The following is a 57,671-nucleotide window of genomic DNA, read 5'->3' as shown; positions in this document are numbered from 1 at the left end:
GCATAACGGCACCAAAGGTGTTGGTGCGCAGACGAAGGTGCGCATGTTGGCGCATATACTCGAAGGTTTGCCCCTTCTTCTGCATGGGATAGTCGCTACCACATGCGCCCAAGAGCTGCAAGTCGGTGCATTGTATTTCCGAGTTTTGACCTTGTCCTTGACTCTCTACCAGTTTACCCGTTGCGCTTACGCATGCACCAGTTGTGATTTGCTTGAGCAAATCGGCATCCACCGTTGTTGGGTCGACAACCACTTGCACGTTATTGATGGTAGAACCGTCGTTCAAGGCGATGAAGTCTACTGCCTTACTGCTGCGGTGAGTTCTCACCCAGCCCTTTACGTTTACCTCAGAACCGAAGTCGGTGCGTTGAAGTACGTCTACAATCTTTGTTCTACGAATTTTATCCATTGATGTTCTTTATTAAGAGATAAGGCGTTGAGGAGTTTAGCAGCTTAGCCATATGTCATATATAATGGTGTAAACAATGGTGTTTAGGCTGTTAATTTACTACCTTATCTAACTTTTATCGTCTATTAATGGCGGTAAAGAAGGGCTTAATACATTCGTGTGCCAACATGTTCTGTCAGCAATGCATCTGTACAAAGCCGTTTGTAGTGTCTGTACAAGGCCCTTGTAGTGGCGCTACAAGCCGTTTGTAGTGTTCGTACAAGGCTCTTGTAGTGACCGTACAAGGCCCTTGTATTGCCACATACGGCCATTTACAATCCGCCTAAATGGTAATAAGAAGCAAGTTATTAAGGAGTTTAGCCAACACCACAAAGGCATTTGGCTTAACTCCTTAACGTCTTTACTTCTTAACTTCTCGGTATATTATTCAAAAGCCCCCATTCTTAGCATCTCCACTTCCTTCTCGGTGAGGAAGCGCCAGTCGCCACGTTTGAGGTTTTTCTTAGTGAGTCCAGCAAATTGCACGCGGTCAAGACGAACCACGCGATAGCCTAAGCTTTCGAAGATGCGGCGCACGATGCGGTTTTTACCGCTGTGGATTTCGATGCCCACTTGCGTTTTATCCTTATCGTTGGCATATTCGATGGCATCCGCATGCACGTCGCCGTCGTCGAGCGTGATGCCCGTAGCAATCTGCTGCAAGTCGTGTTCGGTAACTTCTTTATCGAGGAACACGTGGTACACTTTCTTCTTCAAGAACTTGGGATGAGCCAGTTTACTAGCCAAATCGCCGTCGTTGGTAAGTAGAAGTACACCAGTGGTGTTGCGGTCCAATCGTCCAACGGGATAGATACGTTCAGGACAAACCCCTTTTACAAGGTCCATCACGGTTTTGCGTTGTTGTGGGTCGTCGCTTGTTGTAACGTAATCTTTGGGTTTGTTGATAAGCACATACACCTTCTTTTCGAGGGTTACGGGCTGTTCGTGGAAGATTACTTCATCAGTACGCAGCACCTTTGTACCCAGTTCGGTAACCACATTACCGTTAACCTTCACCATACCCGACTGTATAAATTGGTCGGCTTCGCGTCTGCTGCATACGCCAGCATTGGCCAAGTACTTGTTCAGGCGAATGGGTTCGTTGGGGTCGATGTTCTCTTCCTTATACTCGATACGCTTTTTCAGGCTATATTTAGCATTTGGATCGTAGTCGGGTGTACGTTGGCGATAGTTGCCTTGTTGGTAACCGCCACGTTGTTGATAGCCACCGCGTTGTTGATATCCACCTTGTTGGTATCCACCGCGGTTGTTGTTATAGCCACCGCGTTGTTGGTATCCGCCACGATTATTATTGTACGAGCGTTGTTGGTATCCGCCGCGCTGTTGATAACCGCCTTCTTCGTTGTTATAACGTGGACGATATCCTCCTTCTTGGCGTTGTTGGTAACCGCCTTCTTGGCGAGGCTGATAGTTTGAACGTTGTTGGTAACCGCCTTCTTGATTGGCTTGATATCCCCCTTCTTGACGAGGACGGTATCCGCCTTCCTGTCTGGGTTGGTAGTTAGCACGTTGTTGGTAGCCTCCTTCGCCTTCACCAGCGTTGTTATAACGTGGACGGTATCCACCTTCTTGGCGTTGTTGGTAACCTCCACGGTTGTTATTGTTGTTATAACCGCGTTGCTGATAGCCACCGTTGTCGTTGTTATAATTATTATAACGTGGGCGATATTGCCTTTGTTGAGATGTGTTGCCACTTTGCAAGTTGGCTCCAAATCCCTCAGGACGGAACGCCCCATCGTCTTCTCCGCCGTTAGTTCTGCGGTCAGAGCTGTAAGCGCGTTGCGTGTGAATACGTGGTCTCTGTGTTCTTGCACCACCAGTTCCATAGGTTCGGGAATAGTTTCCGCCTGCGTTGTAGCCTTCACGGCCTTCCTCTTGCTGTCCTGTCGACGTGTCTTGAGGGATCTTTTCCATTTCTGATTCCATAATTTTACTTCTTTTTTAACCTCACGGTTGCGTTAATATTTTTCTTTTAAACGTTAATTATAGTTTAGTTAGTTTATATTCATATTGATATGGTGAGACTAGTTATTCTAGAGAGAGGAAGGAAACAAGGGGATTCCAGTTATTCGTTGTTTCTTGTTATCTTAGTTATCCTAGCTCAACTAGTTTCTAGCAACTCTGTTTACACTCCTGTGTAGTTCCAGGGGTTGATGGCGAGCAATTCTTTTTTCACGTTATCGCTCACCTCAAGTGTGTTTACAAAGTCGTGAATAGTGCGTTCGGTCATCTTCTCGTTGGTGCGTGTCAGCGCCTTCAGTGCCTCGTAAGGATTGGGATAGGCCTCTCTTCGCAAAATGGTTTGGATGGCCTCGGCCACCACTGCCCACGTATTTTCTAAGTCGTTGGCCAGGGTTTCTTCGTGAAGAATGAGTTTGCGCAAACCTTTTAGTGTGCTTTGGAAAGCAATAAGGGCATGCCCCATTGGCACACCGATGTTGCGCAGCACGGTAGAGTCGGTAAGATCTCGTTGCAAACGACTTACTGGCAACTTTTGCGCCAAGAACTGTAGCACAGCATTGGCCAATCCCAGATTGCCTTCGCTGTTCTCAAAGTCGATGGGGTTAACCTTATGTGGCATGGCACTCGACCCCACTTCTCCGGCCTTAATCTTCTGTTTAAAATAGTCCATGGAGATATACATCCAGAAATCGCGATCCAAATCCAACACGATGGTATTGATTCGGCGCATGGCATCGAATGCAGCCCCCATGTTATCATAGTTGCTTATCTGCGTAGTAAGCTGTTCGCGCACCAGTCCTAACTTTTCGCTAACAAAGCGATTACCAAACTCGCGCCAGTCTATCTCGGGGTAAGCCACGTGGTGCGCATTATAGTTACCAGTGGCACCGCCAAACTTTGCCGACATTTTGCAGACTTTAAGCTGTGCCAATTGTTCTTCAAGACGATACACATACACGCCAACTTCTTTGCCCAAGCGTGTTGGTGAGGCTGGTTGTCCGTGCGTTTTGGCCAGCATGGGCACGTCTTTCCATTCGTCGGCATATTGCTTTAGTTGACCAATAAGTTCTTCCAACACTGGATAATAGCACTCTTCCAATGCCTCTTTCAGCGAAAGGGGCACACTGGTATTATTGATATCTTGCGAAGTTAGCCCAAAATGCACAAACTCTTTATATGCATCAAGCCCACCGATGGCGTCGAATTCTTCTTTAATGAAGTACTCCACAGCCTTTACATCATGATTTGTTACTTTCTCTATGTCTTTCACACGCTGCGCCTTGTTCTCGTCGAACAAGCGATAGATGTCACGCAACTGTTCAAAGCGCTCGCTGCCCACGCCCTTGAGTTGTGGCAATGGCAGTTCGCATAGTGCGATAAAGTATTCAATCTCAACCCTTACGCGATAACGGATAAGGGCATATTCCGAAAAATAATTGGCTAACGGTTCGGTTTTACCGCGATAACGGCCATCTATCGGCGAAATGGCTGTAAGCATATCAAGACTCATAATCTCTATTAGTACTAATTGAAATGCAAATTTAGCACAATTAATTGACACTCCATTATTTTATATAATAAAATGTGTCTTTGTGCGTTTATTTTCGCAAACGCCCACTGCTGAAGGTGGGTTAAACGTCTTTTTGCCATTCGCTTTCAAGAAAACATTCACGAAGAGCGGTTGCATAAATCGCTTTTTTTCATTAACTTTGCAACTTAACAGCTGATAAAGTCGTCAATTTTTCTACAACAACCATTATGCTAATTTTGAAGCACAGTACTATATATCACCCGAACAAGATCTGCCAACCACATACGAACATCGCTGCAAAGGACTTGTATTGTTCGCATGGGGGCATCCGTCGGCTCGTTTTAGCCGCTTTGTTATTCTTTTTCGCTATTGGTATCGCCGCTAAAGGTGAGCATTCCCAGTATATAAGCGTGCAGACCGACTCGATTTTCATCACCAATGAGGCTAACGACTCAACCACATTTGCACCTTTGCAGAGCGATTCGCTTGGTGATATGTCTGCAAACACCCGCGCACCATATCATCTTGACAAGATAAAAGTTGGGCGAGGCATCACATTTGTGGGCATTCCACTTGTTATTGCGGGCATCTTTGGCAAGAGCGAACGCCATCGGGTGTACTATCTGCACAACGATTTTTCGCCTAAATTCAAAACATCGGTAGACGATTATCTGCAATTTGCGCCTGCTGCTTTTGCAACAGGTCTAAAGGTTATTGGCTTACCTGGCAAGAGTGCTAATGTGCGCTATCTGGCAAGCAGTGGTTTTTCGTTCTTTATTATGGCGGCGTTTGTAAACAGCATTAAGTACACGGCCAACCAAATGCGCCCTGATAACAGCACACGCAACTCGTTTCCCTCGGGCCATACAGCCACCGCTTTCGTTGCAGCAACCATTCTTCACAAGGAATATGGCACCACCATTAGTCCGCTATACAGCATTGCGGGCTATGGAGCAGCCACGGCCACTGGCATTATGCGCATGCTAAACAACCGACACTGGATGAGCGATGTGTTTTGCGGAGCTGGCATTGGCATCATGTCTACCGAGCTGGGCTATCTTGTTAGCGACATGTTGTTTAAGGATAAAGGATTGATAAGACCCGATAAGGAAGAGATGGTAGACCTTCGCACGCGCCCTTCGTTCTTTTCTATTCGTGTGGGAGGCATATTAGGCCAACAAAAACTCACCATGCCCGAGAGTTTTAAGCAAATACTTGGCCAGCATCAACTGCTCATGCAGTTTGGAACGGCTTCGACTGTGGGTGTTGAAGCAGCCTATTTCTTCACACCACACATTGGGTTTGGCACCAGTTGGCAACTGGTGGGCCATCATGTTAAGCGCTTAGACAAAGTGTTTAAAGAGCCTTCGCCCACAGCCAACTTCCCATCTAACACCGTTTTCAGCTTTCCACGCACGGGCATCAACGAACTATGTGCCTCGGCTGGTCTTTATCTTTCATTGCCTTTCTCGCAACGTTGGGCAATGGGTGGCAAGCTAACTGTTGGCCGCAACAGCATCAAAGACATCACCGTAACTGCTAATAAAGCGGGAATAATGGCCGCTGTAGAACCAAAAGACACCTATAACAACTTTCGTCCCTACTCGGCCAGCTGGGATTTTCTTACCATCCATGGTAACAAAGCCTTGCTCTTAGGCACTGGTCTGTGGTGTACCATGGCTTATAAGCAAAACTATTGCTGGCGAGCGTATGTTGATTTCAACTATTCGCGCAATAAATTTACTGCAACGCTCGACCCACATGGATGGAGCAAGCAAGCATATACTTCTACAAAACTAGGCGACGAAAGCATTAGCGAAACCATTAAGAAGAACATGGTGCAGATAGGTGCGGGCACAGTGTTCTCCATTTCGTTCTAAGTTATCGGGTCTAAAGTCTTTACAAGCACCTCACGTGCGCGCATGCGCGCGCGTATTAATAAGGTGTAAGATTGCACCAGTAGGGCTTATCTTCTGCACCTGCTGCGTCTAGCAGATATTTTTACACAAGCAAACCCCAAAACAGCATTATCCAAATAAGCAGTTTTGGGGTTTGTTCTTTGTACTTTGCCTAGACTTTAAGCCTCAAATCATTTCAGCTTCAATGCTTCTAAAAGTGATAACCAATGGTTACGAAACCACCGTGTTGCACCTTACGTTTGGAGTAAAAGTCGTTAAACTGTTTGTTGTTGTAAACCAATTCGCGGCGCATACCCAGCACATCGAGCGTTGAATATTGATAACCGGCCGATATACTCACATTGTCGATAAACAAACTAAGGCCCGCTTTACAATCAAAGGCATACCAATTACCCTTGCTCGTGCTCACGTTTTGCACATCCCTTTCAAGTCCGTGCGCATCGAGGAGGCTCACACCAACGTTGCAATAGGGAATATTCATGATAAAACCGGGTTCGGCAAACAATCTTAACTGTGCATCGGCAATTTTCATCAACGTGGGCGTAACAAGATGAAGCGACGGGCGAAGATAAAAATTTTGAACCTTTTTATAGTCATCACCAATGCGCCAACCCTCTCCTTGTGGCACACCATCGATAGCAAACTGAGCCCAATAGCCCACCGAAGCTCCCACACCCACATAAGGTAGCATCATATAATGGTACGAAAGGTCCATCTGCCAAGTGTCGCTCGAGGTTAACAATCCCCCAAGAGCCACCCTATTTTTCTCTAAATCGGCGTTTCCTTGCGCCTTAGCCAATAACGCACAGCCCATAAAGCAAAGCAAAAATGCTACTTTTTTCATTCGTATTATTTTTAAAAATTTGTTTGTGCCAACAAAGTTAAACAAATAAATTTGTTTTCGGCTTTTCTCTTGCCCACTTTAACGATGATGCCTCTAAAAACATATGGGGAAAGAGCAGTGAGCCTAACTCACTTCTCTTTCCCCTGTTGTATGTATAATTGGCATCTACTAAGTTATAACCTTAAAATCGATGCGTTATACTTCACTTTTATTTAGGCACAAAGATTGGACGAATGCTGTGCATTTGATGCTTATGAGGCAGCAGGTCGCCCGACGTTAAAATACCCGATTGTACTTCTGCCAGCTTGTGAACAGCCATCGTATAAGCCATTGCTTGAATATCTCTTTTATCTGCCCTTTGATTAGGATCGGCCAACCAGTAAGCGCCTTGTGTTCCAGGCTTCTCTAGTCTCTTGCCGGCATCGTATGTATACACACCTGCCATGGGTAAGAAGAGGGCCTTTTCAAAATCGGCCTTTACAAACTTCCTCAAGTTAGCCTTACCGCTTGGAACCGTACCAGTAGCATCCGACTTTCTCAATTTATTACCGTTTTTACCGATTATATAGCCTTTTAGCGCTTGAGGAGCTTCTGGGTCAAACAGCGCACCATAGATATAATTGCCTTCATCGTCTATATAATAACCCATATAGAGTGCTGTATTTTTGTACAGATCCTTAAAATCTTGCAATGTGGGTATCATCCATTCACCTTTAGAAGCATAGTAAGCCAAGTCTCCGTAGTTACCATCTGCCGAAATTCTCTTTTGCAAGCTTTCCCTATCGGTCCAGTAAAAGTTCATCTTATCGCCTGAGTAGTCATGGGCATTCTTAATATCTCCCCAACGGAAGTGGTCGAACGGAATACCAGTGGTATTATCTCCTAATTGGCGACCGCTCAATTCACCTAGGTTGGTCATAGGTCCTGCTTTCTCGGTATAGAAATAATCCCATGGATTTGCTGCGAGGTGATAGCCTTCAACCCATCCTGGTGTTTGTTTGTTGGGTGTATATTGCAAGTTATATTTACTCCAGAATGCGTCTCCAATCTTAATATAAGGAGGATCGGGGATAAATTCTTTCACTCTAACAGTGATGGGATAATATTTAGCGCGTTCAATTTTCTTTCCACCAGGAGCAGTGAAAATATATTGCTTGTTGTCGCTTGTTTCAATCTTGAACACAGGTTTGAAGTTTGCATCAGGGAACACAGCCACTTCAAAGGTGTCGGTTGCAACAGATGGCGTAACCTCGATATCGCCCATAAATGGTTCCTTCAGCGTAGAGTCCTTTAAATTGAACTTAGCCTCTTTAATAACATTCGAAATGGTGAGTTTCTTAATATTCTTCAACTCGCCAGTTGTAGCAACAAAGTTCAATTGCAAAATGGCGTATTGCTTATTCAGCGTTGCAGTACCCGTAGCATGGCCCTGTGCATCAATCTTTACTTTATCAATCGTGCCATAGCTATAATCGAAGTAGCGCAGTTGGTCAATCTTACCATTCTGACGCTTTTGTACTACATTGCCTCCTTCTGTCACAACTGCCAGGTCCATGCTAATTTCCACCTCGTGCTGGTTGTGGCCTGCACTCAATTTATAGGGATAGAAAATAGCAATCTTGTCGCCAGGGGCGCAATTAACATCCCCCTGTAGTCTCGACGAAGTGCCTGAACCAATAGCCGTTAACTGGTCGAAGGTTTGATTACTGGTAAGATTATAGGCGCTAAATCTGTCGCCTGCAACCCACTTGTTACCTGTTTTTACACTAACAATCGAGCGTGTAGCACCATCAACCGATACAGACAATGGGCGCTTAGCCGTTCCGGTAACACTAACAGCGTTGTTATTGTCGCCATTAAGTTCGCTTGAGCACGAAGCCAGCATAACAGCCACAACGCCAAGAATGATTTTAGAAATCTTATTAAACTTGAAATTCATGTATTCTTGATTTTATCCTTTTATTCTTCAAAATCAAACATATCCGATTTAGCAGAACCCGTGCTTGGATCTCCCCATATTTCAGGGTTTTGTTTTTCGTGTTGTCCTGCGGTTACGCCAACACCATCACCACTTGCTGCCATCAGAGATTGCTCAACATTTACGTCCATGCACACACTGCATGGTTTGACATAATTTTTTTTCATCTTGTTTAATTGTTTATGCTATCCTAGAATTTGTTCATTAGGCGCTGATTAACACCAGCGTCTATATTTGTGAGTTATACCGGAAAAAACAAAATATTTAGTCTCCAATTGTCATCTCCTAAAATTGACTCTCTATATAAACGAGTACAAAATTACAATATTTATTTTCAAAACAAACATATTTTTCCATTAAATAGTTACATTTTTCTGTTTATTAGACAATGAAAATTTATATTTATTAAGGCATTTAAACATCTAAACCAATCAAAGCAAGGCTCCATATTGCACAGTTTAAATGCAACTATCAACAAAAAAATCCCACCAAACCAATACGCTAGTATCGTTTCGGTGGGATTTAAATAAGGCATCAGCTTTTTAGTAAAGGCTCTTTTAGGGCAAGTTGTCGAGTTAACTGTAAATCAAGAACCCACTTAGCACTTTACTATTTGATATTTTTAAATGGAGCAAACGCTGCGTCGGCTTGTCCGTCATCGTGATCTAAAACAGGGCGAATAGATGCAGCCTGACCTTTGGTTCTTCCTTGCAAATCAAAGTCTTTCGGACCGAACCTAAACATGTAGACCAGCTGTTGTCCCTGTGAAGTAGACGACTGATACTCGCCAAAAGCACCACTACCCCAAGTCATATCTCTATATCCCATGTATTTGTTATATATGGCGCGATTTCCTGCAATAGGCAAGAACAATCCCATATTGGCTTTAACCAAGGCAGTAACATTGCTATACTTATAATATGCCTTCACACCTGTTGGGAATGCCTTTTTTCTATCGCCCGACCCAGGTTGATTAGTGGTGAAATATGCACCATAAACAATAGTTCCCTTATCTGTGTAACAGAAAGCAGGTATCACATTGGCCTTCTCTGCCAGTGTCTCCAACTCTGCCTTAGTAGGCATACGGTATTTCTTATGGTTATTCATGGTGTGATACCAAACAAGATCGCCATAATGAGCCTGTTCCCTATTTACCTTACTCGTTAAGTAAGGCAAATCATTATTCCAAAACGTCTTACCCAAGTCCTGGTCCTTGGGTGTTCTCTTGTAATCACCCGCAGTTAGTTCCAAAGCTCTTGAGATTGCGCCAAAACGCCACAAGTCTACATCATTCACCTCTTGTTCTGGAAGGTCAGCGAATTGTGAAGACACAAGCATGCTGCCAGCTTGGGTTTCTTTCCGGTTGCTACCTATATATATTGCGCGCTTCGAAATCCACCATTGTGTAGGCGCAATACCCCAATATTTTCGTCCATTTTCCTCGTAATGTATAAAGTTTCCTGTAGCCCAGTTAACACCTTGCACATTAACACTAGTAGCCTGTTTGGCTTCTTCCATTTTCAGCACGTCGGTGCGATACACATTGTCGGCAGTAAATGTAAGCGGCTTTGTGCTATACACCTTCTTATAACATTTGTTACCAACATAGGCCATAATCAAAACATTGCTATATTTTCCAGGAAGCAGCGCCGCATAGGTATATTTACCACCTTCTGAACTAAACGTTTTGCCAGCACCTGCCGTCAAAACCAGGTTTGTGCTTTCGTCTTTAGGATTATTAGCAACAAACTCTCCCGTTGAAAGGTCGAGCACGTCGATTGTCTTTATATTTGAAATATAAATAGAATCGATGTTTTTAAGGGGCGCATTGTTCTCGTCGGTAAAGCGTAATGCCCATATAGACACTAGGCGTTTTAGGTCACCAATATTAACATTTACATCTGTTTGGGTTACACTCTTTGGACTCTTTTTCATCCATTGATAATCAAAGCGCTTACCAATGGTTTCTAACGTACCATCTTGAGCGGTAAGATTTAACTCTACCAACTTTTGTATCTTATCGCTTTCATCGTGATACACCTCATTACCATCTTTTGTAGCAGTAACAGGTTTAATTGTTTTGGGCGCACTCTCAGCTGCCTCGCCAGGATAAAGAAATGCAATTTGGCTACTTGTAGTAATAGCACTTTTAGAGTTAATCGTACCTTTAAAGCGAGCACCAGCCCCACTGCTTAAGCTTGATATATACGAATAGCTACCTTGGTTTAGCTCATCGTTAAGTACATAAGCAATAATTTTATCGCCTTGTTCCCAAGTAGACTTCACTTTGTTTTGCGCATCAATACTCAGCGAGCGACTTGCTCCCGAATGTTCTTCGGCCACATTTGCATCGGCCACAATATTATAGGTATAGTGCTGGGCGCTTTGGCTCACAGTATTATCCAAATCGTCTTGACAGCTCCACAACAAAGGGGCTGCCATCAGGGCACAAGCCACTGAAAAGAAAACTTCTTTCTTATTCATTGTTACATTTTAAAGTCAAAAATTGATTATTCTTCTTCATCAAACCATTGTTCTTTTGCAGATGAAGGTCCAAAGGGATTTGGTGTTGTTTTATCGCCTCCTGTTGGGTCGCCACCTTCTTTGGGGTTAGTGGTTTCTGCACTAATAACAAGCAATGCACTTTCGTGTTGCGCCAAATAAACGGCAACACTGGGTTTTACATACTCTTTCATATTCTCGTAGCTCTTTAGTTTGTTGTTTACCTGAATTTAAATAAGACTCTAATTTTTATCTTGTTAAGAAAAAACTGAATTTCTGCGTGCAAAGTTACTTAATTTTAACGAAACAATATCAATTTAATTAAAGATTATTATCAAAGATGGCCATATTTTCATTTTTCTATACATTCTAGAGGCATTATTTTACAATTCAACGTCATACGGATTCATAATACGCGCATACACGGCCCAACACATTATATCCCCATTAACAATAAAACGCGTGTTCGTAATATCAATATACCCACGATATGGCCAACCAGACACCTATTATTTAAACACCAATAGGCAAGCCTGTAACCCATCTATCACCCATATCGACGGCTTGAGTAGTTTAGTTTGTGCTTAATGGTTGGGCATATGCCCTGTTTGTCTTTGATGATGTGGCAAATCACGCCAAGAGAATAAGACAAGCAAGATGCCGACAAGAAAATAAAAGATGATAGGAAACAACACAAAAACAAAAGTTATGGAAACATTGTGGCCTAATGAGCGATTTGGGTTTAAATCTAAATATATGGAACGTTGATGTTAAAACCAATGCTATTATCTTTACAAACAACATCAAACAAGACTTCCATTCTAGAGAAAACCGCCTGCTAAAAAGCATAAAAACAAGGCTATTTCTATACCTTTTAAACTTCATCCTGCACCTAATCGAGGCGCTAAGTTCGCATTTTGCACGATTTAGTAGCGCTATTTGCTCGTTATTCCATAAAATTTCGACTGCAGCATTTCAGCTTTTTCATCCTAAAAACACTCTTTTTGAGTACTTTTTCACCCCTCAACCACACCATTTACACACCAATCGAGAGCAAATTCAGCCCTATCAGCACGCAAAATTATTCACTTTGTTTTGCATTTTATATCAGTTACGCTTGCATTTAGCACCATTTAGGCTTACATTTACTACGAGTTAGCATTGCGTTTAGCACGAGTTAGCATGGCGTTTACTACGAGTTAGCAATGCGTTTACTATGAGTTAGCAATGCATTTTGCTGCAAATAGCACAATTTTGCTGTTATTTGCCTGCCACATTGCATAAATACACCTTTTTTAGACCAGCTCTTGACCTATCAACTTCAACAAACAAGCACCCCACTTTTTGAGAAACAAACTTCAGCGAGAATTGAATATTTGCGACTAACCCAAATGCTCGGCGAAAAAAACGGCGTATTTCATGTTAAAATTATTCTTTTGTTTTTACATTGTCCCACGTAAGACAAACAAGCCACAACTACAAACAAGTAAAAACAAGGGGTAGAACGATTGCGAAGTGGGTGCTACAAGCAGAAAGCATAACACAAAAAATGCCCAGACCGCAAAAAACACTAATCCCAAACAAGTTGTAACATAGTTACACACATCAGCAACTTTGTTACAACAAACCACAACGAGACGATAGAGCACCGCCGACACAAGAGAAAAGCAGTTAGAAGACTCCAGTTCATAATCCAGACCAAAGCCACACACCACCTTATAACCAATAAAAACACAACGCGCCCCACCCCAACGAGGCTAGACAACAATACTTAACGACGTTTTTGCAGCAGAACATACCACGTTTTCCATTGCGGTGAACTGCATTTTTGCGCCATCACGCCCAACTTTACACGCAACACAGACAGTCGTTGCTGTGCCCACAACTGCTCTGCGCTTCGCTTCGGCGCACCTTTCACCATCTTGTTCAACGCCTCCATACACCTTAATTGTAAGTTGGCCTGATAGTTTGAAGGCCATTTTGCAGCATCGAAGTGAAAAAACAGGGCGTTAACAATGCTATCAAAATGCTCGTTGGCGGTGTATGCACCTGCACGTTTGCCTTGCTTCAACAAACAGGCAAAGGCCACATTGCTCAGTAATATATCGCACACTCGATTGATAGAACTATTCATTTCCTCGCTCATGGTAGTGAGTCTATGTTGAGTTATCACCTTGCTATACAAGCCTTCATCGGCCATCAGCAGGTATTTTATCAACAAACCTGAGCTTTCGCGCTGCAATTGCGACGAACGTTCTGCGCTAAACGTTTCTGCCAAAGCCTCCAATTGCCTTCCATACATCCCCACGGCAAAACGATAAATGCTCTTCAAAGAAGTGCCGTTGTTGAGCTGTTTATTCCCAACAACAGCTGGGTTACAGTCTATTCGCCTTATCAACTCTAGCACATTTTCCATCACATGCACACGCTTCATAAAAGGCGAAACATCGCTAATACAAGCCTTAGGCAATGCCGAAAGACAAGCCAGCAAATTGGTTTGTTCTTCTTTAGGCGTGTCACCTTCGGCCAAAGCATAGGCGTATGCAAGCGCACGCACGTCGGCAGCAGTGGGCTGTAAGGCACCTGGTCCGTAATCGGCAGCATTTTTCACGCCTAACACATTAGCCAAAAGCGACATTACCACGCCTTGAATGCCCTCTTGCACCAGTTCTTCGTCGTAGGCATGATTGTACAATCGCTTATCAAGCTGCGATTGAAGTAGAAAATAATCCAAACCTTTACCAGCTACAACAGAAGAAGCCAAACAAATCCAACATCGCAACAGTTCGCCAGAAACAGGATGACGTAAAACCATAGACTCGCTTTTGCCTCCATTCATACTGAAAGAGATGTACGCACGTTGCTGTGCCAAACCTATATCGGGGCTAACACGTTGCACCTGCAGCGCATTGGCTATACCAACATTGGCCAAAACCTTGTTCCAAACCTCTACGCCAGCCTTTACAGCACCGAAATATTGGGGCGGAAACAAACTATCTACATAAAAAACAAGTGGCTCTTTAAGCACCCAACGACATACCACAGGTACTGTATTGCCCTGCGATGAAAGATTGCCTAGGTCTTTATGAACCAATCTTATGGGAGCTAACTCTTTAGGCAGAAGTTGCACACGACAACTAATATCCAAGGGCAAACTAGCGTCGGGCAGCACAATCATCGAACTAGACAACATTTTATCTTCTGCTTGACCACCATAATAACGCCTCACAGAAAACTGCATTGTACTTCCCAGAACCTTGACCTTCAACAGCGAAGAAAGTTCGGGATATAGTTCGCGAATCTCATTTTGTGCTTTAACATCAAACCAATTATCACCTGCCAGCAACGTTTCGGTAAGATCTATAAGCGCCGAACCTGTATTTGTGCGCCCCACAATGGCAAAAGCCATCTCCTGTTTGCCGGCATCATTGATGGGCTTAGTTTTGCTTTTATCGTACTTATCCAAAGCAACAAACGAAATGGTTTGCGCATCTTGCAATTGGATACGCGCCACACCTACCGAATGAATGAAGTGCGAAACATAACCAAAACCCCTATCAACCTGTGCACTTATCAGCACATGCCTACCTATATAAGCCTGAGGTATCTCCATATAGACATGCCCACTATCTACATGCACAGGCAAATCGCCCCCATAGGTTTTAGCCATCACACTCCAAACTATTTCTTTTGGGGCAGACGAAGCTTGGTTTTGTGTTTTACTTTGTGCTTGCGCGCCAGTCTGTGCGCTACAAACCACCACAAACAAGAGCAGCAAGAACGCTATAAATGTTTTTCGTAAATTCATATTTAAGTTGTAGTTCACATTCAATATTAGCTAATGACTTAGGCGAAATCATATTTCGTGGTATTAGTTACATCGGCGGGATGTATTCAGAGCATCACTTCCCGGTCTATATTGCTGTAGCAAGCACCTATCAACCAGTTTTTCCCTGAATTACAATAAGCATCCACAGAGAGAACGTTGCAAGCAATCCACCACAACGTGCACCCTCTGCACCGCCTAAAAGCATTGTAAGCCAGCGATTGGTACACCCTTACATAAAGAGGAGTGACACCAATCGTCCAGCCATAGACAAGCAGAAGCTCACGATTATTTAATGGCTGCAAAAGCCTTCCACAGTTTCTTCCTCGTCTTCGTCTCCCACCACATCACTTTTATCGGCATCCATCACGCCCGCAATATAATATTGGTATTCGTGTCCGGGTTTAAGCTGCATCTTAAGTCGCCTATAAACCTCCGTTCCATCGGTTTTTGTGTAGCTCACCACACACGTTTGTGTTTGCATATCCATGCTGTAAACAGCTAGTGAACGCAGCCAACGATAATCGAATTGTGGCGAAGCAAGCAACAAATTGTTTTTCAGTTTCTGACTTTGCAGCTGTTTAGCAAAGGCCTTAGTGCAATATCGGTTAAGCACCTGCTTAATAGCATCGGCGTTGGGCGAGGCTTGGCTCAATTCGTTTACATAGAGCGAGAAGAACCAATACACATCATCAACATACCCATCCATATCTCCATCCGCCGAACATAACGAAGCTTCGTACTTACGCACCGAGCCATCGCCACCCAATGCCAAGATATACTCAGCGCAATTGTCGGTTTCGGGTTCGCAATAACCAAAGCCCACGTACACGGTTGTGGGCGTAATCTCGAAATATTCGGCCAAACTAAGACTAAAGCCATCCATGTATCCCGAGCCTGCAAGTGCCTTAGAGTCTACCTTATAGTTTTTAAACACAGGCTTTCGGGCCTTGAAGATATTGAATTTAACGGCGTAATCCGCATAAACATCGTTACCCTCGGTGAACTTCCTGCCATTGTAGAACTGGCGCGCATGTATCTCCCAATCGCCAACAGTGGTGTCAACACGCACAGGTTTTTCAACAAACTTAGAATAATCTGTTTTGTCTTCTTCCTCCACATACAGCCGCACACTGTCTTTTGCGGTCGCAAGCGAGTCGCCCCCAGCGCTATTGGCATCGGATTTTTTATTCCCAGAGCAAGCCATTATCAGCATCAAAGCCAGCAAAGCAAACATAAAGTACTTAACGTTCATAAGCTAATCATTATTTAGGTGAATGCGCAAATGTAATAAAAATAACGCTATCGCCATACATTCATGCCACATTATTTTACATAGTACCTAAAAACAAGGCGATAAAATCACAAAAATGCGGGTAGAAAATATTTTTTTCGCAATTTGTTTGGAGATATGACGAAATCTCCTTACCTTTGCATCGCTTTTAAAAAATAAAGACATTGGGGCGCTTAGCTCAGCTGGTTTAGAGCATCTGCCTTACAAGCAGAGGGTCGGCGGTTCGAATCCGTCAGCGCCCACTCAAAGATAAGTCTCGTTTTCAACATGAAAACGAGATTTTTTTGCGTTTTAGAGGGATAAAAGAAAGCCATGTTGCGATATCAAAAAGTCGACATTGCAACATGGCTTTTTTTATTTTTGTTGTTTTCCACTAACCGTTAGTGGGCTCTCACCTATCGTTTCCATATTTTTCCATCACCATTTGTTCCACCGTAGCAGGCACAAGTGCACCAATAGGCAGGCCCTCGGCGATGCGTTGTCTAATGTCGGTGCTGGAGATGTCGTAAAAAGGTGTATTTAGAAGCGTCACATTGGGAGGTAAGGTGCTCGCATCTATATCATATCCACGACGCGGAAAAATCGCAATATCATAGTTGGCTAAGATGTCGGCGTGATGATCCCACTTGGAAAATGCCACCCAATTATCAGCCCCGATAAGGAGAACGAACGAGCGTTGCGGTTCGTCTACTGCTAAAGATTGCAGCGTGCGCCAGGTGTAAGAAGGCGTTGGCAGATGCAATTCGTAGTCGGTGGCATAGAAACGAGGTTCGTAGGCAATTGCGGCTCGCACTATTTCGAGCCGTTCTTTGTCGGCCATCAAGTCGTTGGCGTTGCGTTTAAAGGGATTTTGAGGCGACACCACAAACCACACTTCGTCAAGGTTCATATCGTCTAAGAATTGTTGCGCCAAAGCGATATGCCCGTTGTGAATGGGGTTAAACGAACCGCCATAGAAGCCTGTGCGTATCATGAGCGCGAAAGAAAAGTGGTGATAGCCTCAAGCGTTTCGCTCTTAGCCGTCTCCAAGTCGTCGTTTACGATTACTCGGTCGAACTGCGAAGCAAACGACAACTCGTATTCAGCACGCGCAATACGGTCGTTTATCACTTCGGGAGCATCCGTCGCCCTACCCTCAAGACGTTTACGAAGCGCCTCAACAGAAGGCGGTTGAATGAAGATACTCAAGGCTTTATCGCCATAAAAGCGTTTGATATTACAGCCACCTTTAACATCTACATCGAAAACAACGTTCTGCCCAGCCTCTAATTGTCGCTGAACCTGTTCTTTAAGTGTGCCATAAAAGCGGTCGCTATACACCTCTTCGTACTCCAGAAATTCGTCGTTGGCAATGCGCTGCCTAAACTCTTCAGGCGAAAGAAAGAAGTATTCCACGCCATGCTGCTCAGTTCCACGGGGTGATCTGCTGGTACACGATATGGAAAAAGCCAATCGCAATTCAGGATGCGACTGCATCAGCCAGTTGATGATGGTGCTTTTACCCGAACCCGATGGGGCTGAGAATATCACCAAAGCACCTTTGTGCTGCGCCGAAGACTGCCCGTTAGGGTTGTTATGCTGGTTATTATCCATAGTCATTGAGTTGATTTGAGTTGATTTGAGTTGATGAATTGGTGAACAGATGTGTTGGCGAGTTGATGCGTTCGGTCTTATTTTGTTGTTCAGTTTATCGCTCGTAAATCTAAGCACTCAAATACTTAGAGAATAAAAAATCACGAACTATAATACTCACAACCTAAGAAACAGAAAACATCACAAGCTCACAAGCTCGCGAACTCACGAGCTTACGAACTTACAAAACGTTTAACACTTGCTCTTTAATCTGTTCCAGCTCGTCTTTCATCATCACCACGATGTTTTGCATCTCGGCTTGATTACTTTTAGAGCCAGTAGTATTAATCTCACGACCCATCTCTTGAGCGATAAATCCCAGTTTTTTACCCTGTTCGCTCTCGTCCACCATCGTCTTAGCGAAATACTTCAAGTGGTTGACCAATCGCTGTTTTTCCTCGCTTATATCCAGTTTCTCAATATAATAAATCAGCTCTTGTTCCAGTCGATTCTTGTCATAGTCCACCTCGGGAATATCTTTGAGAGCATCAACGATGCGACTTTTAATTTTCTCCACCCTTGCTTTCTCGTACGGTTCGATGTCGGTCATCAGTTTACCAATGTTCTGCAGTTTCTCTTCAAACTTCTTTTGCAGAGCCAATCCCTCCTGTTTACGAAAGTCAACGATGTGTTTCAAAGCCAGTTCGATGGCGCTAAGTGCCGCCTTCCACTCCGCTTCGTCGAGAGTTTCCACCTCGGTTCGCGTAGTAACATCGGGCATTTTGAGCAAAGTGGCATACCAATCTTGAGGTTCGGGTATGCCCGTTTTAGCCGAAATGTCTTTAATTTGGCGGTAATAGTTTTCTACTAGAGCTGCATTGATGGGCGCAGCGTCGGTCACCGCATCTTTTTCCACCCAGATAGAGAAATCAACCTTACCTCTAATGAGTGCTTTTGCCACCATTTGTCGCATCTCTATTTCCTTCTCTCTATACAAAGGTGCAATGCGTGTAGAAAGGTCTAGCGTCTTACTATTGAGCGACCTCACCTCCACGTTTATTTTTTTGTCGTTAAAGGTCACAACAGCCTTGCCGTAACCTGTCATAGATTGTATCATACCATGCGTGTTAATTTCTGTGCAAATGTACACATTTTAAACGGAAAAAGCGTAATTTTGCAGTTTAATATATGAATACTGAATAGGATTATGTCGTGCATATTAAATATAGAAACAAGCACTGAGGTATGCTCGGTGGCTTTAAGTAACGACGGTGAGTGTATCTTTAACGTTGAAGATCACGAAGGACCGAACCACGCGGTGAAGCTTGGAACATTTGTAGACGAGGCTCTTTCGTTTGCCGATAGCCATGCTCTGCCATTAGATGCCGTAGCAGTGAGCTGCGGTCCGGGTTCTTATACGGGCTTGCGCATAGGTGTTTCGATGGCCAAAGGCGTGTGTTATGCCCGCAATACTAAACTCTTGGCGGTGCCAACGCTGCAATTGCTTTGCGTGCCTCTGCTGCTTGGCGAGAAAATTACAACCGACGATGCTCTACTATGCCCCATGCTCGACGCCCGACGCATGGAAGTGTATGCTGCGCTCTACAACAGAGCGTTGAAAGAGGCTCGACCTGTGGAGGCCGACATCGTGGAAGCCGACACCTACAAAGCTTTTCTCGACCAGCATCCAGTATATTTCTTTGGCAATGGAGCCAACAAATGCAAAGCCGAAATCGTACACCCCAACGCTCATTTCATTGACAATGTTGAGCCTTTAGCCAAAAATATGACACCATTGGCAGAAAAAGCCATGGCCGAACAACGTTTTGAAGATGTGGCATACTTTGTGCCGTTCTATCTGAAAGACTTCGTAGCTAAGGCTGCTAAGCCTCTGCTCTAAACCCTCGCGCCCACAAATGGTCGAATAAATAAAGATAATGAACAACCGAATATCCACCACTTAAGATAATGAACATAGAAGGATTGGACTATAACACACAACGCGAACAACTGGTTTTACCCGAATATGGACGCGAAATACAGAAGATGGTAGACCACGCCTTGACGCTGCCTACTAAAGAAGAAAGGCAGGCTTGCGCCGAATCTATCATCGCCACAATGAGCATTCTCTTCCCACAGGGCTATGATGCCATTGACTTGGAACATAAGTTGTGGGACCATTTGGCCATCATGAGCAACTTTCAGCTAGACATCGATTATCCTTTCGATGTGTCGGAGGCCATCAAAGCTGCAACCAAACCCCAACGCGTGGGCTACACTTCGTCGCACATCCCCGTGAGACACTACGGCAAACTGCTCTTCGAGACCTTCGAAAGACTGAAAAATATGCCCGAAGGGGAAGAACGCGATGCTCTGGTTAGACTCACGGCCAACCAAATGAAACGCGCGTTAGTTGAATGGGGACACGGCGCTGCTGATAACGAACGCGTGGCATCAGACCTCGCTGCGTTCACCAATGGCAAAATACAACTAGACTTAGACACATTTAAGTTTGAGAAATTGCCTGCTAGAGAACCCGAGAAAAAACGCAAGAAGAAGTAGCCATGCAGTCGTTTCTCATTGAGGGGGGGCGCCCTCTGCAAGGCACTATCACACCACAAGGGGCTAAAAACGAGGCTCTGGAGGTGATTTGCGCAGCCATTCTCACCACCGAAGAGGTACGCATCAGCAATGTTCCCGACATCTTAGACGTGAACAATCTTATCTTGCTGCTGGAAGATATCGGCGTGAAAGTGACGCGTCATGCACGCAACGACTACTCGTTTAAAGCCGATGAACTGAACCTCGACTTCCTCTCAAGCGACGAGTTTGTGCACAAATGTGCTACCCTGCGTGGCAGCGTGTTGCTCATCGGACCGCTTTTGGGACGCTTTGGCAAAGCGATGGTGGCGCAACCGGGTGGCGATAAGATTGGTCGAAGACGACTAGACACCCACTTCTTGGGCTTTAAAATGCTGGGCGCTAGCTTTAATAAAGTGCCCAACCGCAATGTCTACGAGCTGCAGGCCAAGCAATTGCAAGGCAGATACATGCTGCTAGACGAAGCTTCGATTACCGGAACAGCCAACATTATCATGGCGGCCGTGCTGGCTAAAGGCCAAACCACCATCTATAACGCGGCTTGCGAACCTTATATTCAACAGCTTTGCCGACTGCTTAACGCCATGGGCGCACGCATCAATGGCATTGGTAGCAACCTGCTTACCATCGAAGGGGTTGAAACATTGCACGGTGCCACACATCGTGTGTTGCCCGACATGATTGAAGTTGGCTCGTTTATCGGTATGGCTGCCATGGTTGGCAAGGGCATTCGTATTAAAGACGTATCGGTTGAAAACCTCGGACTCATTCCCGAAGCTTTTAAACGCCTGGGAATTAACATCATTATCGAGGGTGATGACCTCGTTGTGCCACACCACGAACACTATCAAGTTGACGAGTTTATCGATGGTTCGATTATGACTTTGGCCGATGCGCCATGGCCAGGACTCACTCCCGACCTCCTTTCGGTGCTCATTGTGGTGGCCACTCAAGCGCGGGGCAGTGTGCTTTTTCATCAAAAAATGTTCGAAAGCCGATTGTTCTTCGTGGATAAGGTTATCGACATGGGCGCGCAAATCATCTTATGCGACCCGCATAGAGCTGTGGTTATCGGTCACGACCATAAGTTGCAGCTGCGCGCTGGGCGCATGACTAGTCCCGACATCCGTGCTGGTATCGCCCTGCTCATTGCGGCGTTAAGTGCCAATGGCACTAGTCAGATAGACAATATCGCACAGATAGACCGCGGATACGAGGACATTGAGGCACGTCTGAATGCCTTGGGCGCTAACATCAAGCGCGTTTAGCCACTCGCAACCCTAGAAAAAGCCACATACTACACAATATATACAAACTTTAAAAACCACATTCAACCCCTCAACACATGTGCCAACAACCATCCACACGCCCACAATGGCAAGCCGAAAACTTTTATAAAATAGGCAAGCTGGGTAAACCTCACGGGGTGAAAGGCGAAATATCCTTTCTCTTCGATGACGACATCTTCGACCGAACTGACGCTGATTTCTTGGCGCTTGAGGTGGATGGATTGCTCGTTCCCTTCTTCTTTGAAGAATATCGGTTTAAAGGTAGCGAAACGGCACTCGTGAAATTTGTGAACATCGACACGCAAGAAAGGGCGAAAGAACTAACAGGATGTAATGTGTTTTTCCCTCGACAGGCAGCCGACAACGCTGAAGGCGAACTTTCGTGGGCTGCTATCGTGGGCTTCACCGTTAAAGATGTGGCTACCCAAAAGACACTGGGCACCATTCTTGGTGTAGACGACACCACCGTGAACACACTGTTCGAAGTAGACACCAACGCCGCCCAACCACTACTCTTGCCTGCATCTTACGACCTCATTGCCGGCGTCGACGCACAGAAACGCGAAATAACGATGCACATACCAGATGGAATTTTAGAGCTAGACTGAACAAATGAAGAAACAAATATGTATCCTTGGCAGCACGGGTTCGATTGGCACGCAAGCCCTCGACGTGATTGCACAGCATGCCGATAAGTACGAAGTGTATTGCTTAACAGCCAACACACGCGTGGAACTGCTGGCCCAACAGGCCCGACAATTCAATCCCGCGGCCGTGGTTGTGGCCGACGAAAGTCGCTACCAACAACTCAAAGCCTTGCTAGCCGACTGTCCCGACATTAAGGTTTACGCTGGTAAGCAGGCGCTTTGCGACATCGTAGAGGCCGAGCCCATCGACATGGTGCTCACGGCAATGGTTGGTTTCTCTGGTCTTGAGCCAACTATCCACGCTATTAAGGCGCATAAAAAAATATGCTTGGCCAATAAAGAAACCCTCGTTGTGGCTGGTGAGCTGATTAATCAATTGGCAATGGCTCATCGTGCACCTATTCTTCCTGTTGACAGTGAGCACTCGGCCATCTTCCAAAGCATTGTGGGCGAGGGCGACAATGCCATTGAAAAGATTTTGCTTACTGCTAGCGGCGGACCCTTCAGACTACTTCCCGAAGAGCAATTGGCTAAAGTTACAAAGGCCGATGCACTGCGACATCCCACCTGGGACATGGGTGCGAAAATCACAATAGACTCTGCCACCATGATGAACAAGGGCTTCGAAGTGATTGAAGCTAAATGGTTGTTCGGCGTTGAAGCAGATAAAATACAGGTGCTTGTGCATCCGCAAAGCATCGTGCATAGCGCGGTGCAGTTTGAAGATGGCTCGCTGAAGGCGCAATTGGGCATACCCGACATGCGTTTGCCTATACAATACGCTTTCTCTTACCCCGACCGCCTGCCTCTTAATGGCCAAAGGCTAGATCTTTTTGCACAACCGCTGGAGTTTTTCGAACCCAACCTGCGTAAGTTCCGTTGCTTGCAACTGGCTTTCGATGCTATTAACCGTGGCGGAAACATGCCTTGCATTCTCAATGCAGCCAACGAAGTGGTGAACGAAGCATTCAGAGCCGACCGCATTGGCTTCTTAGACATGCCCCGCATTATCGAAGAAACCATGCAATGCGTGCCCTTTGATGCCGCACCTTCGCTCGACACTTATCTGCAAACCGATGCCGAAGCACGCATAAAAGCAGCCCAATTGGTGGCCAACACAAAATAACACACAACGCAAATGGCATGAGCCACTTTGCTTAACATATAAAAGCTGTGGCGCAAGAACCTTAACAAAAGACTCGTGCGCCACCATTAATAAAACACAGAAAACAATAAAACAAACATGGAAATATTTCTTATCAAGCTGTTGCAGTTCATGCTGGCCATATCTATTTTGGTTCTTTTGCACGAAGGTGGACACTTCTTCTTCGCACGACTTTTTGGCGTAAGGGTTGAAAAGTTTTATCTTTTCTTCGACCCTTGGTTCCATCTCTTCGAATTTAAGTCTAAGAAAAGTGGCACTGCCTATGGCATGGGATGGCTTCCTTTTGGCGGATATTGCAAAATTTCGGGCATGATTGACGAGTCGTTCGATACCGAACAGATGGCACAACCTGTGCAGCCATGGGAGTTTAGAGCCAAACCGGCCTGGCAAAGACTGCTCATCATGCTGGGCGGTGTGCTTGTTAACTTCTTCCTGGCCTTGTTTATCTATTCGATGGTGCTTTTCCATTGGGGAGACACTTACGTGAAAGTGAAAGACATGACGGGCGGAATGAAGTTTAACACCGAGGCTAAAGCGCTGGGCTTTGAAGATGGCGACATACTATTGGGTACCGAAAAGGGCGAATTTAAAACCTTTGATGCCGACATGTTCCGCGACCTTGCCACGGCTCAACGTGTTGACTTGATGCGCCAAGGCAAAAAAATGAGTCTAGCATTGCCTGGAAATCTCGACCTCTTGAGCATGTTTAAGTCGTCGCCTCCCTTTGCTATGATATTGATTCCCAATGTTATCGACAGTGTTATGCCCAACACTCCTGCGGCTAAAGCGGGGCTGCAAGCTGGCGATAAGATTGTGGCCTTTGCTGGAAAACCCATCGCTTCGCAAAACGATTTCAACTACGAGAAGGCTAGAATGGGCGACATCCTCGCTGCTGCTACCACTAAGGCCGACAGCGCTAAGGTGCTTAACACCTCAATTAGCTTTGTTCATCAAGGCGACTCTGTAGTCAACACTGCGCAAGTGCAGCTAGCTGCCGACCTTACTATGGGTATGGCTTTCAACAATCCGATGCCTAACTATAAGCAAACGCATGTGGAATATGGTTTCTTCGAAAGCTTCCCCGCTGGCGCTGCCTATGGCATGAAGGTGCTCAAGGGCTATGTTGGTGATATGAAATACTTGTTCTCGGCCGATGGCGCTAAGTCGTTAGGAGGCTTTGGTGCTATTGGTAGCCTCTTCCCCGCCACATGGGATTGGCATATGTTCTGGCTAATGACGGCTTTCCTAAGCATCGTGCTCGCCTTTATGAACATCCTCCCCATCCCTGTTCTCGATGGTGGACATGTGCTTTTCTTGCTCTACGAGATGATTACAAGGCGCACACCCAGCGAAAAGTTCATGGTACGTGCCGAATATATCGGTCTTGCCTTGCTCATTGGCCTGATGGTTTTGGCCAACCTTAACGACGTGTTAAGGGCCATTGGCTACCTATAAGGCTCTTTAATGGCAGACTGGTTTTGAGTCCTCTTGCGCAAAACCTTCTCTGCTTTTCCCTAGTTATACAATCAACTAAGGCGCTTCGCTTAGTCAACTAGCCCTTGCGGCTCTTTTGTTGACTAATCGTTGCGCTTTTTTTGTTCCCCTACATCAACGTTCTGCTATGTTTTATTTTGCAATTAGCCCAATGCCTCAGGGCTAAATTTTGCTTGGCGGTATGCCATCTCGTGGTACTCATGTGGTTGTAAATTACGTATTACATCTCCTAGCGCTAGAAAATGTAAAGTTTTATGCTCGAAATTTAACACAAAAAGAGCCTTCGAAATTCACCAACTGCCCATGCTGTTCCAATTTTTCAATTCTTGGGAGGGTTTGTTTGGCTGCATAATGGGGTTGGCTTGTGAACGCTTCGAAATGAATTTTTATTTCAAAAAACCGTCATTTGTACTATTTTAGAGGCGTTTTGTTATAAAATAGCGTGCGTTTAGCACCAAAACGCGCGCCATTTTGGTGCTAAACGCAAGGTAAAGTGGTGCTAAACGCAAGGTAAAATGGTGCTAAACGCTGTGCTAAATGCTGCTAAATGCATGGCGAAAGGCATAAACATCCACAGCAATTGTATAAACAAAACCTTTTAGAACCATGAAACACAGTACTAGAAGGGGCAAAAATAGCTTTAAAAAGTAGGTTTTTGACTAGAAAAAGCAGATAATGAGGGGATGAGAAACTGCAGGTGGTGCACTAAATAGAAAGGCTAAATGGTGCAAAATGCAGATATGGGCCTCAAAAAGCGTGTAAAAACTAAAGCCGATAACCCTAAAATAGTGGCTAAAAACATGTTTATAGGCCTTAGTTTTTTCTAGAAGGAGCGAAAAATAAAACGTCTTTTGTAAACTTTTCTAACCGCATTTAACAAAAAAGTGAGGCAAGACACATCACATCTTTGCCCCACCCTATTTTAGGATGTTATAAAACAATAGCCATCTAGACGCTTATACAAAGCCCCAGTTCTAGCACGGTGCCACATTTATTCGGCCACATCTTGACTAGGTAGTTCTGTTTGCGTTGGATTATCGGCAGCCGAATCGTGTTCCACCAAACCATCGCGCAGGTGAATGGTGCGATCGGTGAGCTTAGCCAGTTCCTCATCGTGGGTAACAATCACAAAAGTTTGTCCAAACTTATCGCGCAGGTCGAAGAACAACTGGTGAAGTTCGGCTTTGTTTTTAGAGTCAAGACTGCCCGAAGGTTCGTCGGCCAGCACCACAGCCGGCTCGTTCATCAAAGCACGAGCCACGGCCACTCGTTGTTTTTCGCCCCCCGAGAGTTCAGCAGGCTTATGGTTAGCGCGATCGGTTAAGCCCAGAAAATCGAGCAATTCGTTAGCTCTTTGCATGGCTTCGCTTTTCTTTTTGCCAGCGATATAAGCAGGAATCATCACGTTTTCTAAAGCAGTAAATTCGGGCAACAGTTGGTGAAACTGGAAGATAAAGCCCAAGTGTTGGTTACGAAAATCGCTCAATTTCTTGCTAGAGAGCGAGCCAACCTCAATGCCATCCACCACCACTTCGCCGCCGTCGGGACGGTCTAGCGTACCAATAATTTGCAGCAACGTGGTTTTTCCGGCGCCACTTGGGCCAACAATGCTCACCACTTCGCCTTTATTGATGTGCAGGTCGATGCCTTTCAGCACCTGCAACGAGCCGAAGCTCTTGGTTATAGATTTTATTGTTATCATAATGAATTATATTTTTTAGTCGTGAAGTCGTAAGGTAGTAAAGTAGTAAGTGCAAATGCTTATGAGGCAGAGTGGCAAATACTCTTGTTAATTCGTTAACTTGTAACCGCGCCAACTAATCCCATAAAGATATTGGCTAAATTCCTCAAATAACTCCATATTGCTTTACCACTTCCTCCTCATTGCTTAGTACTTACTTCTTTCTCCTCCTCACTTACTTCTTACTCCTTGTTCCCTTACTACTTACTCCTTTCTCCTCCTCACTTACTACTTACTCCTTTCTCCTTACTACTTCTACTTTACAACTCAGACTACTTCTTCAACTTCTTCATCCACTTACCAACATCCTCGTAAGCACTCGTTCCTTCGGTATGTTGCGGTTCGGCAAAAGTAAGTTCTTCGCTACCATCGCCATATTGGTCGGGGAAAACAATCATGAGGTTGGTCCCCGAGAAGAATTTAGTAATCTCGTCAGGCAGTTGGTCGAGCGCAGTTTTATAGCTCACCGTACCCTTACGGGCAGTAATCACCACAAAAAGATGGTCGGGGGCGATGGTAGAAGCCAGCGATGGCAATTCGTTCCAGTGGTTCATCAGCGCATATTCGGCCCTCATGCCCGCGTGTCGGTTACGCACAAACTCATTAACGAGTGCCAAGGTGTCTTGTCTGCCATGGAACACGATGCGACATTCCAAGTTAAGCGCCACGCGAGCCAAACGTTCTAGCCAGCGATAGAAACCCGGTTCGTATTGCGCTCTCGAGGGTATAGCCACTTGAATGCGGCGAATGGTGTTGAGCGGTTGATTTAATCGGGCCATGATAATCTGCCTATTCAATCCGTTGAACAAGCTTTGGTGAAACTGTCCCCAAAACTTCGGCGACACATCTTTATGCGTATGCAATCCGATAAGAATTTCCGAAGCATGAAACTCGTTAAAGGCGTGCTTAATGCCATTAGCGATATTGGCTGCAATTCGCACCTGCGTTTGCGTAAGCACATCGGTGGCAGCAGCATATTTAGACACCTGGTCGAGCAGTCGTTGTCCCTTTTCTTGGTTTGCGCGCATGTTTTCGTCGTCGTACACCAAGTTAAGCGCAATGATACCGCGGTTAAGTTTTGGGTTACGCATCATGATAGCCAGTGCCACGAGGCTATTGGCATACTCGGGATATTTCACAGGCACCAGGATACTTTCATCGTCTTTATCCAACATTTCGCTCCCTGGGATATTCTTTTCGCTAAGAATAAAGGTTTTAGCAGCCCCTTCTGTAATCACCGACGAGATGATACAAGTTATCAAAATCATGATAACCACAGCATTGAGAATATCGTCGGTGATGAGATAACGCCCTGGCGCCACCTGCAACTGCATACCAACCATCACGATAGCGATAGCCCCGGCAGCGTGAGCAGAGGTAAGCCCAAACATCATTTGCCCTGATGGGGCGGGCATTTTAAAGCGCCAGCTTGCCAGATAGGCCGCAATGGCCTTACCCAAAGTGCCCACAAGCGTTATGCCCAGCACCACCCAAACAATACCTTTCCCTTGAAACAGTAAACGAAGATTGATGAGCATGCCCACACCAATAAGGAAATAAGGGATGAAGATGGCGTTGCCGATAAACTCGATGCGATTCATCAGGGGCGAGAGACGGGGCACATAGCGGTTGAGAATAAGACCAGCAAGGAAGGCTCCAAAGATGCCTTCGAGTCCGATGCTTGACGAAACCGACGCGCTAAGAAACAATATCGCCATCACAAAGATGAACTGCATCACGGCATCGCTATATCGGCGTAAGAACCAGCGTGTGAGTCGTGGCACAAAAAAAGCCATCCCCCCGCAAAAACCAACCACCTTAAGCACAAACCAAAGCCAGAACAACGAGCCTCCGTCTTCGTTATGAGCAGCCACAATCATGGCCAACACCACCAAAGAGAGAAACAAGGCAATCATTGTAGACCCCACGCTGAGCGACACAGCGGGGTTGCGTTGCAAGCCGTAGCGACCAACAATGGGGTAAGCGATGAGCGTGTTAGAGGCCATGAGCGTGGCTAAGAGAAGCGAAGCGGCCGTGGTATAGTTGAGAAACGTTGTACCCAGCAGATAAATCAGCACAAAAGGCACGGCAAAGGTGGTGAGACCAAATATCATAAAACGATATTTGTTGCGTTTAAGTGCACCGCTGTCCATCTCTAGAGCAGCGAGGAACATGATGTAATAAAGTCCAACACGCCCGAAGAGTTCGAACGAGTCGTCGCGTTCGAGGATGTTAAAACCGTATTCGCCCACGGCCACGCCCGCCAACACCATACCAATGATGTGGGGGATACGCAGTTTGCCCATCACAATAGGGGCAAAGAGGATGATGAGCATCACGATGAAGAAAATCAACGTGGGGTCGGTAATGGGGAATGCAGAGAACATTGTTGGTTTGCTTGTGGCGGTTTAGAGGTGATTAATTGGCATTTTTAGCTCGAAATACTAGTTATAGCATATCATCTAGGCCGATTTTAGACAGCCTGCGCAATGCGTTGGCAGAGGCATTAATTGTCTTTATCACTGCAAAGTTGCAAAAAATATATCAAAAAGACGTGTATAAACGTGGAAAGTTGTACATTTGCAATGCAATATATCATTATTATTAAAGAAGAAGTAAATGAAAGTAGCAATTGTAGGCGTTAGTGGCGCGGTGGGCCAAGAGTTCTTACGCATCTTATCGGAGCGTGCATTTCCCATTGATGAACTAGTGCTTTTTGGGTCGGAACGTAGTGCTGGCCAAACCTACATGTTTAATGGAAAGGAACATGTTGTGAAGCTTTTGCAGCATAACGACGACTTCCAGGATGTGGATATCGCCTTCGTTTCGGCCGGTGGAGGTACATCGAAGGAGTTTGCAGAGACCATAACCAAGCATGGCGCGGTGATGATTGACAATTCAAGTGCATTCCGTATGGATGCCGAAGTGCCATTGGTGGTACCCGAATGCAATGCAGCCGATGCGCTTAATCGCCCTCGTGGTATCGTGGCTAACCCCAACTGCACCACGATTATGATGGTGGTGGTGTTGCAACCACTAGAACAGCTGTCGCACATAAAGCGCATTCGCGTGTCGAGTTATCAAAGCGCAAGTGGCGCCGGAGCGGCTGCCATGGCCGAACTGCAAACACAATACGGCCAATTGCTCAACGGCGAAAAACCCACGGTGAGCAGATTCCCGCACCAATTGGCGTATAACGTTATTCCTCAAGTGGATGTTTTCACCGATAACGGCTACACTAAGGAAGAGATGAAGATGTTTCATGAGACGCAGAAGATTATGCACACCGATGCCAAATGCTCGGCAACATGCGTGCGAGTTAGCTCACTAAGGTCGCACTCGGAAAGTGTTTGGATTGAAACAGAACACCCAATAACGGTGGAAGAGGCTAGAAAGGCCATTGCTGTAGCCCCTGGCTGCACATTGAAAGACGACCCCTCGCAGGGCATTTACCCCATGCCACTAGATACTGGTGGTAAAGACGATATTTTTGTTGGCCGTATTAGAAAAGATTTGACCGATGAAAACGGACTGACCTTGTGGCTTAGTGGCGACCAAATTCGCAAGGGTGCTGCACTCAATGCGGTGCAAATTGCCGAATATCTGCTGAAACACGACGAACGTCTGAGTAAAAAATAAACGCCCTTACAGCCGCCCTCTGGGCTTTGCTGAAGTGAAAAGGCATACAAAGAAAAACAAACCGCTTGGCCATTTCCCATTATGGGGTGTGTGGCCAAGCGGTTTTTAATTGGCTTATGCAATAATTGTTTGAGGGATTTCCCACCCACATCGATCACCACTATATATAATAAGGAGTGGATCAAAGTGTGTAAGAACTCCCTCAAAATGATGTTAGGCCGAAGCCTTCTAGTGTTGAAGCCTAGCTTTGCGTTGCTAGGTTGATGGCGTTTTATTCGTTAGCGCTAGCATTTTGAGCGTTGGCGTTGGCAGCACTAACAGCCTTTGCCAGTTCTTCGGCACGTTTTTTATTACGTTTCACCTTGAACTTGTCAAATCCGTTGCCATAAACACCACTCACAGCCGTTTGTGTTACAAAGGCGTTGGGGTCTATTTCGTCAATTAAGCTGTACACTTGCGAAGCCTCTCGTTGTTTGGCTACCAATATCACCAACTTGAGATTGTTACCCGAATAATAGCCTTTAGCGTCTATCATTGTGCATCCGCGGAAGGGTGGCGTACTGGTGATGCGCTGACAAATCTCGTCGTAACGTTCGGAAATGATGAGAAACTGCACCGAGCGTTTGCCCATATTAACCACTTGGTCGAGCACAAACGACACCACGATGAGCCCTACATAGCCATAAATAACCTGCTCCCAGCTCTTCAAAACCAAGTAGCTAAGGGTTACGATAATCATGTCTACCAACAGGATAACGCGACCTAGAGAGATGTCACGATACTTATTGATGATGGCAGCCACGATATCAGAGCCTCCCGAACTACCATGATAAGAGAGTCCAAAGCCCAAACCAATTCCACAGAAGCACGAACCAATGATGCAAGCCATAAAAGGTTCATCTCTTAATATGGTGGGATTGGGGAACAATTGTCGGAACAACGAGACACACATGGTCATCATCAGCACGCCATAGATGGTTTTCAAGCAGAACTTGAAGCCCAAAACCTTCAGCGCAATAGCAAGAAGTATCAGGTTGAGGCTGAAGTATGTAATTTGTACGGGCGTGTGTGTTCCCCAGAAAATAATGGATGACAAACCAGCTACACCACCAGTGGTGATGTGGTTGGGCAAATAAAAGGCCACCCAACCCAAGCTATAGAAAGCCATTCCGATACCAATCATTACATAATCGGTAAGTTCCCGATATAGGGCTTTTTTGTTTACAGCTATCATTTTGCGGTAAATTGTGAAAGATTTAGTTTGCGTGCTTACACCGCATGCCTTTATTTGGCAGCGATGCACTCCACTTCTACCAGCGCTCCTTTAGGCAAAGCCTTCACGGCAACAGCCGAACGTGCGGGGAATGGTTGCGAGAAAAACTCGGCATACACTTCGTTCATCTCGGCGAAGTTGGCCATATCCGAAAGGAAAACAGTGGTTTTAACCACATTACTCAGGTCTGCACCGGCCGCTTGCAGCACGTTACGCGCATTGGTGAGCGATTGACGAGTTTGCTCTTTCACGCCTCCTGGAACAAATTCGCCCGTCGTTACGTCTACTGGAAGTTGTCCCGAAGCGAATACAAAACCGTTTGCCTCAATGGCTTGACTGTAAGGACCGATGGCCTTCGGTGCTTTTTCTGTGTTGATTGCTTTCATTTGTATTGGTTGTTTCATTTATTTGCTTGCAAATATAATAATAAAACTTGACGTGCGCAAGTTTGAATTACTTTGTATTTTTTTATTCTTAATTCCTTTGTTTTAATGCTGTTTTTTCACTCATTTCGCACGAAGTGCATACGATTGTTATTGGGTGGGAGAAGCAACTGTTGGATTTCGGCAAAGAAACACCGCAAAGACACAAGGTTAGCTTATGCAAGGGCTTCGAATTCTGCACTACCTGGCCCGATAAAACACTGCATATACAACGGGCTTTGCCATTTGCAAACCGCCTATTCACCGTAGAGACACACTTTGGCACGGTGTTTGCAAATCTCTATTTACATACTCCCCAAAAGGGGAAAGCCTACGCCATCATGGCGAAAGATAACAATTTAACGAAAAATACAGGAGGAATATTATATATGACAAGCCAATTTTCACCTAGGGTTTTAGAGGTTCTGGCGCTTAGCCGACAAGAGGCTTTGAGACTGGAGAGCAACATTGTGGGGCCCGAACATCTGCTGCTAGGCATCCTAAGAGGGAGCGGCGGACCTGTAAACGACGTCTTTGCACGTTATGAAACCAACATAGACGAGCTGCGTAACCAACTGGAAGAAGTGGCTAAGACCCATCCTATGCACGCAATGCCAATGGGTGAAGAAATAGAACTCAACGAAATGGCCAGTAACATCATGAGACTGGCTGTGCTAGAGGCACGCATACAAAACACACAAACTGTGGATGTGCAACATCTTTTGTTGGCTATGCTGCACGACCGCGTGGACAATGCAGCAAAAAAAGTGCTCGAAAATAACAACATCAATTACGAAGATACTTTGGCTTTCTTTCAAAAAAGAGCCATGCCAACGCAAGATAGCCTCGGACTATCGGAAGACGAGGACGAAGAAACCCTGCACACTAACAACGCACAACAAAGAAACGAACGCACTCAAGCCACTCAAACGGCTAAAGGAAACGGCAAAACACCCATCCTCGATAGCTTTTCGACCGACCTTACACTGGCGGCCATGGAGGACAGACTCGACCCCGTGGTGGGTAGAGAACGGGAGATTTTGCGCGTAACAGAAATTCTTAGTCGAAGAAAAAAGAACAATCCCATCATCATTGGCGAACCTGGCGTGGGCAAAAGTGCTATCGTTGAAGGGCTGGCTCAACTCATTGCCAAACGCAAAACCTCGCCTGTGCTCTTCAATAAACGCATTGTTAGTTTGGATATGACGGGCATGGTGGCTGGCACTAAATACCGCGGACAGTTTGAAGAACGTATTCGCGGACTGCTTAAAGAGATTGAAAATAATCCCGACATCATCGTCTTTATCGACGAGATACACACCATCATTGGCGCTGGTAGCACACCGGGTAGCATGGATGCGGCCAATATTATGAAGCCTGCATTGGCTAGGGGCACGATACAATGCGTTGGTGCCACCACGCTCGACGAGTATCGCAACAGCATTGAGAAAGATGGCGCACTGGAAAGACGATTCCAAAAGGTGATACTTGAACCTACAACGCCCGACGAGACGCTGCAAATTCTGGAGAATATCAAAGACCGATACGAACGACATCACCACGTTTCTTACTCTGAAGATGCCTTGCGGGCTTGTGTCAGACTGACAGAACGCTATGTCACCGATAGGGCTTTCCCGGATAAAGCAATTGATGCGCTCGACGAAGTGGGCGCAAAAGTACACCTGCAACATGTGGAAGTGCCTCCAGCCATTATCGAAAAAGAGAAAGAACTGGATGAGGCAAAACGCAAAAAGCAAAACGCCGTGGTGAACCAAAACTATGAATTGGCCGCCAACTACCGTGACATGCAAGTGCGATTGGAACAAGAATTGGAAACGCTAAACCATAATTGGGCCTATGGCGACAACGATAACAGACAGCCTGTTACTGAAAAAGAGGTGGCCGAAGTGGTGTCTATCATGACTGGTGTGCCGGTGCAACGCATGGCCGAGACCGAAGGTATAAGACTTAAAGGGATGGCCAACGAGCTGAAACAGGCCGTTGTGGCGCAAGATACAGCAATCGAAAAGATGACGAAAGCTATTCTGCGCAACCGCGTTGGACTGAAAGAGCCTAACCACCCTATCGGGGTTTTCATGTTCCTTGGTCCAACTGGCGTGGGCAAAACCTATCTGGCTAAGAAGCTAGCACAATTTATGTTTGGTAGCGATGACGCCCTAATCCGTGTAGACATGAGCGAATACACCGAGAGCTTTAATGTTTCGCGACTCGTGGGAGCGCCTCCAGGATACGTGGGTTACGAAGAGGGCGGACAGCTAACAGAACGAGTTAGGCGCAAACCTTACTCCATCGTGCTGCTCGACGAAATAGAGAAAGCGCATGGCAACGTGTTTAACTTGCTGCTGCAAGTGCTCGATGAGGGTAGGCTTACCGATGGCAATGGCCGATTGGTTGACTTCCGTAACACGGTTATCATCATGACTTCGAACGCTGGAACGCGACAACTAAAAGAGTTCGGACGTGGCGTGGGCTTTAACACGGGTGGCGCTTTGGGCGCTAACATGAACGAGAAGGATAAGGAATATGCACGCAGCATCATTCAAAAGAACCTCAGCAAACAGTTTGCACCCGAGTTTTTGAACCGTCTCGACGAGATTATCACCTTCGACCAACTAGATCTTGAGGCCATCAACCGCATTATCGATATCGAATTGCGTGGCCTTTTCAAGCGTGTTGACGACCTGGGTTATCACCTCGAAATAACGCCTGAGGCCAAGAACTTTGTTGCTTCAAAGGGCTACGACGTACAGTTTGGCGCGCGCCCATTAAAGCGAGCCATCCAAACATACATCGAAGACTTGATTGCCGAGCGCATTCTGTCTGACGAATTGTCGCTGGGCGACACCATCGTTATAGACAAGTGCCCCGATAAAGAGGAACTTTGCGTTAAAGAGGCGGCTGCATCTTAATACTCCAAATGCAGGTGTTGCCCCTCTATAGCGGCATTTGCAGCCCTTACTTTAAATACTAACGGGGACATCATGCTTTGCGCGTGATGTCTCCGTTTTGCATTTTAGGGGCGATGGTGTGGCACATTATTTCGCGTAGGTTATTCTTATCGTAACCAAATGTGCATCGGCAAATTGTTAATTCGGTAAATAAATTTTACATATAACACTTTTTAGCCGAGCCATTCTAGAAAAAATCACCCCCTAAAAACGCAATAAAAAGCACTAAAACGATGAAAACACGGCAAAGGTTGAGTGCTTTTTTACTCCTCTTTCGGCTTTTTACTATGGTTTTGCATTTCTATTTGAAGAAGAATTTTCAAAAATCTACTTCCAAAACCCCATAAAAATCTAACCCGACGCTTCGTTATCCAATCTCATTTTGCTGCAAAACACTTTGCTTTTTGCTGCAAAACGCACTGCGATCTGCTGCAAAACGCAACGCTAACTGCTGCAAAACGCAACGCTAACTGCTGCAAAACGCAAGGTTAAGTGGTGCAAAACGCATGCAAACCCCATAAAAACGGAGTTTTTGACCCTATTTATAGGTATTTTCCATCATTTTAAAGTAAACTCAGCTTGATGGTTTCTGGTGGTGGTTTTTTGGTATTTTACGCCCTAAAACATGCTAAAAAGCATATATTTTCAATCAGAACATCATAACTAACAATCAATCAGATAGTTAGAAACTATTAAAATACTCCAGAAAATCCAGCCAATGCTTCATTTTTTTGCAGCGATGGCACTCACAATGTTAAAAAACGGTACAAATATTTTACACCACCACAATTATTATTCGGCGTAATAGCTTATAACAAATGTTTAAGCCCAAACGAGAATCTGAGTTTGTGCAGTGTGGATTTGAGTATTGAGCTTATTGCCTCACTGATTTTTGAAGGCGTAGCGAGCTGCATCAAAATCATAAGACAGGCAAACCAACTAGAAGTAAACAAAAGCCATACTAAACGAGATACCTCCAGGGGTTAAAAAACACATCACCCCCTGTCTACATCTACATGCAAACAGGGGGTGATGTTATTTTTTTATGTGCGCTTAGAACATGTCGCGGTGGCGACGTCCCAAAGGAATGGTGATACCAAGCAGAGCACTAGCCGTGCGCGAATCTTTGCCAAAGTACATATAATCGGTGGCAACAGTGAGCGGGCCTAGCTTCAAACCAAGTCCTAAGCCTTTGCCTTGACTTTGTATTACCGAATAGCTAACAGCCAAAGCCACTTGCTTTGTAAAGCTAAAGCTACCAGCAAAGGTAAGTTCCTGCTGAGTGTTTATCTCACCCAAGCGTGTGGTTGAAAGTGCTCCAACCGTAAGTTTATCGTTCAGCAACTTATATTGTGCTCCCAACACCAGTGTAGAACGAAGCTTGGTGGTGCGCGATTTACTTTCTTCTTCTTTCATATTCCACAAGTCTTGATTAAGAATCGAACCGCTTTCGATGGTTTTCTTAAACTCATCACGATGTTCTCCAGCATGCACTCCGTCGAAATCGTACTCACGTTGGAACTCTGACACGCCCTTAATAGAGTTGTCTTTTCCCCATTTAATGAAACCCAAATCTAGCACAGCAGCCGACAACGTGAAGTCGCGACCCAGCTTATAGGCAGCTCCGAGGTCAACAGCAGCACCATAACCAGCAAAGGAGGTGGAGCCATATTGCTGCCAGTCTTTAATATATTGTTTATCGTCTTTAATAAAGGTCAAGCCTGTGAGCGAGCCATCTACCTCTGCATGGGCCTTAATCAAGGCTTTACCTCTAACCCTTTGCAATTCTTCTTCGGTAATAGCCGACCAGTCTTGATGCGGATTTATGTTTTGCAAGTTGGTTTTCACCGTCACATCTTGCACCTTAGCAGTAAGATCGGCAATACCAAAAAGCATTTTCACCTTAACACCCAGCACCAAACGTTCGGTCACGGGGCGAGCATAACCCAGTCCTGTTTCCAAATACATATTGGCTTTAGCTTTTCCGCCGTGAGTAAAGAGGTTGGCATTGGCCCACGATTGAGTGCTCATGCCACGGCCAGCGCGCAAAAATTCGAACGCATCACGATTCATGTTGGCATCAATATCAGCCCTAATAGTGAGGTTAACGTTCCAAAAACCCTTTCCGCTATACCATCCAGCCGAAGCCAAATCGTTAGAGAGGGCAATGCTCAAGCGGTTGTTTTCTTTAAGCTGACTAACAAATTTATCAGTGGTAAAGTAATCTGCGCTGTTGGCATTTGAAAGAAGGTTGTCAATATACTCAGCCGAAATGGAGTTAGAACTAACGCTAGCATTAAATGCTCCCACAAACGGAAGGTTAATAAATCCGCGTTGAGGCGCCATGGCTGGATTAAGACGTTGTTTGAAATTAACGTCATCCATAAAGTAGGTAGTACGGTTAAACTGCGCAAAGACACAGTTTGGCGCAATTGTCAACATCATTGCGGCCACAAGTTTTACACTTTTCTTAAGAGTTGATTTCGCTTTCATTTGTATCAAAATTTAAAGTATGTTCCATCTTTTACGCGCTTATGCACAATTACTTTATCTATTGCTCTGCACTATCTTGCTTTCGTTTCAGGCTAAGGGGCTGTATTAAATAGGTGATGCAATACATTACTTATTAAAATCCTTACCAAAAACTATTGCATGCTCAACACGAAAAGCCATTGAAGGTAATGTATGGAACACTCCTTGGGTACATATTATCTACTATCTTGGTGCAAAGTTACGATAATATTTACATTGCGCAAACATTTTTAACTATTAATTAACTAGCATTGCGCAAATTAACCTCCCCTCATTGTAAGTAAACTGGTGAGTCTCTACCCTTCCCTCCGTCTAGTTCATAACTTCAACGCTCCCAAAACCCATGCCAACCCGCCAAACGCCACGTTGCCTACACCCTTTGTGCACCAATCTGTACACAAATTATATCCTCACATTGATGGTTATCCATGATAAAAAGTGTAAATTTGCAAAACATTGCCCAGCACATTGCACACATTAAGCTATGCACTAAACAATGATAAGCACGTTTGCAACAAGCACTTATGCACAGCAATGGGCATCTCGAGGGCAACAAACACCAATAAAAAAAGAAGTAATAGAAAGAAATGACCTTGACTGTACTGATAAAAAAACTCTTTGGCTATGTGGTTAAGCCTCTAAAAATCAATGCACCGTTCTTTGTATCGATGTATATTTTGGGCGTGGTTTGTGCGTGGCTATGCCTCCCCCACAGCTCAAGCGAAAAGATTTACAGGCATCTTTACACCGAATTACTTGTAGATCTTTACGCCCTTTGCCTACTTTTAAGTGTACTACCACAACGCATTCGCTCTTGGGTTCGCGGTGCACTCTACCTTATTTTATACCTCACCACGGCCATCGACGTGTTTTGTAGGGTACAGTTAGACTCTATTGTCACCCCCACCATGATGCTTTTGTTGGGCGAAACCAATGGCCGCGAGGCTTCTGAGTTTGTTTCTAGCTACCTTTCCTTCAACGTATTGTTTACCAAATTTGGGTGGATTGTGCTTATTGCCCTTCTACATTTAGCTTATACACTACGCCGATTTGCACCCAAGAAGTTGAAAGAGACCTACCAAAAGCTTTTAGGTAAGTTTCCCAAAATCAACATTCCCTATAGTGGCAAGCTTAAAACCTATGCCCCTTTTGGTTTTACTGTCATACTTATTTGGAGCATTGGCGTCACTGCCAGCAACAAAGTGGCCCTCTGGAAACTGATGCATGGCAAGAGCGTTGGCGAAGTGGAACACATGCTTACCGAGCCAATCCATGGTGAATGTTACCATCCCGTGCACCATTTTATGTTCTCGCTATATGCCAACTCGCTAGCTTCGCAACAGCTAGACAAACTCATTGCGGCTTCCAAGAGGGCAAAAGTAGACAGCTGCGCGTACACCAGTCCGCACATTGTGCTCATAATTGGCGAGAGTTATGGCAAACATCATTCGCAACAATACGGCTATGTGCAACCCACAACGCCACGACAGATACAACGCGAACGAAGCGGACAATTGGTGAAATTCAGCAATGTGGTGTCGCCTTGGAACCTCACCAGCTATGTATTTAAGCATGTATTCTCGCTCTACAATGTGGGAGACCCTGGCGAATGGTGCGACTATCCACTATTTCCCGAAATGTTTCGAAAGGCGGGCTACCACGTTACGTTCATCACCAACCAGTTCTTGTCGCAAGCAAATGAAAACGTTTACGACTTTAGTGGGGGCTTTTTCCTCAACAACCCCACCCTGAACAAGGCCATGTTCGACACGCGAAACGATAGTTTGTACACCTTCGACGAACACCTCGTGGCCGAATACTCGCACCTTAAAGCGCAAGAGGGAAAATACAACCTTACCATTTTCCACCTCATTGGGCAGCATGTAGGCTACAAATATCGCACGCCCAACAACCGACGACGTTGGAAGGGCGACGACTATAAAACACTTCGACCCGACTTGTCGCCTGCTCAGCGCAGCGTCTTGGCCCATTACGACAACGCTGTGCTTTACAACGACTCGGTGGTTGACCTCATTGTGAAGCAGTTTGAGCAAAAAGATGCCATCGTTATCTACATGCCCGACCACGGCGAAGAATGTTATGAGGAGAACCGCGGCATTGTTTGCCGCAACCATTCGGCCGCCATCGACTACCCTTTGGCTAAATACGAATTTGAAATTCCGTTCTGGATATGGTGCTCGCGAAGCTATATAGCCCAACATCCCGACATCTATCGCCAAATATTAGACGCGCGAAACCGTCGTTTTATGACCGATGCCCTGCCACAATTGCTGCTCTATCTGGCTGGAATAAAGACCCAAAACTATCGAGAAGAAAACAACTTAATTAGTCCGAAGTACAACGAAAGCCGACCACGAATACTAAAAGGTACCACCGACTACGACAAACTGCCTCGCCCCACGCCCCAAAACGCACTGCCCAACTAAGGCTAAGGCTTGGCACACTTTAATCCGCACACCACATTATGCCACAAAACGAGCAACATCAAACCAATAAAAGCATTGTAACAGCCTCAACACAAACGGCAACAATAGCTGCTAACAACCAAGCCAACAAAGCCAATGCCAAGCAAAAAGGCACTGGCATGGGGGCCTGCATGCGCGGTTTGGCCATCATTGGCATATTTTTGCACAACTATTGCCATTGGCTTGGTCCGATGGTTAAAGAGAACGAATACACCTTTAACCAGGAAAACGTGGCCAGCATGAACCGCGCTTTGCTGCATGCCGACGTCCATTTACCACTACATCTGCTGTCGTTTTTCGGGCATTATGGCGTACCCGTGTTTCTCTTTCTAAGCGGATTCGGTTTGTTTAAGAAGTATCACGAGACCTATGCACCAGTTGGGAAATTCCTTTTTGGTCATTATCTTAAGTTGTTTCGAATTATGGCGGTGGGCTTTGCGCTCTTTATTTTCATCGATGCACAAACACCTCCTAGCTGGCATTACGACAGTTTGAAGATTATCGCTCAACTATTGATGTTCAACAACCTGCTGCCCCGACCCGATAAGATGATTTGGCCCGGTCCGTTTTGGTTCTTTGGCCTGATGATGCAGTTTTATTTGCTTTATCGCTTAATGCTTCATCGCCGACATTGGGGTGTTACGGTGCTAGTAATGGTGCTGTGCGTGCTGGTTCAACTGCAACTAAACCCCATGAGCGAAACCATGAATCGCTATCGCTACAACTTCATGGGAGGCATGCTCCCCTTTGGTTTAGGACTGCTCTATGCTCGCTTTCAAAACAAGTTTACGCTCTGGGGCGACGATCACGTCAAGCAGTTGGGCGCCCTTTTAATATGTTTGGCTTTGGGTTATTACCTCAGTCAGAGTTTCGTGGGGTGGACCTTTGTTCCCCTAGTTGTATGCCTTTCGGTGCTCTTAACAGCCCAATTACTGGCTCGCGCCACGTTTTTGGCTTGGCTCTATCGCGCCCTTTGCTGGATGGGTAGCATCTCGGCAGCCCTCTTCGTTACCCACCCCATCACGCGAAAACTCATCATCCCCATATCGCGCCATGGCCAAATTTATCAAGGTTTGCTGCTCTACATCGTGGCATCCATTGCCTTAGCGTGGGTTATAGATAAGCTTATTAAGCGCATTCCCTTACCCAAATGTTAACAATCTCAACGCAATGACCCCAACAACCAACGGCATAAGCTTTGCCAACATCAGCCATCACCGCAGCGAACTAATGGGCTTGGCCATGATAGCCATCGTGCTTTTTCATGTAAGCGTGCCCCGTTTGTCGCCCTTTTACGGACTCTGGCGCATGGGAAACATGGGTGTAGACGTGTTTCTTTTCCTTAGTGGCGTGGGGCTTTGGTATGCTCTCACAGGCAACACCTCGCTCAAACGCTTCTTCACTCGCCGTTACTTGCGCATCTATCCCACATGGTTGTTGGTGGCTAGTTTGTATTATGTGCCCTGCTTTTTACAAGGAGCTAAAGGGACAAAAGAAATAATTGACCTGGCTGGCGACGTGTTAGTGAACTGGGATTTCTGGCTACACGATGAGCTAACGTTTTGGTATATACCTGCAACAATGATGCTTTACCTCTTCGCTCCAGCCTATGTAAAACTGGTATCTCGCCATCCTGTCTACCGTTGGTTGCCCGTTTTGATGATTGTTTGGTGCGTGGCCGTGCAATGGGTAGTTCCCCTTCACAATGCCGTTGGCCACGTCGAGATATTCTGGAGTCGTGTGCCCATCTTCTTTATCGGCATTAATTGCGGTGCGATGGTAAAACAAGGGCAAAGCCTAAGTGCCCAAAGTGTTTGGCTCTTGGTGGCTGCCGTGGTGCTTTCGCTTGGCGTGGACATCTATTTAGAGCAAACAAGGCACGGACTGTTCCCCCTTTTCATTGGGCGAATGCTCTACATCCCCGCCACGTTCAGCCTGGTTCTGCTCTTATCTAACTGGCTAACTGCCGTGCCTCAAGTCATTAAACGCGCACTTCGACTGGTGGGCATGGTGAGTCTGGAGATGTATTTGCTGCACGTTCACTTTGTGTTGGTGCGCGTTCAAAGTATGCAATGGGGTTATTGGGGTACGTTTTTGGCCTGCTTCGCCATCACCTTGCCCCTAGCATGGCTGTTAAACAAGGGGATGGAAAAATTAACAAAGCGATTTGAAAGATGAAAAAAACGCTCTCACTAATTCGTCCGCACCAATGGATTAAGAATGGGTTTGTGCTCATTCCCATGTTCTTTGCAGGACGATTGCTGAACGCCGATGATGCCATAGCAAGCGTTGTCACCTTCTTTGCGTTCAGTTTTGCGGCCTCGGCCATCTATTGTTTCAACGACATTGTTGACGTTGAAGCCGACCGTCGTCACCCCCTTAAGTGCCGTCGTCCCATTGCTTCGGGTGCGGTGAGCATCGCAACGGGCTATGCGCTGATGGCCATACTGGTGCTTCTATCGGCCTTGCTACTGTTTTTCCTACCCCAACGAGCAGGCGAAACGGCTGGTATCGTACTGTTTTACCTCTTACTTAATGTGGGTTATTGCATTTGGTTGAAGCGCCATGCCATCATAGATGTGTGCACAGTGGCCTTTGGTTTTGTGCTTCGCATATTGGCTGGTGGCATGGCTTGCGATGTAGCGGTGAGCAATTGGCTGGTGTTGATGACCTTCCTCCTTGCGCTTTTCCTTTCGTTTGCCAAGCGACGCGATGATGTGCTGCGCATGAACGAGACGGGCGAAGCACCTCGCCACAACACCATTCGCTATAATCTCACCTTCGTAAACCAAGCCATCACCATCACAGGAACGGTTACGTTGGTGTGCTACATCATGTACACGGTGTCGCCTGAGGTGGTTAGTAGGTTCAATGCACCCTATCTTTACCTCACCAGTATCTTTGTTTTGGTGGGTTTGCTGCGCTACATGCAACTCACGGTGGTAGACGAAGTGAGTGGCGATCCAACAAAAATTCTGCTGCGCGACCGTTTTACACAAGCCATTGTGGCGGCATGGATAATGGCGTTTCTGTTGATCATATATTGAATTTGTAAGTTTATAAGTTGATGAGTTAATACGTTTTGGAGCTTTAAACAACAGGATGTCGCCTACAAATTCGCCCGCTGAGGTTGAAAAGTTAATGAGTTCTGAAGCTCTAAACGACAAAATTATAAAGCTTTTAGACAATAAAGACCCAACAGTTTGGGTTTAAATGGTTTATATTTTATGAATTATCGCGTTTCTCTTTTCGACTTCGATGGCACGCTAACCACGCTCGACACCCTGCCAGCCTTCATCGTTCACGCCGTGGGAAGATGGCGAATGCTCGTGGGTTTTGGGCTTTTTCTGCCCCTAATTGTACTGATGAAGTTGCACCTATATGCTAATGGCCGAACCAAAGAGCGGCTATTCGCCCACTTTTTCAAAGGGATGACACTCGAAACATTCGATGCTCACTGCCAATCGTTTGCAAAAAACAACGCACACATCTTGCGACCGCTAGGCTTAAAAGCCATTGAAACGAGCCTCCAACGGGGCGAAAACGTTCTGATTGTTAGTGCCAGCATCACCAATTGGGTGCTGCCGTTCTTCTCTAAACTGCCACAAGTGCAAGTTATCGGCACGCAAATAGCCGTAAAAGAGGGTAAACTTACAGGGCGTTTTGCTTCGCCCAACTGCCACGGAGCAGAGAAAGTGCGGCGCGTGGAACACCTTTTCACACCCCGAGAACTATACTATATCACGGCCTACGGCGACAGCCAAGGCGATAAAGAAATGCTAGCTTATGCGGATGAACAACATTATAAACCCTTCAGAACTAAGTAAGCACCAAGGCATGGGCGAGCTATTGCGCTTCGGCATCGTGGGTTTCACGGCCACCGCCATACAATATGCCACGTATTGGGTGGGGTTGCAGTTTACCAACCACAACCTAGCCATGACCGTGGCCTATCTTCTTAGCTTCGCTTTTAACCTCTGGGCCAGTCTGCGCTACACCTTTAAAGTGGGCGGCACCACTGGGAGAGGCGTGGGATTTGCCATGGCTCATGTGGTGAACTATCTCATGCAGATGGCCACACTCAACCTCTTTGTCGACCTAGGTGTTAGTAAAACACTTGCTCCGCTACCCATGTTCGCCGTTTGTGTGCCCATCAATTTCCTGCTGGTGCGCTTCTTTCTTAAGCGCGATGGTATTCGTTTGTTTGCTATTTTCAAGGTTCGGTGCGAAGAATGGGCTGTTGGTGCGCCTCTGCTAGCCATCTTTGTGGCACTGCATGCATTGCTAATAGCTCGCTACTATCATCTTTTTACACCCCTGCAAACTCACTATTGGAATCATATTATACGCCATTTCCACCTCTCGGGCTTCGATCCCCTCACCTATGTCGTGGTTAGTGATTGGCAAGCTGGCTATAATGTGTATCGCCATCCCCTGTTGGCCTTCTTTATGTACGTGCCGTATATGCTTAACCAAGGCCTGATGTGGCTCACAGGCATCAACTGCGCCATCTTCGTTGTGGCAGTTATGCAAATCTTCGCGGCCTTTTATTCGGTGGTGTTTCTTCACCGACTGTTGCGCCACGCCATGGGGATAAGTCTCTTCGACACACGACTGCTCTGTGCGTTTTTCTTCTCCTTGGCCTACATTATGCTCTCGGCCATTGCCCCCGACCATTTCATACTCTCGCTTTTTGCGCTGCTTCTCACCCTCTTAGTGGCAGCCTATCAGCAGCAACAGCACACTCCCATGCCTGTATGGAAAACCATTTGTCTCTTCGTTCTCACGGCAGGCATATCGCTCAACAATGGTTTAAAGGTGTTCATGGCAGCCCTATTCACCAACGGTCGCCACTTTTTCCGCCCCCGTTTCCTCTTCTTTGCCGTGCTACTTCCTTCGGCTTTGATATGGGCTTTCGCTCGATTTGAGTACAAAAAGTTTGTTTGGCCAGACGAGGTTAAGCGACACGAAGCTAGAGCTAAGCGCAAAGCTGAAGACAAGAAAAAGGCCGAAGAGGAAGCACGAAAACGCCAACTGGCATGGGAAGAGGCCCAAAAAACACGACCAAAACAAGGGTCTAACTCCACAAATTCTACCCCCACACCACCCAAAACGCCCACTAAGCATAACCCCAAGAATAATGTATCGGCCAAAATGGGTACACCCATGATGCAAGGAGAGTTTATGCGATGGACCGATATCAGCACTTCACGACTGCAATCCATCACAGAAAATCTCTTTGGCGAGAGCATTCAGCTGCATCGCGACCATCTTTTGGAAGACATTTTCGGTCGACGCCCAGTCATCGTTCATTATCGTTGGGCCATCAACTACGTGGCCGAAGCACTCTTATTGTTGCTCTTTGTGGCTAGCCTTTGGGTGGGACGGCGCAACAAACTGTTGCTCATGGCCTTGGTCTTTGCCGCAATGGACTGGGGCTTGCACGTGGGATTGGGTTTCGGGCTTAACGAGGTGTACATCATGACAGCCCATTGGGCCTACGTGTTGCCTTTGAGTTTGGCTGCCCTGCTCTTAACGGCCACAGGCCGAAAGCGTACCTTGCTGCGCATCGCCATTGGCTCGCTCACCCTTTGGCTATACGCGTGGAACTTGTTTTCAATGGTAGATTATCTGCTCAACAGCTAGAAACCGATGGTGCGAAAACGACGCCAAAGCCTCATCGCACATATATAGTTGAATGCAAACGCAACCCTCATTGCATCCATTCAATAAGCCTTTAAGATAAAGAAACTAACATATCGGTTTGTTCCATGTTAGTTGGAATAGGATTCCAGTTCAATTGGAACTGGGTTCCAGATCAATTGGAACAACATTCCAACTTATCTGGAACATTGTTCCAACTGATCCAGAACAAACCATATTACGAAAAACGGCACAACGAAAGCTAAAAAGGGGCGAGGCGAAAGATAAAGAACGGTGAGGCGGAAGGATAATAAGACACCTACTGCTATTAAATATTTAAGCGCTTCTCTATCTACTGACATTGTGGTTATACTAAAAACAATACCTGTAGTAAACAACAACAATTTGTCAATAAGAGAAGATTTCCATGCTATTCATTTTTTCTAGCATTAAGTTGTTCTCTTTATAGAAAAATGCTACCTTTGCAAATATAAACCCTTTAAATAATGATATAGCCACAAATTTTATATGCACACAAGAAACAATATTAAAAAATGTTGCTACACCACAAATGCGCTAAAGGCATAAAAGATCAAATCACACTTTGTACAACTCCTCTTGTGTATTGGAATTTAAAATATATCAGATTTAATTATAAGGTGGAGTCAAATTTTTGTCCAACATAGAAGGTCTCATATCATTCTTAGAGCAGCAAACATGAAACAAGAATCTAAACTATTACCCACTGACTGGATTGTTGATAGCATTGAAACCTATATCTATCAACAACGTCCTAGAAAACGCATTATTTACATGATAGTGCTAGTTGCAATTATGTCTACCATCATTTCATTACCTTTTATTTATGTAGACATCACCGTCCAAAGCCGCGGTATAATAAGGCCAAGTGGAGAAGTAAGTCGCATCACAGCTCCTATGACGGAGATTGTTGAAACAATCCATGCCAAAGAGGGCGATGTATTGAGGCAAGGAGATGAGATTCTTAGATTCAGGACTGGGACTTCTGACGGGAAAATATCCTACCAGCGAAATCGCTTGGAAGATTTACGGGCACAAATTACCGATTTAACACATTTGGTTAAGGGCGTCCCACCCACCATGTTTTCCTCAACAGTCCGCCAACAAGAATACTCCAAGTATCAACAAGAAATTCACCGATTGCAAACAGAATTATGCCAATATGAAGAAGAATGGAAACGAAACAATGTCCTCTTCGACAAGAAACTTATAAGCGAGAATGAGTACAATCTGTATTATTACAAGTTTTTGGATAAACAAAATGAACTTAATTCACTGAAAGCTAGCCAGCTTAGTATATGGCAAACTGAGTTGACTCGTTTGCGAACACAACAGGATGAAATAGTATCTAATCTCACTGAGATAAACAATACAAAAACACTACATATAGTGAAGAGCCCCATCAATGGCACATTGGAACAATTTACAGGTATCTACCCAGGTAGCAATGTACAAGCAGGTACAACCGTTGCTGTGGTAAGTCCCAATACGGCATTATACATTGAAGCATACGTTGCACCACGCGACATCGCTTTCATCACGGAAGGAATGCCTATTAAAGTACAGATCGAGTCATTCAACTACAATGAATGGGGTACATTAGACGGCACAGTGAAAAGTATATCCTCCGATTGCATTAACGACAATAATGGTCGTATATATTATAAGGTGAAATGTACGCTGAATAGGAATTATTTTGAACTGGGCAAGAACAATCGCAGGGGAATTATCAAAAAGGGCATGACAGGGATTGTACATTTTGTAGTTACCCGACAATCTTTATTTGCATTACTCTATAAAAGCATAGATGACTGGATGAACCCAACGCAACACCAATCACCAAATATCGTTTCATATCATTTATCCCAACACATTAATGGCAATGTTTAAAAAAAGTATCAAAATCAAGCAACAGGATAATGCAGATTGTGGAGCAGCCGCATTAGCTTCTGCATGTGCCTACCATGGTTTGAAGATCCCCATTGCTCGCATACGCCAATATGCTTTTACCGATAAAAAAGGCACCAACGTTCTAGGTCTAGTAGAAGCAGCAGAAAATCTGGGCTTAAGTGCTAAGGGTGTACGTGCACTTCCTGAGGCCTTAAAGATGATTCCGTTACCAGCCATCGCACATGTTACTGTAAAAGAGATTCTCCACCATTTTGTAGTAATATACAAGGTTACCAACAAAAGTATTGAATATATGGATCCTGCCGATGGAAACATGCATCATACTTCGCATGAAGATTTTCAGCGTATATGGACAGGCGTATTGATTTTATTGGAACCCAAAGAAAATTTTATACGAGGAGACATGAAAAGCAACACAATACTTCGTTTCCTCCAACTATTATACCCACATAAAGCCTTAATGCTAGAGGTCTTGTTTGGAGCTATCATCTGTAGCATACTGGGCTTGAGCACCTCAGTATATGTAGGCAAAATTGTCGATTATGTGCTAGTTGATGAAAATATTAATTTGCTCAATCTAATGGGGGTAATTATGATATCAATAACCCTTATTCGCATTTTTATATCGACAATAAAAAGCGTCTTAGCATTGAAAACCAGTCAAACAATTGATGCGACACTCATTCTCGGTTACTATAAGCACATTTTACACCTACCTCAACAGTTCTTCGACACTATGAGAGTAGGTGAGATTATCTCACGTGTTAATGACGCTGTGAAAATTCGCACATTTATTAACAATGTTTCAATCGAACTTGTAGTAAACATGCTAATTTTACTATTCTCAGTAGGTGTGATGTTCGTATACTCTTGGAAGTTAGCTTTGATAACCCTCATTTCAGCCCCTTTGTTTGTAGTAATATTTTTATTTTTCAATCACTTAAACAAAAGATATCAACGTAAAATAATGGAAACTACGGCAGACTTGGAGTCACAGCTTGTAGAGTCACTTAATGCTATTACTACAATCAAACGTTTTGGGATTGAAGATCATGCCAATCTCAAAACAGAATCACGATTTGTACGTCTAATCCGCAATACATATATCAGTGCACGGGGTGGTATTCTGGCGAGCAATAGCATTGATCTTGTCTCTTCCTCAGTTACAATAGCAATTCTATGGATTGGAAGTAATCTTGTAATCGACAAAACACTAACACCTGGAAGCTTAATGATATTCTATTCCCTAATTGGTTATGTACTTTCACCTATAGGATCATTAATTACATCAAACCAAACTATACAAGATGCCCTAATTGCTGCGGATCGCTTGTTTCAGATTTTGGAGTTGGAAACTGAGGATCTCGATAATACTTCAAAAGCAAATTTAGAAGCAGGAGTAATTGGCGATATCACTTTCGAGAACGTTTCTTTTCGATATGGCTCACGGAAACAAGTTTTCACTTCACTTAATCTTACCATACCAAAAGGCCGTACAACTGCAATTGTTGGTGGAAGTGGATCAGGAAAGACAACACTCATCTCGTTGCTCCAAAACATTTATCCTATACAATCAGGACATATATATATAGGAAAATTTGACATCGGGATGGTGACAAATGAAAGTCTACGCCGTATTGTCGGGACTGTTCCTCAGAAAATAGAAATGTTTGCGGGCACACTTCTTTCCAACATCTGCCTTGGCGACCTACAGCCCGATATGCATAGGGTACTTAACATCATAGACCAGCTGGGATTAAAAGATTTTATCAACGGATTACCCCATGGATTAAATACCTTCATCAGTGAGCAAGGCACAACACTTTCAGGTGGAGAATGTCAACGGATTTCTATTGCTAGAGCTCTGTACAAAGAACCTGAGATATTGATTTTTGATGAGGCTACATCCTCACTAGATTCCATCTCAGAACAGTTTGTAAAACAAACGCTTAAAGATTTGGCTGATGCAGGAAAAACCATTATAGTGATCGCCCACCGACTAAGTACTATCAAGGATGCAGACATGATAGTCGTTATTGATAATGGCACAGTCGCAGAATGTGGAACTCATCGTGAGTTAATTTCTAAAAACGGAGTGTTCGCCCACTTATGGCATGAACAAGTCTAAGCATAGGTAAAAATAGAAAATTATTGAGGATGATTTATAAACTAGATATATTGTAAACGCAATAAACACTCAAACTTTCAAATAGCGGAGACAACTGTTCATCAGTCCGTTATTCTTGACTAAAAGACATAGATAGCTACGATTTATATTTCTGTAAAATGTTGTTGGCTATCTGATCAGTAGCAATGTTAAATCATACAAAATCCTTCGATTTCAGCAATACTCCCAACACTTACACGCATCGATTATATAAAAAAAGTTATTTTTATCCTGGAAAAACAATAAAACCAAATTAAAAACATTATATTTGCACAATAGAATGATATGGATCTTTTGTAAGATATCACTGCAGGAAACTCCTGCAGATTTTTAACTAAAAACCAATAACAATGAAGAATTTAGAAAATGCTTATGTAAGCGAATTATCAAAGGAAGAAATGCAGAGTATTAACGGAGGATTTCCTTGGTTGGTTGCAGGATTAATATTAGCTGGACTTTTATACAGCCAAAAAGCTTATTAAGGTTATCCTACAAAAGGGAACTGTCGGTTGTAATTATGGTTAACATATGTTACGACCCAAAATTTGTCAAAGAGAGCCCTCTCTCTTTGACATTTTTTACAAGAAAATCCTTTGGTGGCTTATAGAATTTAGACTGTTTAGAATAGCTAAATAACCTAAACATCAACTACATAATAAAACAATTAACGACGGGTGATGATTTTTAGTTGACGTCTTTTCTATCCAAGATAGAATCATGATCAAATTATATCTTCAATTTAGGTTAAAATCTTTGCTTCGTCTTTGCAAAGAAGTAGGGATATTTGCATGTACAATATTACTTTTCATTATTTTCATACTTATAGGTATAACAACAAATGCCCCGAGATATTATACAGTTCTTCTATTTGGCGCGATGGTCTTGTCGTGGCATTTCTCACGGTCTGATACTATTTTCCTAAATACACTTTTCGGTAAAAAGTACATCTACATCTATCATGTAGAATATTTTATCCTTTCTGTCCCCTTCATTTTCATTCTGCTAAGTAAAAGTTCTTGGATTGGAATTATAGCTGTTTTATTGCTAAGCACTATTGTTCCATTTCTTGTTAGGAAAACTTTCTCATTTCCTTTGCCTACTTTTCCATTCTTAATAGAAGGAAGTTATAAATATCAACGTTTAGGACGTATGCTTCTGCCATTCTATATTATAATACTTGTAATTTCTAGCATTGCAGTCTATGTCCATAATATTAACCTCGTGTTCATTACAACCCTAATAACAACGGCAACAATTGGCATGTCCTTATGTATTCAAGTTAATCCACAATACATTTTCAATTATAAGAGTTCCATCTTCTTCCTGAAGTTAAAATGCAAACATGCTTTTGTCAATGCAGGGGTAATGCTTGCTCCAATGATCTTGTATCTTTGGCTTGTAAACGTATCATGGGGACAATTATACCTATGTATTTTATCTTACATCGTTATTTCCTTGTTCTTTATCCAACTGGAGTTTCTTCGGTTTATCTTTGGCAATAACGACCTAACCATATTTATTGCATTCTCCATACTGCTTTGTTTATTGACTGTTTCAATCATGCTCCCCATATTCTCACTGCTCTCATTATTACTCACCATATTGTTTTCCTATAAAGTATTATTGTTTCTCAAAAAATATATTTCATGATACTGGTACGCAATCTTTCAAAGTCTTTTTGGAGAAACTCCGTTTTAGAAGACATCAATTACACCTTCAGTGCAGGCAAGATATATGGAATTATGGGTGAGAATGGTGCAGGGAAAAGTACATTGTTTAAGTGTATTATGGGGCAGGAAAGCTATAACGGCGAAGTAATTAAGCCAAAGCCATTAAGGGTTGGTTATCTAAACGACACACCTTTCTTCTACTCTTTTGTCACAGGAATGGAATATATTACGTTCTGCTTGAAGGCTCGGAATTTACAAATTAACAAACAAGAGATCAATAAACTGAATGAAAAATTCGCTTTACCGCTAGAGAAATACGCAACAAGCTACTCCCTAGGCATGAAGAAAAGACTGATGATTTTAGGCTTAATGCTTCAGAATAACGACCTCGTTATTATGGACGAGCCATTCAATGGCCTTGACCTCACTGGCTCAATTATATTAAAGCAATGGATTAATAGAATGAAAAAAGAAGGGAAATGTGTGATTCTATCTTCTCATATTATCTCTGTACTAACTGAAATTTGTGACGACATCTCATATATTCATAATGGCAAAGTCGTCGCCAACTACTCAGGGAAATCTGCAGGAGAGATAGAACAAAGCATCTCTAAGTTATATTTCAATATAGAAAAAGACATGGATTTACCATGAGGTTTATCTCTTTCAGATCATAACCGAAACCGCAAGACATATATAACATATAGTTAGAACACATGTTCAAACTAAGAAAAGAAGAAAAACCGCTGGCCTTAGTGGCCTTCTTGGTATTTGCATTGCAAAATGCACTCACCGTATATAAGTACCACGACCTTTTTACTCGCGTGGGCTTTAGGGGTTATTGGGTGTTGTTTCACGAGATTTTTCACGTCTCGGGGTTTGATGCCTACTCGTGTATCTACCTCTCTAACGGCAAGATATACTACGAACTCTCACGCCATCCGCTATTCGGTCCGTTGCTTGCACCCTTCTATTGGCTCAATGATGCCATCATCAAGCAATTCGATTTCAACGCCGCCATCTACATCATGGCCTTGTTGCTAACACTCAGTGCCACCCTCAGTGCAGTGCTTTTGTTTCGCATCTTGCGTTCGCACATTGGCTTAAAGCTGATAGATGCCCTCGCGCTCACTGCGCTATTGTTCTCGTTTGCATCGATAATGTTGGCCGTCATGCTACCCGACCACTTTTGTTTTTCGCTGCTGTTACTCGTTCTAACACTCTATATCGCCAACGACCATCACCTCAAAGGCGAGGCCTTGGCTTGGTGGCAATCGGCCTTACTACTGCTCTTTACGGCTGGAATAACAATAAGCAACGGTGCTAAAACCATGCTAGCCGACCTCTTTTGCACTGGTAAAGCCTTCTTTAAACCACGCCGCTTGCTACTGGCTTGCGTGCTTCCGCTGGGAATTTTGGGAGCAGCTTTATATGCACAATACACACTTCAACTGCTGCCACGCGAACAAGAGTCGGCACGAATAGAGGCACAAGTGCAAAAAATGAACCCCAATGCCATCAAAAAGAGCACGGCTCACGAAGCCAGAAAGGAACGTATTATTGGAAAACCCATGGGCAACGACCCCGTACTTAAATGGACCGACAAAGACACACCGCGACTTTCGTGCGTGGTGGAGAATGTGTTTGGCGAGAGCATTATGCTGCATCGCGAACATCTTTTAGAAGATTTATTTATCTCGCGCCCTGTTGTTGTGCACTACGAACATTGGCTGTTCTATGCCGTGGAAGCTTTCTTAGTGCTGCTTTTCGTGGTGGGTTTGGTGTTCGGCCTTCGCCAAAAGCTATTGCAAATATGTTTGGCGTGGCTGGGCGTTGACTTTGTTTTGCATATTATCATGGGCTTCGGACTGAACGAGGCTTACATCATGGGCACGCATTGGCTCTTTATTATCCCTCTTGCCATGGCCTTTTTATTTAAAAAAATGCCTGCAAAACCAGCCCTCGTACTGCGATTTGGCATCGTGGCTCTTGCCCTTTTGCTCTACATTTACAATCTCTGCTTGGTGTTCCAATTCATGTCTCACCCCCTAACCGTTGGCTAAATGCCACCCCCAACCATGCCCAACCCACGCACCTACATCACTGCCAACGAACTGTTTAGGCGTATTGCCCACGTGCTTTCCACTGCTAACGAAATGCCCGTAGGGGTGAACAAACAACTACACGACACCCTTTCGCTGGCCTGCGATGGGGCTTTGCAAGATAGTTTGCAGGCCTTCGGCAACCTTTTCTCTAAGGTTGATTTCCTTTGTAAACAACATAAAATAGCCCTTCGCGATGTTATAGCCATACAACAAATGCGACGCGAAACCAACAGGGCCATGCCTATTGCCACACAAGATGTGCCTTATCATTGCAGGGCACTTAGCATTTTCGTGTCGGCCGTATATGGCGAACACATCCCCAGCTCGCTCGTTGGCCGCATTGCCCCCATAAACAAGCCGCCAAAAGAGTATCGACACGTTGACTTTCGCTACCTGCGCTGCATCGTAGACCAATGCGACGACAACTGCATTATGGTGAAAATAGACCACGAAAGCTATGAAGAGCCTATGACGCTAGACTTAAAATCAGACGAGTTGGCCTATCTTAAACCACTACTCCACGTGGGAATGCAACTCAATTTGCTCGACTGCACCAAGCAAGGTAATGCCCTCCTGCCACGATTGGTGGTAATAGAACCCGACTTCCTGCTCGACATCAGTGCCATTGCACGCTGTTTTACCGATTACGGACACCATCCCTTGGCCTACACCGTTAACAGAATGGGGGCCAATGCCAATTCGCAAGCCATACTGGTGGGTAGCTTTGCGGGTGCTGCTCTCGACGACATTATCAACAACGACACTGATTACGACTGGCGACAAACCTTTACCAACACCTTTAAAGAACGCACAATGGAGTTTTGCACCTGTCCCGACCTCAACGTGCGCGAACCTTTTCGCGAGGTGGCTGTTAACCAAGCTAAGAACATTGAAGAGATTGTTGCCCGCCTTTTTGATGCCAACCAAGAGGGGTTCGACCGCTCGAAGGCTTTGCTCGAGCCCTCATTCGTATGCGAAGAACTGGGTTTGCAGGGTCGCGTTGACCTCATGACGAGCGATTTCAGACTGCTGGTGGAACAGAAATCGGGTGCCAACTACAACATCCAACGCAACCAACCCAACGAGTATGGCAGCTTTCAAAAAGAAGAACATTACGTGCAATTGCTGCTCTACTACGGTGTTTTGCGCCACAACTTCCGCCTGTCTAACCATCAAGTAGACATCCGTTTGCTCTATTCCAAATACCCCTTACCTGGCGGTTTGGTGGTGGTGGCTTATCTGCAACGCCTTTTTCACGAGGGCATACGTCTGCGCAACGAAATTGTGGCACAAGAGTTCGGTATCGCACAAAGGGGATTTGAAAGTGTTATCGACAAGCTTTCGCCCGACACGCTAAACCAAAACCAACTCAATTCCACATTCTTTCTTCGATATCTTGAACCGCAAATAGAGGCCGTTACCTTACCCCTGCAAATGCTAGACCCTTTGCAACGGGCTTATGTTTGCCGTATGCTTACCTTTACTTATAACGAACAACTGCTAGCTAAGGTGGGCGCACAGCAAACACAAGGACACAGTGGCGCCGATCTTTGGAACATGCCACTGGCCGAAAAACGAGAAACAGGGAACATCTTTACCGCTCTAGAGCTGAAAGATGCCCAGAAAAGTAATGACTATAACGGCGTGGACACGCTAACCTTCATCGTTCCCGAACAGGCCGACGACTTCCTACCTAACTTCCGTCGAGGCGATATGGTGTATCTATATACCTACGAACCCCAGACCGAACCCGATGTTAGACACAACATCTTGTTTAAAGGCGTACTCGTAGACCTCGCCGTTAACCAATTGGTGGTACACCTCAACGATGGCTTACAAAACGATAACTTCTTGAAAGAGGCTAAACATTTCGCCATCGAGCATGCCTCGAGCGACGTGGGTAACGCTTCGGCCGTTAAGGCAATGCACGCCTTTGCCACGGCCAACCCTCAACGCAAAGACTTGCTTCTGGGGCAAAGAGCACCACTATATAACGACCAACTCACACTCACGCGTAGCTATCACCACAGTTACGACGAGGTGTTGCTACGCATAAAACAAGCGCGCGACTACTACTTGCTCGTTGGACCGCCGGGAACGGGCAAAACTTCGATGGCTCTACGCTTCATTGTTGAAGAGCAAGAGGGCAACATCTTGCTCATGTCGTACACCAACAGAGCCGTAGACGAAATATGCGACATGCTACTATCGGCCAACATTCCCTTCCTGCGTGTTGGCAACGAATACAGCTGCGACGAACGTTTTCGCCCCTTTTTGCTCGACCGACTGGTGGAGAGCGACCCCAAACTAAACCTCATCAAACAACGCATCGAGGCTTGCCGCGTGTTTGTGGGTACTACCTCTACCATGCAATCGCGCTCCAATATCTTTGCTCTAAAACACTTCAACCTCGCCGTTATCGACGAGGCATCGCAGATATTAGAACCCAACATCGTGGGCTTGCTCTCGGCCAACACACCCCAGCCACTGGCTCTACGCCTGGGATTGAACGCCGCTAACGACAATGTGCCAGCCATAGACAAGTTTGTACTTATTGGCGACCATAAGCAATTGCCGGCCGTGGTTCAGCAAAACGCCACTCAAGCCGCTGTAAACCATCCCCTGCTAAATGCCATCGGCATAACCGACTGTCGCCAATCGCTCTTCGAACGACTGATACACTGGGAACGAAGCCAAGGGCGCACACGCTTCATCGGAACACTTAACCGCCAAGGGCGCATGCATCCACACATCGCACGCTTTCCCAACGATATGTTTTATACCCACGAACAGATTGATGTGGTGCCCTGTGCTCACCAAGAAGAACAACAATTGCACTACAACTTGCCTGCACAAGACGAACTAGACAACCAACTAAAGGCTCACCGACTGCTGTTTTTTGCCGCAGAAAACAACGAGAACGAAGGTGCATCCGACAAGGCCAACCCTGCCGAAGCACGCATCGTGGCCCGCATCTTGGGGCGTATACACCGCTTTTACGCACAAGATTTTGATGCTAACCGCACCGTTGGCGTTATTGTTCCCTACCGCAATCAAATTGCAATGATACGGCGCGAACTAGCCAAACTGGGTATTGCCGAGCTAGACAACATCACTATCGACACTGTTGAACGCTATCAGGGCTCGCAAAGAGATGTAATTATCTACTCGTTCACCATCGTCCACCGTTATCAACTCGACTTTCTAACGGCTAATTGCTTTGAAGAAAATGGGAAAATTATCGACCGCAAGCTGAACGTGGCTCTAACAAGAGCACGAAAACAAATGATTATAACGGGACACATGCCCACGCTTTGCTTCAACCGAACGTTCAAAGCACTTATAGACCACGTAAGAGAAAATGGATTGGTGGTGGAAGAGCAGGGGGCGATATAGCCGTGTTATGAATAATCAAGGAAGGACATTTTTCCTTCCACTCCTCTTTTATACACACACAAACGATAAAGGCGTACTGTTTTTGTTAAACTGTAAGCCTTTTAAGGTATAGGTCATAACTGGACCAACTGTTTGTTGTATCTCCCACATTGGGTAAACTTTAGTACCCAAATACGTTTAACAAGTATGTTAAATCGAGTATTTATATTTTACAAAACACCCCTTCCAAAACAAACCTTTCTAGAGAAAACAGATGCTCAAAAGCAGGATTTTTCCCTATTTTTTGGAGGTTCTGCATTTATTTTTACACCATTTTTGCGCACCATATCGGCATTTTGCACCATTTAGCCCTTCTAGAAGGAGTCTGGAACGGAAAATTTCACCGCCCAGAAAACCGCTTTTAGTCGTCAAAAAGCACCATTTTTGGCCACTTTTCACTCAAAATCCCCACAGTTTTTCGTCATTCAGTCTACCATAAATTCCTCAAAAAGGTGCAAAATGCATCATCTTATGCTGTGTTTTGCTGCATTTAGCACTGCGTTTTGTAGGAGATAGCACTGCGTTTTGTAGGAGATAGCACTGCGT

Annotated in this window: 39 protein-coding genes and 1 tRNA gene (1 of these 40 running past the window's edge); 22 read left to right on the top strand and 18 right to left on the bottom strand. The window is 45.0% G+C overall.

Annotated features, from left to right (window positions below; translation table 11 throughout):
• From asnS to purB, 3 genes are all read right to left on the bottom strand, one after another.
• Window positions 1-409 carry the start of an asparagine--tRNA ligase gene (gene asnS, locus QME03_RS00425; protein WP_281723088.1) on the bottom strand. 995 nt of this gene lie to the left of the window's left edge, so 409 of the gene's 1,404 nt are visible here — the first part of the coding sequence; the start codon lies at window positions 407-409; its stop codon lies off the left edge, out of view.
• A 423-nt stretch (window positions 410-832) separates the two neighbouring features.
• Window positions 833-2,395, bottom strand: coding sequence for a pseudouridine synthase (locus QME03_RS00420; protein ID WP_274946490.1), 1,563 nt, complete (start codon window positions 2,393-2,395; stop codon window positions 833-835).
• A gap of 199 nt (window positions 2,396-2,594) precedes the next feature.
• Window positions 2,595-3,941, bottom strand: a complete 1,347-nt coding sequence (gene purB, locus QME03_RS00415; protein ID WP_281723087.1) for an adenylosuccinate lyase — start codon at window positions 3,939-3,941, stop codon at window positions 2,595-2,597.
• Between the two features lie 371 nt (window positions 3,942-4,312).
• On the opposite strand from purB, the gene QME03_RS00410 reads away from it, so the two are divergent.
• Window positions 4,313-5,842, top strand: a complete 1,530-nt coding sequence (locus QME03_RS00410; RefSeq protein ID WP_281723086.1) for a phosphatase PAP2 family protein — start codon at window positions 4,313-4,315, stop codon at window positions 5,840-5,842.
• A gap of 229 nt (window positions 5,843-6,071) precedes the next feature.
• Here the strand turns inward: QME03_RS00410 and QME03_RS00405 are convergent, their stop codons facing one another.
• The 7 genes from QME03_RS00405 to QME03_RS00375 form a co-directional block, all read right to left on the bottom strand.
• Window positions 6,072-6,725 carry a hypothetical protein gene (locus QME03_RS00405; protein WP_281723085.1) on the bottom strand — a complete coding sequence of 218 codons (654 nt, stop codon included), beginning with the start codon at window positions 6,723-6,725 and terminating at the stop codon, window positions 6,072-6,074.
• Window positions 6,726-6,933: 208 nt separating this feature from the next.
• Entirely contained in the window at window positions 6,934-8,664 is a 1,731-nt protein-coding gene (locus tag QME03_RS00400) for a fimbrillin family protein (RefSeq protein ID WP_281723084.1), read from the bottom strand.
• Between the two features lie 20 nt (window positions 8,665-8,684).
• Window positions 8,685-8,870 carry a hypothetical protein gene (locus QME03_RS00395; RefSeq protein ID WP_281723083.1) on the bottom strand — a complete coding sequence of 62 codons (186 nt, stop codon included), beginning with the start codon at window positions 8,868-8,870 and terminating at the stop codon, window positions 8,685-8,687.
• A 442-nt stretch (window positions 8,871-9,312) separates the two neighbouring features.
• A complete protein-coding gene (locus tag QME03_RS00390; RefSeq protein WP_281723082.1) occupies window positions 9,313-11,187 on the bottom strand; it encodes a hypothetical protein in 1,875 nt (624 codons plus the stop codon).
• Window positions 11,188-11,213: 26 nt separating this feature from the next.
• Window positions 11,214-11,399, bottom strand: a complete 186-nt coding sequence (locus tag QME03_RS00385; protein WP_273112274.1) for an aminotransferase — start codon at window positions 11,397-11,399, stop codon at window positions 11,214-11,216.
• 1,577 nt (window positions 11,400-12,976) lie between these two features.
• Entirely contained in the window at window positions 12,977-15,013 is a 2,037-nt protein-coding gene (locus tag QME03_RS00380; protein WP_281723081.1) for a zinc metalloprotease, read from the bottom strand.
• A 310-nt stretch (window positions 15,014-15,323) separates the two neighbouring features.
• Window positions 15,324-16,286 (bottom strand): hypothetical protein, encoded by a 963-nt coding sequence (locus QME03_RS00375; RefSeq protein ID WP_281723080.1) that lies wholly within the window; start codon window positions 16,284-16,286, stop codon window positions 15,324-15,326.
• Window positions 16,287-16,492: 206 nt separating this feature from the next.
• Here QME03_RS00375 and QME03_RS00370 point away from each other — a divergent pair.
• Window positions 16,493-16,567: transfer RNA gene (locus QME03_RS00370), tRNA-Val, on the top strand.
• A gap of 149 nt (window positions 16,568-16,716) precedes the next feature.
• On the opposite strand, the gene nadD is transcribed toward QME03_RS00370, so the two are convergent.
• From nadD to QME03_RS00355, 3 genes are all read right to left on the bottom strand, one after another.
• A complete protein-coding gene (nadD, locus tag QME03_RS00365) occupies window positions 16,717-17,298 on the bottom strand; it encodes a nicotinate (nicotinamide) nucleotide adenylyltransferase (RefSeq protein ID WP_281723079.1) in 582 nt (193 codons plus the stop codon).
• The gene (gmk, locus tag QME03_RS00360; protein WP_281723078.1) at window positions 17,295-17,918 is read right to left on the bottom strand and encodes a guanylate kinase; all 624 of its coding nucleotides are present in this window, start codon (window positions 17,916-17,918) and stop codon (window positions 17,295-17,297) included. The genes nadD and gmk overlap by 4 nt, the downstream gene beginning before the upstream one ends.
• A 220-nt stretch (window positions 17,919-18,138) precedes the next feature.
• Complete coding sequence (locus tag QME03_RS00355; RefSeq protein ID WP_025815399.1) at window positions 18,139-19,014, bottom strand: YicC/YloC family endoribonuclease; 876 nt, start codon at window positions 19,012-19,014, stop codon at window positions 18,139-18,141.
• Window positions 19,015-19,104: 90 nt separating this feature from the next.
• On the opposite strand from QME03_RS00355, the gene tsaB reads away from it, so the two are divergent.
• The 6 genes from tsaB (at window position 19,105) to rseP (ending at window position 25,054) form a co-directional block, all read left to right on the top strand.
• A complete protein-coding gene (tsaB, locus tag QME03_RS00350) occupies window positions 19,105-19,797 on the top strand; it encodes a tRNA (adenosine(37)-N6)-threonylcarbamoyltransferase complex dimerization subunit type 1 TsaB (protein WP_025815400.1) in 693 nt (230 codons plus the stop codon).
• A gap of 68 nt (window positions 19,798-19,865) precedes the next feature.
• Window positions 19,866-20,459, top strand: coding sequence for a DUF4290 domain-containing protein (locus QME03_RS00345; protein WP_025815401.1), 594 nt, complete (start codon window positions 19,866-19,868; stop codon window positions 20,457-20,459).
• 2 nt (window positions 20,460-20,461) lie between these two features.
• A complete protein-coding gene (gene murA / locus QME03_RS00340) occupies window positions 20,462-21,766 on the top strand; it encodes a UDP-N-acetylglucosamine 1-carboxyvinyltransferase (RefSeq protein ID WP_281723077.1) in 1,305 nt (434 codons plus the stop codon).
• Window positions 21,767-21,843: 77 nt separating this feature from the next.
• Window positions 21,844-22,395: a ribosome maturation factor RimM gene (gene rimM / locus QME03_RS00335; RefSeq protein WP_273112262.1), complete on the top strand. Its 552-nt coding sequence runs from the start codon at window positions 21,844-21,846 to the stop codon at window positions 22,393-22,395.
• 4 nt (window positions 22,396-22,399) lie between these two features.
• Window positions 22,400-23,560, top strand: coding sequence for a 1-deoxy-D-xylulose-5-phosphate reductoisomerase (locus QME03_RS00330; RefSeq protein WP_281723076.1), 1,161 nt, complete (start codon window positions 22,400-22,402; stop codon window positions 23,558-23,560).
• Between the two features lie 117 nt (window positions 23,561-23,677).
• Window positions 23,678-25,054, top strand: a complete 1,377-nt coding sequence (rseP, locus tag QME03_RS00325; RefSeq protein ID WP_281723075.1) for an RIP metalloprotease RseP — start codon at window positions 23,678-23,680, stop codon at window positions 25,052-25,054.
• A 1,030-nt stretch (window positions 25,055-26,084) separates the two neighbouring features.
• Here rseP and QME03_RS00320 read toward each other — a convergent pair.
• Both QME03_RS00320 and QME03_RS00315 read right to left on the bottom strand, forming a co-directional pair.
• Window positions 26,085-26,795: an ABC transporter ATP-binding protein gene (locus QME03_RS00320; RefSeq protein WP_281723074.1), complete on the bottom strand. Its 711-nt coding sequence runs from the start codon at window positions 26,793-26,795 to the stop codon at window positions 26,085-26,087.
• Window positions 26,796-27,106: 311 nt separating this feature from the next.
• Window positions 27,107-29,221: a cation:proton antiporter gene (locus QME03_RS00315; protein ID WP_281723073.1), complete on the bottom strand. Its 2,115-nt coding sequence runs from the start codon at window positions 29,219-29,221 to the stop codon at window positions 27,107-27,109.
• 232 nt (window positions 29,222-29,453) lie between these two features.
• On the opposite strand from QME03_RS00315, the gene QME03_RS00310 reads away from it, so the two are divergent.
• On the top strand, window positions 29,454-30,473 hold the full coding sequence (locus tag QME03_RS00310; RefSeq protein WP_281723072.1) for an aspartate-semialdehyde dehydrogenase: 1,020 nt from the start codon (window positions 29,454-29,456) through the stop codon (window positions 30,471-30,473).
• A gap of 271 nt (window positions 30,474-30,744) precedes the next feature.
• On the opposite strand, the gene QME03_RS00305 is transcribed toward QME03_RS00310, so the two are convergent.
• On the bottom strand, window positions 30,745-31,707 hold the full coding sequence (locus QME03_RS00305; RefSeq protein ID WP_281723071.1) for a YitT family protein: 963 nt from the start codon (window positions 31,705-31,707) through the stop codon (window positions 30,745-30,747).
• A 50-nt stretch (window positions 31,708-31,757) separates the two neighbouring features.
• Window positions 31,758-32,132, bottom strand: a complete 375-nt coding sequence (locus tag QME03_RS00300; protein WP_025815410.1) for a RidA family protein — start codon at window positions 32,130-32,132, stop codon at window positions 31,758-31,760.
• A 425-nt stretch (window positions 32,133-32,557) separates the two neighbouring features.
• On the opposite strand from QME03_RS00300, the gene QME03_RS00295 reads away from it, so the two are divergent.
• Window positions 32,558-35,098: an ATP-dependent Clp protease ATP-binding subunit gene (locus QME03_RS00295; RefSeq protein ID WP_281723070.1), complete on the top strand. Its 2,541-nt coding sequence runs from the start codon at window positions 32,558-32,560 to the stop codon at window positions 35,096-35,098.
• 1,092 nt (window positions 35,099-36,190) lie between these two features.
• On the opposite strand, the gene QME03_RS00290 is transcribed toward QME03_RS00295, so the two are convergent.
• Window positions 36,191-37,630: a DUF5723 family protein gene (locus tag QME03_RS00290; protein WP_281723069.1), complete on the bottom strand. Its 1,440-nt coding sequence runs from the start codon at window positions 37,628-37,630 to the stop codon at window positions 36,191-36,193.
• Window positions 37,631-38,256: 626 nt separating this feature from the next.
• Here QME03_RS00290 and QME03_RS00285 point away from each other — a divergent pair.
• The 12 genes from QME03_RS00285 to QME03_RS00230 all read left to right on the top strand — a co-directional run bounded on the left by QME03_RS00285 (window position 38,257) and on the right by QME03_RS00230 (window position 57,086).
• Window positions 38,257-40,116, top strand: coding sequence for a phosphoethanolamine transferase (locus tag QME03_RS00285; RefSeq protein ID WP_281723068.1), 1,860 nt, complete (start codon window positions 38,257-38,259; stop codon window positions 40,114-40,116).
• A 38-nt stretch (window positions 40,117-40,154) separates the two neighbouring features.
• Window positions 40,155-41,312: an acyltransferase family protein gene (locus QME03_RS00280; protein ID WP_281723067.1), complete on the top strand. Its 1,158-nt coding sequence runs from the start codon at window positions 40,155-40,157 to the stop codon at window positions 41,310-41,312.
• 13 nt (window positions 41,313-41,325) lie between these two features.
• Entirely contained in the window at window positions 41,326-42,333 is a 1,008-nt protein-coding gene (locus tag QME03_RS00275) for an acyltransferase family protein (RefSeq protein WP_281723066.1), read from the top strand.
• Complete coding sequence (locus tag QME03_RS00270; protein WP_281723065.1) at window positions 42,330-43,202, top strand: decaprenyl-phosphate phosphoribosyltransferase; 873 nt, start codon at window positions 42,330-42,332, stop codon at window positions 43,200-43,202. The genes QME03_RS00275 and QME03_RS00270 overlap by 4 nt, the downstream gene beginning before the upstream one ends.
• 180 nt (window positions 43,203-43,382) lie before the next feature.
• Complete coding sequence (locus QME03_RS00265) at window positions 43,383-43,982, top strand: HAD family hydrolase (protein WP_110370037.1); 600 nt, start codon at window positions 43,383-43,385, stop codon at window positions 43,980-43,982.
• Window positions 43,948-45,801, top strand: a complete 1,854-nt coding sequence (locus QME03_RS00260) for a DUF6080 domain-containing protein (protein WP_281723064.1) — start codon at window positions 43,948-43,950, stop codon at window positions 45,799-45,801. The genes QME03_RS00265 and QME03_RS00260 overlap by 35 nt, the downstream gene beginning before the upstream one ends.
• Window positions 45,802-46,515: 714 nt before the next feature.
• Window positions 46,516-47,727: an HlyD family secretion protein gene (locus QME03_RS00255; protein WP_025815418.1), complete on the top strand. Its 1,212-nt coding sequence runs from the start codon at window positions 46,516-46,518 to the stop codon at window positions 47,725-47,727.
• The gene (locus QME03_RS00250) at window positions 47,720-49,876 is read left to right on the top strand and encodes a peptidase domain-containing ABC transporter (RefSeq protein ID WP_110370056.1); all 2,157 of its coding nucleotides are present in this window, start codon (window positions 47,720-47,722) and stop codon (window positions 49,874-49,876) included. Before QME03_RS00255 ends, QME03_RS00250 begins: the two co-directional genes overlap by 8 nt.
• 389 nt (window positions 49,877-50,265) lie before the next feature.
• Window positions 50,266-50,397: a class IIb bacteriocin, lactobin A/cerein 7B family gene (locus QME03_RS00245; protein WP_110370035.1), complete on the top strand. Its 132-nt coding sequence runs from the start codon at window positions 50,266-50,268 to the stop codon at window positions 50,395-50,397.
• A gap of 1,164 nt (window positions 50,398-51,561) precedes the next feature.
• Window positions 51,562-52,239: an ABC transporter ATP-binding protein gene (locus tag QME03_RS00240; protein ID WP_025815420.1), complete on the top strand. Its 678-nt coding sequence runs from the start codon at window positions 51,562-51,564 to the stop codon at window positions 52,237-52,239.
• A gap of 62 nt (window positions 52,240-52,301) precedes the next feature.
• On the top strand, window positions 52,302-53,648 hold the full coding sequence (locus QME03_RS00235; protein ID WP_281723063.1) for a DUF6080 domain-containing protein: 1,347 nt from the start codon (window positions 52,302-52,304) through the stop codon (window positions 53,646-53,648).
• 15 nt (window positions 53,649-53,663) lie between these two features.
• Window positions 53,664-57,086, top strand: coding sequence for an AAA domain-containing protein (locus QME03_RS00230; protein ID WP_281723093.1), 3,423 nt, complete (start codon window positions 53,664-53,666; stop codon window positions 57,084-57,086).
• Window positions 57,087-57,671 lie beyond the last annotated feature (585 nt).

It is taken from the genome of Hoylesella shahii (assembly GCF_937990675.1).
GTDB classification, from domain to species: Bacteria; Bacteroidota; Bacteroidia; order Bacteroidales; family Bacteroidaceae; genus Prevotella; species Prevotella shahii.
Note: the sequence above shows the minus strand (reverse complement) of the source record. Positions and strands in the feature narration are given on the sequence as shown.

What these genes read in the sequence shown, in the direction of transcription:
- QME03_RS00420 (WP_274946490.1), bottom strand. Translation starts at nt 2,395, where the DNA reads ATGGAATCAGAAATGGAAAAGATCCCTCAAGACACGTCGACAGGACAG.
- purB (WP_281723087.1), bottom strand. Translation starts at nt 3,941, where the DNA reads ATGAGTCTTGATATGCTTACAGCCATTTCGCCGATAGATGGCCGTTAT.
- QME03_RS00405 (WP_281723085.1), bottom strand. Translation starts at nt 6,725, where the DNA reads ATGAAAAAAGTAGCATTTTTGCTTTGCTTTATGGGCTGTGCGTTATTG.
- QME03_RS00400 (WP_281723084.1), bottom strand. Translation starts at nt 8,664, where the DNA reads ATGAATTTCAAGTTTAATAAGATTTCTAAAATCATTCTTGGCGTTGTG.
- QME03_RS00395 (WP_281723083.1), bottom strand. Translation starts at nt 8,870, where the DNA reads ATGAAAAAAAATTATGTCAAACCATGCAGTGTGTGCATGGACGTAAAT.
- QME03_RS00390 (WP_281723082.1), bottom strand. Translation starts at nt 11,187, where the DNA reads ATGAATAAGAAAGAAGTTTTCTTTTCAGTGGCTTGTGCCCTGATGGCA.
- QME03_RS00385 (WP_273112274.1), bottom strand. Translation starts at nt 11,399, where the DNA reads ATGAAAGAGTATGTAAAACCCAGTGTTGCCGTTTATTTGGCGCAACAC.
- QME03_RS00380 (WP_281723081.1), bottom strand. Translation starts at nt 15,013, where the DNA reads ATGAATTTACGAAAAACATTTATAGCGTTCTTGCTGCTCTTGTTTGTG.
- QME03_RS00375 (WP_281723080.1), bottom strand. Translation starts at nt 16,286, where the DNA reads ATGAACGTTAAGTACTTTATGTTTGCTTTGCTGGCTTTGATGCTGATA.
- nadD (WP_281723079.1), bottom strand. Translation starts at nt 17,298, where the DNA reads ATGATACGCACAGGCTTCTATGGCGGTTCGTTTAACCCCATTCACAAC.
- gmk (WP_281723078.1), bottom strand. Translation starts at nt 17,918, where the DNA reads ATGGATAATAACCAGCATAACAACCCTAACGGGCAGTCTTCGGCGCAG.
- QME03_RS00355 (WP_025815399.1), bottom strand. Translation starts at nt 19,014, where the DNA reads ATGATACAATCTATGACAGGTTACGGCAAGGCTGTTGTGACCTTTAAC.
- tsaB (WP_025815400.1), top strand. Translation starts at nt 19,105, where the DNA reads ATGTCGTGCATATTAAATATAGAAACAAGCACTGAGGTATGCTCGGTG.
- QME03_RS00345 (WP_025815401.1), top strand. Translation starts at nt 19,866, where the DNA reads ATGAACATAGAAGGATTGGACTATAACACACAACGCGAACAACTGGTT.
- murA (WP_281723077.1), top strand. Translation starts at nt 20,462, where the DNA reads ATGCAGTCGTTTCTCATTGAGGGGGGGCGCCCTCTGCAAGGCACTATC.
- rimM (WP_273112262.1), top strand. Translation starts at nt 21,844, where the DNA reads ATGTGCCAACAACCATCCACACGCCCACAATGGCAAGCCGAAAACTTT.
- QME03_RS00330 (WP_281723076.1), top strand. Translation starts at nt 22,400, where the DNA reads ATGAAGAAACAAATATGTATCCTTGGCAGCACGGGTTCGATTGGCACG.
- rseP (WP_281723075.1), top strand. Translation starts at nt 23,678, where the DNA reads ATGGAAATATTTCTTATCAAGCTGTTGCAGTTCATGCTGGCCATATCT.
- QME03_RS00320 (WP_281723074.1), bottom strand. Translation starts at nt 26,795, where the DNA reads ATGATAACAATAAAATCTATAACCAAGAGCTTCGGCTCGTTGCAGGTG.
- QME03_RS00315 (WP_281723073.1), bottom strand. Translation starts at nt 29,221, where the DNA reads ATGTTCTCTGCATTCCCCATTACCGACCCCACGTTGATTTTCTTCATC.
- QME03_RS00310 (WP_281723072.1), top strand. Translation starts at nt 29,454, where the DNA reads ATGAAAGTAGCAATTGTAGGCGTTAGTGGCGCGGTGGGCCAAGAGTTC.
- QME03_RS00305 (WP_281723071.1), bottom strand. Translation starts at nt 31,707, where the DNA reads ATGATAGCTGTAAACAAAAAAGCCCTATATCGGGAACTTACCGATTAT.
- QME03_RS00300 (WP_025815410.1), bottom strand. Translation starts at nt 32,132, where the DNA reads ATGAAAGCAATCAACACAGAAAAAGCACCGAAGGCCATCGGTCCTTAC.
- QME03_RS00295 (WP_281723070.1), top strand. Translation starts at nt 32,558, where the DNA reads ATGACAAGCCAATTTTCACCTAGGGTTTTAGAGGTTCTGGCGCTTAGC.
- QME03_RS00290 (WP_281723069.1), bottom strand. Translation starts at nt 37,630, where the DNA reads ATGAAAGCGAAATCAACTCTTAAGAAAAGTGTAAAACTTGTGGCCGCA.
- QME03_RS00285 (WP_281723068.1), top strand. Translation starts at nt 38,257, where the DNA reads ATGACCTTGACTGTACTGATAAAAAAACTCTTTGGCTATGTGGTTAAG.
- QME03_RS00280 (WP_281723067.1), top strand. Translation starts at nt 40,155, where the DNA reads ATGCCACAAAACGAGCAACATCAAACCAATAAAAGCATTGTAACAGCC.
- QME03_RS00275 (WP_281723066.1), top strand. Translation starts at nt 41,326, where the DNA reads ATGACCCCAACAACCAACGGCATAAGCTTTGCCAACATCAGCCATCAC.
- QME03_RS00270 (WP_281723065.1), top strand. Translation starts at nt 42,330, where the DNA reads ATGAAAAAAACGCTCTCACTAATTCGTCCGCACCAATGGATTAAGAAT.
- QME03_RS00265 (WP_110370037.1), top strand. Translation starts at nt 43,383, where the DNA reads ATGAATTATCGCGTTTCTCTTTTCGACTTCGATGGCACGCTAACCACG.
- QME03_RS00260 (WP_281723064.1), top strand. Translation starts at nt 43,948, where the DNA reads ATGAACAACATTATAAACCCTTCAGAACTAAGTAAGCACCAAGGCATG.
- QME03_RS00255 (WP_025815418.1), top strand. Translation starts at nt 46,516, where the DNA reads ATGAAACAAGAATCTAAACTATTACCCACTGACTGGATTGTTGATAGC.
- QME03_RS00250 (WP_110370056.1), top strand. Translation starts at nt 47,720, where the DNA reads ATGTTTAAAAAAAGTATCAAAATCAAGCAACAGGATAATGCAGATTGT.
- QME03_RS00245 (WP_110370035.1), top strand. Translation starts at nt 50,266, where the DNA reads ATGAAGAATTTAGAAAATGCTTATGTAAGCGAATTATCAAAGGAAGAA.
- QME03_RS00240 (WP_025815420.1), top strand. Translation starts at nt 51,562, where the DNA reads ATGATACTGGTACGCAATCTTTCAAAGTCTTTTTGGAGAAACTCCGTT.
- QME03_RS00235 (WP_281723063.1), top strand. Translation starts at nt 52,302, where the DNA reads ATGTTCAAACTAAGAAAAGAAGAAAAACCGCTGGCCTTAGTGGCCTTC.
- QME03_RS00230 (WP_281723093.1), top strand. Translation starts at nt 53,664, where the DNA reads ATGCCCAACCCACGCACCTACATCACTGCCAACGAACTGTTTAGGCGT.